The sequence below is a fragment of the Streptomyces mayonensis genome (genome assembly GCF_018982965.1).
Classification (GTDB): Bacteria; Actinomycetota; Actinomycetes; order Streptomycetales; family Streptomycetaceae; genus Streptomyces; species Streptomyces mayonensis.
The window spans coordinates 1-55,602 of sequence record NZ_JACBYP010000032.1; the positions used below are offsets into that span (position 1 = coordinate 1).

General features: G+C 69.5%; 56 protein-coding genes (1 of these 56 only partly in view). 21 read left to right on the forward strand and 35 right to left on the reverse strand.

Features of this window, described 5'->3' with window-relative positions:
- Positions 1-281: 281 nt before the first annotated feature.
- On the reverse strand, positions 282-680 hold the full coding sequence (gene trxA / locus HZS56_RS14845; protein WP_216721196.1) for a thioredoxin: 399 nt from the start codon (positions 678-680) through the stop codon (positions 282-284).
- Between the two features lie 119 nt (positions 681-799).
- Between trxA and HZS56_RS14850 the strand changes: the two genes are divergently transcribed.
- Entirely contained in the window at positions 800-2,236 is a 1,437-nt protein-coding gene (locus HZS56_RS14850) for a dihydrolipoyl dehydrogenase family protein (protein WP_216721197.1), read from the forward strand.
- Between the two features lie 308 nt (positions 2,237-2,544).
- Here HZS56_RS14850 and HZS56_RS14855 read toward each other — a convergent pair whose 3' ends face one another.
- Entirely contained in the window at positions 2,545-3,201 is a 657-nt protein-coding gene (locus tag HZS56_RS14855; RefSeq protein ID WP_216721198.1) for a peptide deformylase, read from the reverse strand.
- Positions 3,202-3,341: 140 nt separating this feature from the next.
- Here HZS56_RS14855 and HZS56_RS14860 point away from each other — a divergent pair, with 140 nt between their 5' ends.
- On the forward strand, positions 3,342-4,781 hold the full coding sequence (locus HZS56_RS14860; RefSeq protein ID WP_216721199.1) for a PepSY-associated TM helix domain-containing protein: 1,440 nt from the start codon (positions 3,342-3,344) through the stop codon (positions 4,779-4,781).
- Positions 4,782-4,854: 73 nt separating this feature from the next.
- Here the strand turns inward: HZS56_RS14860 and HZS56_RS14865 are convergent, their stop codons facing one another.
- Positions 4,855-5,202, reverse strand: coding sequence for a tetratricopeptide repeat protein (locus tag HZS56_RS14865; RefSeq protein WP_216721200.1), 348 nt, complete (start codon positions 5,200-5,202; stop codon positions 4,855-4,857).
- 153 nt (positions 5,203-5,355) lie between these two features.
- Between HZS56_RS14865 and HZS56_RS14870 the strand changes: the two genes are divergently transcribed.
- Positions 5,356-6,321 (forward strand): pirin family protein, encoded by a 966-nt coding sequence (locus tag HZS56_RS14870; RefSeq protein WP_216721201.1) that lies wholly within the window; start codon positions 5,356-5,358, stop codon positions 6,319-6,321.
- Between the two features lie 472 nt (positions 6,322-6,793).
- Here HZS56_RS14870 and HZS56_RS14875 read toward each other — a convergent pair whose 3' ends face one another.
- The 6 genes from HZS56_RS14875 to HZS56_RS14900 form a co-directional block, all read right to left on the reverse strand.
- Positions 6,794-7,204, reverse strand: coding sequence for a TlpA family protein disulfide reductase (locus HZS56_RS14875; protein WP_159106975.1), 411 nt, complete (start codon positions 7,202-7,204; stop codon positions 6,794-6,796).
- Between the two features lie 218 nt (positions 7,205-7,422).
- Complete coding sequence (locus tag HZS56_RS14880) at positions 7,423-7,725, reverse strand: hypothetical protein (RefSeq protein WP_108988977.1); 303 nt, start codon at positions 7,723-7,725, stop codon at positions 7,423-7,425.
- Positions 7,722-7,943, reverse strand: coding sequence for a hypothetical protein (locus HZS56_RS14885; RefSeq protein WP_108988976.1), 222 nt, complete (start codon positions 7,941-7,943; stop codon positions 7,722-7,724). Before HZS56_RS14885 ends, HZS56_RS14880 begins: the two co-directional genes overlap by 4 nt.
- On the reverse strand, positions 7,936-8,244 hold the full coding sequence (locus HZS56_RS14890) for a glutaredoxin family protein (RefSeq protein WP_108988975.1): 309 nt from the start codon (positions 8,242-8,244) through the stop codon (positions 7,936-7,938). The genes HZS56_RS14885 and HZS56_RS14890 overlap by 8 nt, the downstream gene beginning before the upstream one ends.
- Positions 8,241-8,963, reverse strand: coding sequence for a peroxiredoxin family protein (locus HZS56_RS14895; RefSeq protein WP_108988974.1), 723 nt, complete (start codon positions 8,961-8,963; stop codon positions 8,241-8,243). Before HZS56_RS14895 ends, HZS56_RS14890 begins: the two co-directional genes overlap by 4 nt.
- Positions 8,953-9,990: a cytochrome c biogenesis CcdA family protein gene (locus tag HZS56_RS14900; protein ID WP_108988973.1), complete on the reverse strand. Its 1,038-nt coding sequence runs from the start codon at positions 9,988-9,990 to the stop codon at positions 8,953-8,955. The genes HZS56_RS14895 and HZS56_RS14900 overlap by 11 nt, the downstream gene beginning before the upstream one ends.
- 181 nt (positions 9,991-10,171) lie before the next feature.
- On the opposite strand from HZS56_RS14900, the gene HZS56_RS14905 reads away from it, so the two are divergent.
- A complete protein-coding gene (locus HZS56_RS14905) occupies positions 10,172-10,939 on the forward strand; it encodes a cytochrome c biogenesis CcdA family protein (protein ID WP_108989139.1) in 768 nt (255 codons plus the stop codon).
- Positions 10,940-11,113: 174 nt separating this feature from the next.
- On the opposite strand, the gene HZS56_RS14910 is transcribed toward HZS56_RS14905, so the two are convergent.
- From HZS56_RS14910 to HZS56_RS14925, 4 genes are all read right to left on the reverse strand, one after another.
- Entirely contained in the window at positions 11,114-11,743 is a 630-nt protein-coding gene (locus HZS56_RS14910) for a class I SAM-dependent methyltransferase (RefSeq protein ID WP_108989138.1), read from the reverse strand.
- Positions 11,744-11,831: 88 nt separating this feature from the next.
- The gene (locus HZS56_RS14915; RefSeq protein ID WP_159106974.1) at positions 11,832-12,308 is read right to left on the reverse strand and encodes a DUF2752 domain-containing protein; all 477 of its coding nucleotides are present in this window, start codon (positions 12,306-12,308) and stop codon (positions 11,832-11,834) included.
- Positions 12,309-12,353: 45 nt separating this feature from the next.
- Positions 12,354-13,010, reverse strand: a complete 657-nt coding sequence (locus HZS56_RS14920) for a DUF305 domain-containing protein (protein WP_108988971.1) — start codon at positions 13,008-13,010, stop codon at positions 12,354-12,356.
- Positions 13,010-13,639, reverse strand: a complete 630-nt coding sequence (locus tag HZS56_RS14925) for a thioredoxin-like domain-containing protein (RefSeq protein WP_108988970.1) — start codon at positions 13,637-13,639, stop codon at positions 13,010-13,012. Before HZS56_RS14925 ends, HZS56_RS14920 begins: the two co-directional genes overlap by 1 nt.
- A gap of 144 nt (positions 13,640-13,783) precedes the next feature.
- On the opposite strand from HZS56_RS14925, the gene HZS56_RS14930 reads away from it, so the two are divergent.
- Positions 13,784-13,978, forward strand: a complete 195-nt coding sequence (locus HZS56_RS14930; protein WP_159106973.1) for a hypothetical protein — start codon at positions 13,784-13,786, stop codon at positions 13,976-13,978.
- A gap of 293 nt (positions 13,979-14,271) precedes the next feature.
- Here the strand turns inward: HZS56_RS14930 and HZS56_RS14935 are convergent, their stop codons facing one another.
- The 3 genes from HZS56_RS14935 to HZS56_RS14945 form a co-directional block, all read right to left on the reverse strand.
- Complete coding sequence (locus HZS56_RS14935; RefSeq protein WP_159106972.1) at positions 14,272-16,239, reverse strand: copper resistance CopC/CopD family protein; 1,968 nt, start codon at positions 16,237-16,239, stop codon at positions 14,272-14,274.
- 126 nt (positions 16,240-16,365) lie between these two features.
- Positions 16,366-17,349: a M56 family metallopeptidase gene (locus HZS56_RS38725; protein WP_108989137.1), complete on the reverse strand. Its 984-nt coding sequence runs from the start codon at positions 17,347-17,349 to the stop codon at positions 16,366-16,368.
- Positions 17,349-17,720: a BlaI/MecI/CopY family transcriptional regulator gene (locus HZS56_RS14945; protein WP_108988968.1), complete on the reverse strand. Its 372-nt coding sequence runs from the start codon at positions 17,718-17,720 to the stop codon at positions 17,349-17,351. Before HZS56_RS14945 ends, HZS56_RS38725 begins: the two co-directional genes overlap by 1 nt.
- A gap of 555 nt (positions 17,721-18,275) precedes the next feature.
- On the opposite strand from HZS56_RS14945, the gene HZS56_RS14950 reads away from it, so the two are divergent.
- From HZS56_RS14950 to HZS56_RS14960, 3 genes are all read left to right on the forward strand, one after another.
- On the forward strand, positions 18,276-19,130 hold the full coding sequence (locus tag HZS56_RS14950) for a DUF8832 domain-containing protein (RefSeq protein ID WP_108988967.1): 855 nt from the start codon (positions 18,276-18,278) through the stop codon (positions 19,128-19,130).
- A 20-nt stretch (positions 19,131-19,150) separates the two neighbouring features.
- A complete protein-coding gene (locus HZS56_RS14955) occupies positions 19,151-19,681 on the forward strand; it encodes a carboxymuconolactone decarboxylase family protein (RefSeq protein ID WP_216721202.1) in 531 nt (176 codons plus the stop codon).
- Positions 19,682-19,762: 81 nt separating this feature from the next.
- Positions 19,763-21,028: an MFS transporter gene (locus HZS56_RS14960; RefSeq protein WP_108988965.1), complete on the forward strand. Its 1,266-nt coding sequence runs from the start codon at positions 19,763-19,765 to the stop codon at positions 21,026-21,028.
- 266 nt (positions 21,029-21,294) lie between these two features.
- Here the strand turns inward: HZS56_RS14960 and HZS56_RS14965 are convergent, their stop codons facing one another.
- The 3 genes from HZS56_RS14965 to HZS56_RS14975 form a co-directional block, all read right to left on the reverse strand.
- A complete protein-coding gene (locus HZS56_RS14965) occupies positions 21,295-22,149 on the reverse strand; it encodes a F510_1955 family glycosylhydrolase (RefSeq protein ID WP_108988964.1) in 855 nt (284 codons plus the stop codon).
- 146 nt (positions 22,150-22,295) lie between these two features.
- Complete coding sequence (locus HZS56_RS14970; RefSeq protein ID WP_108988963.1) at positions 22,296-22,973, reverse strand: DUF305 domain-containing protein; 678 nt, start codon at positions 22,971-22,973, stop codon at positions 22,296-22,298.
- 95 nt (positions 22,974-23,068) lie between these two features.
- Positions 23,069-23,530, reverse strand: coding sequence for a DUF6153 family protein (locus tag HZS56_RS14975; RefSeq protein ID WP_108988962.1), 462 nt, complete (start codon positions 23,528-23,530; stop codon positions 23,069-23,071).
- A 265-nt stretch (positions 23,531-23,795) separates the two neighbouring features.
- Here HZS56_RS14975 and HZS56_RS14980 point away from each other — a divergent pair, with 265 nt between their 5' ends.
- Positions 23,796-24,131, forward strand: a complete 336-nt coding sequence (locus tag HZS56_RS14980; RefSeq protein ID WP_108988961.1) for an ArsR/SmtB family transcription factor — start codon at positions 23,796-23,798, stop codon at positions 24,129-24,131.
- Positions 24,131-24,856, forward strand: coding sequence for a cation efflux transmembrane domain-containing protein (locus HZS56_RS14985; RefSeq protein ID WP_108988960.1), 726 nt, complete (start codon positions 24,131-24,133; stop codon positions 24,854-24,856). Before HZS56_RS14980 ends, HZS56_RS14985 begins: the two co-directional genes overlap by 1 nt.
- A 70-nt stretch (positions 24,857-24,926) precedes the next feature.
- Here the strand turns inward: HZS56_RS14985 and HZS56_RS14990 are convergent, their stop codons facing one another.
- The 10 genes from HZS56_RS14990 to HZS56_RS15035 form a co-directional block, all read right to left on the reverse strand.
- Complete coding sequence (locus HZS56_RS14990; protein WP_108988959.1) at positions 24,927-25,598, reverse strand: SCO family protein; 672 nt, start codon at positions 25,596-25,598, stop codon at positions 24,927-24,929.
- Positions 25,599-25,957: 359 nt separating this feature from the next.
- Positions 25,958-26,710 carry a cytochrome c biogenesis CcdA family protein gene (locus HZS56_RS14995; protein ID WP_108988958.1) on the reverse strand — a complete coding sequence of 251 codons (753 nt, stop codon included), beginning with the start codon at positions 26,708-26,710 and terminating at the stop codon, positions 25,958-25,960.
- 533 nt (positions 26,711-27,243) lie between these two features.
- Complete coding sequence (locus HZS56_RS15000; protein WP_108988957.1) at positions 27,244-29,523, reverse strand: heavy metal translocating P-type ATPase; 2,280 nt, start codon at positions 29,521-29,523, stop codon at positions 27,244-27,246.
- A gap of 112 nt (positions 29,524-29,635) precedes the next feature.
- The gene (locus tag HZS56_RS15005) at positions 29,636-29,923 is read right to left on the reverse strand and encodes a heavy-metal-associated domain-containing protein (RefSeq protein ID WP_108988956.1); all 288 of its coding nucleotides are present in this window, start codon (positions 29,921-29,923) and stop codon (positions 29,636-29,638) included.
- 212 nt (positions 29,924-30,135) lie between these two features.
- Positions 30,136-31,299: a PLP-dependent cysteine synthase family protein gene (locus HZS56_RS15010; protein WP_108988955.1), complete on the reverse strand. Its 1,164-nt coding sequence runs from the start codon at positions 31,297-31,299 to the stop codon at positions 30,136-30,138.
- 832 nt (positions 31,300-32,131) lie between these two features.
- Positions 32,132-33,451, reverse strand: a complete 1,320-nt coding sequence (locus tag HZS56_RS38900) for a M23 family metallopeptidase (RefSeq protein WP_244942113.1) — start codon at positions 33,449-33,451, stop codon at positions 32,132-32,134.
- A gap of 97 nt (positions 33,452-33,548) precedes the next feature.
- The gene (locus HZS56_RS15020) at positions 33,549-33,800 is read right to left on the reverse strand and encodes a hypothetical protein (RefSeq protein WP_108988954.1); all 252 of its coding nucleotides are present in this window, start codon (positions 33,798-33,800) and stop codon (positions 33,549-33,551) included.
- A complete protein-coding gene (gene lgt / locus HZS56_RS15025; protein ID WP_108988953.1) occupies positions 33,797-34,654 on the reverse strand; it encodes a prolipoprotein diacylglyceryl transferase in 858 nt (285 codons plus the stop codon). Before lgt ends, HZS56_RS15020 begins: the two co-directional genes overlap by 4 nt.
- Positions 34,655-34,889: 235 nt before the next feature.
- Entirely contained in the window at positions 34,890-35,666 is a 777-nt protein-coding gene (locus tag HZS56_RS15030; protein ID WP_108988952.1) for a cytochrome c biogenesis CcdA family protein, read from the reverse strand.
- Complete coding sequence (locus HZS56_RS15035) at positions 35,663-36,343, reverse strand: TlpA family protein disulfide reductase (protein ID WP_216721203.1); 681 nt, start codon at positions 36,341-36,343, stop codon at positions 35,663-35,665. Before HZS56_RS15035 ends, HZS56_RS15030 begins: the two co-directional genes overlap by 4 nt.
- Positions 36,344-36,490: 147 nt before the next feature.
- Here HZS56_RS15035 and resB point away from each other — a divergent pair, with 147 nt between their 5' ends.
- The 3 genes from resB to HZS56_RS15050 all read left to right on the forward strand — a co-directional run bounded on the left by resB (position 36,491) and on the right by HZS56_RS15050 (position 41,569).
- Positions 36,491-38,227 carry a cytochrome c biogenesis protein ResB gene (resB, locus tag HZS56_RS15040; protein ID WP_159106971.1) on the forward strand — a complete coding sequence of 579 codons (1,737 nt, stop codon included), beginning with the start codon at positions 36,491-36,493 and terminating at the stop codon, positions 38,225-38,227.
- Entirely contained in the window at positions 38,224-39,306 is a 1,083-nt protein-coding gene (gene ccsB / locus HZS56_RS15045; protein ID WP_108988949.1) for a c-type cytochrome biogenesis protein CcsB, read from the forward strand. Before resB ends, ccsB begins: the two co-directional genes overlap by 4 nt.
- A 631-nt stretch (positions 39,307-39,937) precedes the next feature.
- The gene (locus HZS56_RS15050; RefSeq protein WP_108988948.1) at positions 39,938-41,569 is read left to right on the forward strand and encodes a multicopper oxidase family protein; all 1,632 of its coding nucleotides are present in this window, start codon (positions 39,938-39,940) and stop codon (positions 41,567-41,569) included.
- Positions 41,570-41,790: 221 nt separating this feature from the next.
- On the opposite strand, the gene HZS56_RS15055 is transcribed toward HZS56_RS15050, so the two are convergent.
- On the reverse strand, positions 41,791-42,252 hold the full coding sequence (locus HZS56_RS15055) for a MerR family transcriptional regulator (RefSeq protein ID WP_374201151.1): 462 nt from the start codon (positions 42,250-42,252) through the stop codon (positions 41,791-41,793).
- Here HZS56_RS15055 and HZS56_RS15060 point away from each other — a divergent pair.
- The 4 genes from HZS56_RS15060 to HZS56_RS15075 all read left to right on the forward strand — a co-directional run bounded on the left by HZS56_RS15060 (position 42,251) and on the right by HZS56_RS15075 (position 44,967).
- The gene (locus tag HZS56_RS15060) at positions 42,251-43,018 is read left to right on the forward strand and encodes a methyltransferase domain-containing protein (protein WP_108988947.1); all 768 of its coding nucleotides are present in this window, start codon (positions 42,251-42,253) and stop codon (positions 43,016-43,018) included. The two genes, HZS56_RS15055 and HZS56_RS15060, sit on opposite strands and share 2 nt — an antisense overlap.
- A 131-nt stretch (positions 43,019-43,149) precedes the next feature.
- Complete coding sequence (locus HZS56_RS15065; protein ID WP_108988946.1) at positions 43,150-43,710, forward strand: hypothetical protein; 561 nt, start codon at positions 43,150-43,152, stop codon at positions 43,708-43,710.
- Positions 43,694-44,062, forward strand: coding sequence for a BlaI/MecI/CopY family transcriptional regulator (locus HZS56_RS15070; protein ID WP_108988945.1), 369 nt, complete (start codon positions 43,694-43,696; stop codon positions 44,060-44,062). The genes HZS56_RS15065 and HZS56_RS15070 overlap by 17 nt, the downstream gene beginning before the upstream one ends.
- On the forward strand, positions 44,059-44,967 hold the full coding sequence (locus HZS56_RS15075) for a M56 family metallopeptidase (protein ID WP_108988944.1): 909 nt from the start codon (positions 44,059-44,061) through the stop codon (positions 44,965-44,967). Before HZS56_RS15070 ends, HZS56_RS15075 begins: the two co-directional genes overlap by 4 nt.
- An 87-nt stretch (positions 44,968-45,054) precedes the next feature.
- On the opposite strand, the gene HZS56_RS15080 is transcribed toward HZS56_RS15075, so the two are convergent.
- Positions 45,055-46,080 carry a C40 family peptidase gene (locus HZS56_RS15080; protein WP_108988943.1) on the reverse strand — a complete coding sequence of 342 codons (1,026 nt, stop codon included), beginning with the start codon at positions 46,078-46,080 and terminating at the stop codon, positions 45,055-45,057.
- Between the two features lie 171 nt (positions 46,081-46,251).
- Positions 46,252-46,608 carry a BlaI/MecI/CopY family transcriptional regulator gene (locus HZS56_RS15085; RefSeq protein ID WP_108988942.1) on the reverse strand — a complete coding sequence of 119 codons (357 nt, stop codon included), beginning with the start codon at positions 46,606-46,608 and terminating at the stop codon, positions 46,252-46,254.
- A gap of 1,417 nt (positions 46,609-48,025) precedes the next feature.
- Here HZS56_RS15085 and HZS56_RS15090 point away from each other — a divergent pair.
- The 4 genes from HZS56_RS15090 to HZS56_RS15105 all read left to right on the forward strand — a co-directional run bounded on the left by HZS56_RS15090 (position 48,026) and on the right by HZS56_RS15105 (position 53,366).
- The gene (locus HZS56_RS15090; protein WP_167468177.1) at positions 48,026-49,123 is read left to right on the forward strand and encodes a PLP-dependent cysteine synthase family protein; all 1,098 of its coding nucleotides are present in this window, start codon (positions 48,026-48,028) and stop codon (positions 49,121-49,123) included.
- Positions 49,120-50,427, forward strand: coding sequence for an MDR family MFS transporter (locus tag HZS56_RS15095; protein WP_108988940.1), 1,308 nt, complete (start codon positions 49,120-49,122; stop codon positions 50,425-50,427). The genes HZS56_RS15090 and HZS56_RS15095 overlap by 4 nt, the downstream gene beginning before the upstream one ends.
- Before the next feature lie 244 nt (positions 50,428-50,671).
- The gene (locus tag HZS56_RS15100) at positions 50,672-51,907 is read left to right on the forward strand and encodes a DUF1015 family protein (RefSeq protein WP_108988939.1); all 1,236 of its coding nucleotides are present in this window, start codon (positions 50,672-50,674) and stop codon (positions 51,905-51,907) included.
- 202 nt (positions 51,908-52,109) lie between these two features.
- Positions 52,110-53,366 carry a L,D-transpeptidase gene (locus HZS56_RS15105; RefSeq protein WP_108988938.1) on the forward strand — a complete coding sequence of 419 codons (1,257 nt, stop codon included), beginning with the start codon at positions 52,110-52,112 and terminating at the stop codon, positions 53,364-53,366.
- 64 nt (positions 53,367-53,430) lie between these two features.
- Here HZS56_RS15105 and HZS56_RS15110 read toward each other — a convergent pair whose 3' ends face one another.
- The 3 genes in view from HZS56_RS15110 to murJ are tightly spaced (each overlapping or abutting the next) and all read right to left on the reverse strand, a layout consistent with a single transcriptional unit that may run on beyond the window.
- The gene (locus tag HZS56_RS15110) at positions 53,431-54,318 is read right to left on the reverse strand and encodes a hypothetical protein (RefSeq protein ID WP_108988937.1); all 888 of its coding nucleotides are present in this window, start codon (positions 54,316-54,318) and stop codon (positions 53,431-53,433) included.
- Entirely contained in the window at positions 54,311-54,883 is a 573-nt protein-coding gene (locus HZS56_RS15115; RefSeq protein WP_108988936.1) for a SigE family RNA polymerase sigma factor, read from the reverse strand. Before HZS56_RS15115 ends, HZS56_RS15110 begins: the two co-directional genes overlap by 8 nt.
- Positions 54,880-55,602: the final stretch of a murein biosynthesis integral membrane protein MurJ gene (gene murJ, locus HZS56_RS15120; protein ID WP_374201152.1), read on the reverse strand. The gene runs 1,008 nt beyond the window's last position; 723 of the gene's 1,731 nt are visible here — the last part of the coding sequence; its start codon lies off the right edge, out of view; its stop codon occupies positions 54,880-54,882. Before murJ ends, HZS56_RS15115 begins: the two co-directional genes overlap by 4 nt.

Here is a 55,602-nt window from a genome sequence, read left to right on the forward strand (position 1 = left end):
ACCACGGCCGCACACCCCGCCCCGCCCCCACCGGGTTAACCCCAAAATACGCGGCAAGCCCGGGGCGGGGGCGCGCCGGGGGGGCGCCGCGCGGGCGGGGGGGTTGTGGGGGGTGGGGTGGGGGGGGGGGGGGGGGGGGGGGGGGGGGGGGCCCCCCGGGGCGGGCGCCCCCCCCCGGGGGCCCGCCCCCCCCCCGGGGGGGCCGGGCCCCGGGCCCCCCCCCCCCGGGGGGGGGGGCCCCCGTCAGTCGTCCGAGAGGTGGTCCAGGGGGCGTGCTCGTCCTACTGGCCGTCCTGCCCGGTCTGCTGCCCGGCCTGTGCCTGCTGCTCGGCGACGGCCTTGCGGACCTCGTCCATGTCCAGCTTCCGGGCCTGCCCGATCACGTCCGTCAGCGCCTCCTCGGGCAGCGCGCCGGGCTGCGCGAACACGGCCACCTGGTCCCGCACGATCATCAGCGTCGGAATCGACTTGATGTCGAAGGCGGCGGCAAGCTCCGGCTGCGCCTCGGTGTCCACCTTGCCGAAGACCAGGTCGGGGTTGGCCTCGGCGGCCTTCTCGTAGACCGGGGCGAACTGACGGCACGGACCGCACCAGGACGCCCAGAAGTCGATCAGCACGAACCCGTTGTCCGTGACCGTCTGGTCGAAGTTCTCCTTGGTGAGTTCCACAGTGCTGGTCATGAGGTGATCCCTCTTCCTGGTTCGGGGGAGAAGCCGTCGGCACAACACTGCCGACCTGGTGGGTATTCCGCGCGCGTACCCATGTGGCCACGTCGCACACCACCCACCAGACTGGCCCCATGACGCAATCGGAATCCATCGCGTACGACGTCGTCGTGATCGGCGCGGGCCCCGTCGGGGAGAACGTCGCCGACCGCACCCGCGCGGCCGGGCTGTCCACCGCCGTCGTGGAGAGCGAACTGGTCGGCGGCGAGTGCTCCTACTGGGCGTGCATGCCCAGCAAGGCCCTGCTGCGCCCGGTCATCGCCCGGGCCGACGCCCGCCGCCTGCCCGGACTCGCCGAGGCGGTGAGCGGCCCCCTCGACGCCGCGGGCGTCCTGGCCCGCCGCGACGAGTACACCTCGCACTGGAAGGACGACGGCCAGGTCCAGTGGGTCGAGGGCATCGGGGCCGACCTGTACCGCGGCCAGGGGCGTCTCGCCGGGCCCCGCACCGTGGAGGTGGCCGCGCCCGACGGCACCCGCCGGGTGCTGACCGCCCGGCACGCGGTCGCCGTCTGCACCGGCACCGGCGCCGCCCTGCCCCCGCTCGACGGGCTCGCCGACGTCCGCCCCTGGACCAGCCGCGAGGCCACCAGCGCGGAACGCGCACCCGGCCGGCTGCTCGTGGTCGGCGGCGGGGTCGTCGCCGTGGAGATGGCCACCGCCTGGCAGGCCCTCGGCTCCCGGGTGACGCTCCTGGTGCGCGGCAACGCCGGCCTGCTCGCCCGGATGGAGCCCTTCGCCGGGGAACTGGTCGCCGAGGCGCTCACCGACGCCGGAGTGGACCTGCGGACCAACACCTCCGTCGAGTCCGTCACCCGCGAGAACGGCACCGTCGTCGCCGTCACGGACGGCGGTGACCGCTTCGAGGCCGACGAGATCCTCTTCGCCACCGGCCGTACGCCCCGCACCGGCGACATCGGTCTGGAGACCGTCGGCCTGGAACCGGGCTCCTGGCTCACGGTCGACGACAGCCTCCGCGTCGACGGCCACGACTGGCTCTACGCCGTCGGCGACGTCAACCACCGTGCCCTCCTCACCCACCAGGGCAAGTACCAGGCACGCATCGCGGGCGCCGCCATCGCCGCCCGTGCCTCCGGGGTGCCGATCCTCGAGTCGGACCCGTGGGGCGCGCACGCCGCGACCGCCGACCACGACGCCGTCCCGCAGGTCGTGTTCACCGACCCCGAGGCGGCGTCCGTCGGGCTCACCCTCGCCGAGGCCGAACAGGCCGGTCACCGGGTCCGTGCCGTCGACATCGACCTGGCCACGGTGGCCGGTGCGAGCCTGTACGGCGACGGCTACAAGGGCCGCGCCCGTATGGTCGTCGACCTGGAGGACGAGATCGTCCGCGGCGTCACCTTCGTCGGCCCGGGCGTCGGCGAGCTGATCCACTCCGCGACCGTGGCCGTCGCCGGCCAGGTGCCCGTCAGCCGCCTGTGGCACGCGGTCCCGTCCTACCCGACGATCAGCGAGGTGTGGCTGCGGCTGCTGGAGGCGTACCGGGACAACTGACCGACACCGCCGGTGCCCTCCGAGCCCCTCCGGGGCCCGCCCCGGCCCGCCTGGCCGCCCGCCTCAGCCGGCGGCCCTCACCCGGCCCCGAGGGCGGCCCGGCCTCCACGGCGCCCCGAGCCGCCCGGCCGCAACGGCTCATCCGGCCCAACGGCCCGCCGCGGCCCGGACGGCGGTCCTGACCCGCCCCGCCCGGCGTGGCGGGATCCTGCGGGGCCGGGCGGACCTGCCGGGGCCGAGCGGGGACTGGGCGGGGACTGGGCGGAGACCGATCGGGACCGGTGGGGTCGTGCCGCCGCGCGAAGCGGTCAGGCCGTAGGGCCGGGCAGGTCGAAGCCGAGGGCCGAGGCCGCCCGGTCCGGCGTCGGCTGCGACCACAGGCCGGCCATCGCGGTGTTCGACGCCAGTGAGCGCAGTTCGGCCCGGTCCAGGTAGAGCGTGCCGTCCAGGTGGTCCGTCTCGTGCTGCACGATCCGGGCGGGCCACCCCGCGAACACCTCGTCCACCTCACGCCCGTGCTCGTCCAGGGCCCGCAGCCGCACCTCGGCGTGGCGCGCCACCACCGCCTGCCAGCCCGGCACGCTCAGACAGCCCTCGAAGAACGCGGCCCGCGCACCGCCCACCGCCTCGTACGACGGATTGACCAGCACCCGGAACGGCTGCGGCACCCGCCCGCGCGCCACCCGCACCTCCTCGGGCACCGGCGCCGGGTCCTCGATCACCGCGATCCTCAGCTCCACCCCGACCTGGGGAGCGGCCAGACCCACGCCGGGCGCCGCGTGCATGGTCAGCCGCAGCGCCTCCACGAACCGCGCGAGGAGCGCGGGCGCCAGCTGCCCGTCGAACGGCTCGGCCGCGCGCCGCAGTACCGGTTCGCCGGCCGCGACGATCGGCAACGGCCCGCCGACGGCCAGCAGTTCCTCGATCCGCTCGGCAAGCGGGGCGCGACCACTCGGAGTTCCCATGACGTCAGGATGCCACGGCGTACCGCACCCGCCCGACCGGCACTGTGACGTACGCCACTTGGAAATCCGGGAACTCGGGCCCCTCCCGCTCCGACCACTGGGGACCGTCCCCTCCCGTCACGTCCCCGGAGCGCCCACCGATGACCACCACATCCCCGACCACCACGGACGAGGCTCCAGGCCGGGCCGCCTCGCCACGCCCGCCCGGCAGATGGTCCACCCTGCGCCCCCTGATCCTGCGCCTGCACTTCTACGCGGGCCTCTTCGTGGCCCCCTTCCTCCTGGTCGCGGCGACCACCGGTCTCCTGTACGCCGCCTCGTTCCAGGCCGAGAAGATGGTCTACGCCCACGAACTGACCGTCCCCGACGTCGGCGAGCGCAAGCTGCCGGTCTCCGAGCAGGTCGCCGCCGCCCGGCAGACGCACCCCGAGGGCAGCATCGCCGCCGTACGGCCCTCGCCCGCGGACGACGCCACGACCAGGGTGATGCTGTCCGGCGTCGAGGGCATCGACCCGGGCCACACGCTCGCGGTCTTCGTCGACCCGTACACGGCCGAGGTGCGCGGCGCCCTCGAACAGTACGGTTCGAGCGGTGCGTTGCCGCTGCGCACCTGGATCGACGAGTTCCACCGCGACCTGCATCTGGGCGAAACGGGGCGGCTGTACAGCGAGTTCGCCGCCAGCTGGCTGTGGGTGATCGCCGGCGGCGGACTCGTGCTGTGGTTCTCCCGCCGCCGTGCCCGCCGCAGGCTGCGCGGCACGTCGGGCCGCCGACGCACCCTGGGTCTGCACGGCTCGGTCGGCGTCTGGGCCGCGGTCTTCTTCATGTTCCTCTCCGTGACCGGTCTCACCTGGTCGACGTACGCCGGAGCCAACATCGCGGACCTGCGCGTCTCGATCGGGCAGACCACCCCGTCCGTGTCGGCGTCGGTGAGCGGGGGAAGCGGAGGAAGCGGGGGAGGGGAGCACGCCGGACACGGCGCCGCGGCGGGCGCCGACGGGGACGCCGCGCACGGCGTCGGTCTGGACAAGGTCCTGGCCGCCGCCCGCGCCGAGGGCCTCGGCGACCCGGTGGAGATCACCCCGCCCGCCGACGCCTCCTCCGCCTACGTCGTCGCACAGGTGCAGCGCAGCTGGCCCGAGAAGCAGGACTCCGTCGCCGTGGATCCGTCGAACGGAGAGGTGGTGGACGTCCTGCGGTTCGCGGACTACCCGGTGCTCGCCAAGCTCAGCCGCTGGGGCATCGACCTGCACACCGGCAGCCTGTTCGGCCTGCCCAACCAGATAGCCCTGATGCTCCTGGCTGCCTCCCTGATCGCGCTCATCCTCTGGGGCTACCGCATGTGGTGGCAGCGCGGCAGGGGCTCCGCCTTCGGCCGCCCGATCCCGCGCGGCGCCTGGCAGCAGGTGCCGCCGCTGCTCCTGGTCCCGCTGCTCGCGGCGGTCGCCGTCCTCGGCTACTTCCTGCCGCTGCTGGGCATCCCGCTGGCCGCGTTCGTCGCGCTCGACGTCGTGCTCGGAGAGATCGCCCACCGGCGGGGCCGCCGCACCTACGCGGGCGGCGCGACGGGCAGACGCTGACGGCCGCGCCGGGGGCGCGGCGGTGCGCACCGCCGCGCCCCCGGCGGCACGCCGCCACGCGGGAACCGCGCCCTCAGAGACCGGCGAAGTCGCCCGCCAGCGCGGAGGCGATCCGCAACTGGGCGTCCGCCTCCTCCTGGCGGCCCTGCCGTTCGAGGGTGCGGCCCAGCATCAGCCGGGCGTACTGCTCGACGGGGTCGCGTTCGACGAGGATCCGCAGTTCGGTCTCCGCCCGCCGCAGCTGGGCCGAGTGGTAGTAGGCGCGGGCCAGCAGCAGGCGCGGTCCGGTCTGCTCGGGCACCTCCCCGACCAGCCCGGCCAGGACGCGCGCCGCGGCGGCGTAGTCCTTGGCGTCGAAGAACATCCGCGCGCGCTCCCAGCGCTCCGCCGGCGTTCCGTGGCTGTAGTACGTCGTGTCCACTCCGACCTCCTTCGGCGTCTGCAACCACGACCGAAGGTTGAACATTCCACCACTGCTGGTGCGGGGCGGCGCCCGGTGGCCGTGTCCGCCCCACGGGGTGACACCGGGGGGACCGTCTGACGCGGGCGGCCGGGCAGGGTTAGGTTGTGCGCCATGAGCAACCTCGACCGCGAGGCGGTCCCCAGCCTGTGCGGCGGCCGCGGCTTCGTCGTGGCAGAGCCCGTGCGCGAACTCCTCAGCCCCCGCAGCGTCAAGCTCGGCGAGTCCACCGGGGTCCGCCGGCTGCTGCCCAACCTGGGCCGCAGGATGGTGGGCGCCTGGTGCTTCGTCGACCACTACGGTCCCGACGACATCGCCGACGAGCCCGGCATGCAGGTGCCACCGCACCCGCACATGGGCCTGCAGACCGTGAGCTGGCTGCACGAGGGCGAGGTACTGCACCGCGACTCCACCGGCAGCCTCCAGACCATCCGCCCGCGCCAGCTGGGCCTGATGACCTCCGGCCGCGCGATCAGCCACTCCGAGGAGAGCCCGCGCTCCCACGCCCGGTACCTGCACGGGGCGCAGCTCTGGGTGGCCCTCCCCGACGCCCACCGGCACACCGACCCGCACTTCGAGCACCACGCCGAACTGCCCCTGGTCACGGCCCCCGGCCTGACGGCCACCCTGCTCCTCGGCACCCTCGACGGCACCACGTCGCCGGGCACGACGTACACCCCCGTCGTCGGCGCCGACCTGGCCCTGGCCGCCGGCACGGACGTACGCCTGCCGCTGGAACGGGACTTCGAGTACGCCGTCCTGTCCATGTCCGGCGAGGCCCACGTCGACGGCGTGCCCCTGGTGCCGGGCTCGATGCTCTACCTGGGCTGCGGCCGGGACGAACTGCCCCTGCGGGCCGACTCGGACGCGGGCCTGATGCTCCTGGGCGGCGAACCGTTCGAGGAGGAGCTCATCATGTTCTGGAACTGGATCGGACGGTCGCAGGAGGAGATCGTACAGGCCCGCCGGGACTGGATGGAAGGGACACGGTTCGGCGAAGTGAAGGGCTACGACGGCGCCCCGCTGCCTGCCCCCGAGCTGCCTGCGGTGCCGCTGAAGCCGCGCGGGAGGCTTCGCTGACCTGCGGGAATGGGTGCCGGGCCGGTTGTGCTCGATCGGCCGGCCGTCCTGCGTCGTCCTTCCCGGGCTCCTCGCGGGCGCTGTGCTGTTGGGTTTGCTGCTAGCCCGATGCGCTGTGCTGTACCCGTCGAGGGTGTGTCCGTCTGTGGTTGGCTGGGGCAGGACACTTGCTAACCCTTTGCTAACTCTACTGACGCGTCATCAGGTGTCGACGGAGTTCGTGGCGCACCTCTGCCGTGGTGGCGTTGTCATTGCAGGCTGGGTCACCACCGGATGGATTCCGGGCCGACGGGCGGCCGTGGCACGCTCTGGCGCACGGACTCGCTACTCAGCCTGTCCCCTTGTCGAGGTTCTACAAGAGGTGTGTCTGCCGTAGCGGTGAGGTTGGTGGACTGACCGTGATGCGGGCGTTGGATCTGGCCGTGGCACCCGATCGGCCGTGACCGGGGACGTGGGGCGGTCGTGTGGGTGCTCACGCCTGCTCCGCGGCGACGTCCTTGATGATGGGGTAGAAGCCCCGAGCGGTGAGCGGGCCGATGGACACGGCGGCCACGCGGCCCTTCTTGTCCAGCACATAGGTGGTGGGTACGGCACGCGCGGCCAGGCTCTTGAAGCCGATCAGAGTGCGGCTGTCGGGGTCGTAGAGACTGGGGTAGGTGATACCGAAGTTGCGCTCGAACGACTTCGCCGCGGTCTTGGTGTCCCGGATGTCGATCCCGAGGAACTGCACCCCCAACGGCACGGTCTGCTCGGACAGCCTCTTCAGCTCGGGTGCTTCCTTCCGGCACGGTCCGCACCAGGAACCCCAGATGTTGATCACTACGACGTGGCCGCGCATGTCGGCGATGTCGGCGGGCTTGCCATCCAGGGTGGTGCCCGCCACGGGCGGGGTTACGGACCGTTCGGACGGCTTGAGGTACCGCGAGGAGCTCCCCTTCGCAGCGCCCGGCGTCCTCGTACCGCTGCCGCCAGTGTCCTGCGCGCTGCCGCAGGCGGTGAGAGCGGCGGCCCCGGCGAGCGCGCCGGACAGGACCCGGCGGCGCGACGGTCCGGCCGGGCGGACATCTGCGGGAGGCCGTCGTGGGAATATGCCAGTGATTCTCAGCGCGGTTCCTCCTTGGTGAGCTGCACCGCGTCGTCCCCCGAGCGCAGGTCGAGTTCGTGGTGGAGCAGCTGGATCTCTTCGCGCAGCCCCGCGATCTTCGCGTCCGTGCTGTCATCGTCGGTGGAGGCATGCGCGGCCTGCCGGGCATCCGCAACGTTGCGACAGGATGCCTGTTCCGTCCCGGACCGCTGGAACATCATGTGACAGCCGCGGCCCTTGAGCATGGGCCGGACACAGAGGGCGTACGTCAGTACACCGGCTGCGGCGGTGAACAGCAACGGCAGAACATAGCCGGTCACCGGGCTTGCTCCCGGTCCTTCGGGCTGGGTTCCGGCGTGAGCCGCTTGCGCAGACCGTCGACCTCCGCACGGAGGACGGCCAGTTCCTGCTCGCGCGGGTCGGCCTTGGTGGCCGGGGCGGTGGCCTTCTTGTTGCCGGACCGCATCATGAACCACATCATCAGACCCATGCCGACCGGGCAGGCCAGCGCGGGCAGAACGTAGAGGATCTCACTCATGGAGAACTCCTGTCGGGGTCGGTACTGCGGTGGTCTCCGCGCGCGTGAGGGTGCGGCGGAGCTTGCGTTCGGACAGCCGCCCGTAGGAGAAGGGCTGGTCGTTCAGGAGGATGCCGGGGGCGAAGAGCACGCCGGCCTCAGTGCCGATGCGCATGCCCTCCTCGCTGCTCAGGTCGATCTCTGTGATGGCCAGGGGGTGGTCGGCGCCGACCTCGGTCAGGACCTGCTTGGCGTGCTCGCACAGCACGCAGTCGGCCTGAGTGAGTAGCGTGATCCGGTGCGGGGCGCTGGGGGGAGTCATGTCTGCCGCCCTGCCTTCAGGTCGGCGAGCAGCTTGTCGACCTTGACATACATCGTGTAATTGGGGGCGCCACCGTAGTCCGCCCGCCACTGGATCTTGCCGTCGGGGCCGACCAGGACGAAGCTGTGGCCGTCGCGGGAGTCGCCCATCATCCCGTACTGGTTGGCGTTGTACTCCTTGGAGACCTTCAGGTCGGGGTCGGACAGCACCGGGGTGGTGAGCTTCTCGTCGGTGACCTTGCGCTTGACCAGGTCGGCTGAGTCGGTGGTGACGGACAGGACCTGATCAATGCCGGCGGCCTTGACCTGGTCGGCGGCCTTCTCCAGGTCTCGGATCTGGTCCCAGCACGGCTGGCAGGTCAGACCCTCCTGGAAGTACAGCAGGACCGTTTTGCCCTTGTAATCGGCCAGGCTCTGCGTGCCCCCCGCGCTGGAGGACAGGGAGAAGCCTGGGGCGCTCTGTCCGATGCTGGGGCTGCCGACGTCGTAGCCGGTGTTCGGGGACTGCTCGGACTGGCGGAACACGAAGTACAGCATGGCGGTCACCGCGATCACGGCCGCGGTGACGAGCGCGGTGACGCGGCGCCGCCGGCTTCGTAGCTGACGCTTTTGTTCCTCCTCGCGCAACACCTGGGCCTTTACACGCCGGGCGGCCTTGTTCGCGGCCTTGGTGCCGGGCTTCGGTGCGGCCTTCGCGCCGGGCCGGGTGTCAGCGGCCATCCGTGGCGACCTCCTTGGTCGTGTTCGGGGACTGAGTTGCGGCCAGTGCCGCGGTTGCGTGCGCGGAGGAAGTGCCCCCGCCGATGTTGGAGCCGGTGCAGCACGCGGAGGCAACGGCTTCGGGCCCACCGGTGCCCTCCTCTGCGGCGGGTGTTCCGCCGTCTTCTGGGTCTGGGGCCACGGTTCGCAGGGCGTGTCGGATCACCAGCGCGAGCAGGGCCACCGCGAGCAGCGCCACTGCCCAGCCTGGTATCCAGGCGAGCGCGTCGGTGACCATCGAGGCGTAGTGGTCGAGATCGGCGGCGAACCGGGCCCGCCAGCCGGTGGTGCCCATGTCCGGGCCTCGGAAAGCGAGAACGACGGTCAGCGCGCCCATGGTCACCAGCAGCACCCCGGCCAGCAGGTCGCCCAGCGGCAGGCTGCGCTCGAAGGATCCGGCGCGCATCCGCACACGGCGGCTCTGCAGCACTCGGGCGGGGCCGCGGTGGCCACGCTCCCAGGCCAGGGCGATCACGACCAGCGGGGCGACCATACCCAGCACGTAGACGAGCCCCACTCCGAGCGCGGCCAGGAAGGAGCCGCTCGCCCCGGACAGCACCACCACCCCGGCGAGCACTGGCGCGCAGCACGCGCTGGCGATCCCGGAGAACGCACCCAGCCCGTATGCGGCGGCGAACCCACCGCCCTGGCGCGGCGTCCCGCCGGCCGGCATGGGCAGTTTCGGCTTCCACCCCACCAACACCGCCAGACCGCCGGCGAGCATCAGCACCCCGCCGATCAGATAGACCCACAGGTGGTACCGCTGCAGCGCCGAGGAGATAGCGGCGGCCCCGAGTCCGACCGGCACGATAATTGTCGCCACTCCCGCGCCGAACGCCAGCGTCGCCGCGACCACCCGGCCGCGGGAACGGAAGCCGGTGGCGAAGTAGGCGGGCAGCATCACCGAGACACAGCACGGGGCCAGTAGGGCCACCATGCCGCCGAGGAACGACGCCAGCAGCGTCGTCCCGAACAACAGCTCGCTCATCCACCAGCCCTTTCCGGCAGGCCGCAGGTCACACGACCCGCAATCACCTATGTGACTTAGGACCTAAGGTACATAGGAGTTAGAGTTCTTGTCGACCCGGCCCCCGAACTGGCCCCGCCGGTTCCACCCGATCGGTGCCGGGCCGGCCGGGCCGCCCCATACGCAGCGGAAGGTGCTGTTCGTGTCCGTCGACATCAGTCAAGTGGTGGGCTCCGGCTCCCTCCTGCTGGCCGCCCCCATCGCGCTGGCCGCAGGCGCCATCACCGTCGCCTCGCCCTGCTGTCTGCCCCTGGTCCCCGGCTATCTCTCCTACACCACCGGCATGACCGCCGCCGACGCCCAGGCAGGCCAGGGTGGGCGGGCCCGTTCGCGGGCGTTGCTCGGCACCGCACTGTTCGTCCTCGGCTTCGCGGCCGTGTTCACCGCCTACGGCGCTCTGTTCGGCTCCGTCAGTACCCTGCTGCTCGCCCACCAGGAGACCATCATCCGTGTGCTCGGCGTGCTCACCATCGTGCTGGGCCTGATGTTCATGGGCATCCTGGAGCGCATCCCGCTCCTGTCACGCTCCTTCAAGCCCCGCTTCACTCCGCGTGCCGGGCTGGTCGGCGCGCCGCTACTCGGCGTGATGTTCGGCATCGGCTGGACGCCCTGCATCGGCCCCACGCTCGCCGCCGTGCTCTCCCTCTCCCTGACCACCGGCTCCGCCGGACGCGGTGCCCTCCTAGCCTTCCTCTACGCGGTCGGCGTCGGCATCCCCTTCCTGCTTTTCACCCTCGCTCTGGGGAAATCGCTGCGGGCTTTCGCCTTCGCGCGCCGCCACACCCGCACCGTGCTCCGCGTCGGCGGAGTGCTGCTCGTGCTCGTCGGCATCACCCAGGTATCCGGCCTGTGGAGCCTGCTGATCTCCCAGATGCAGACCTGGATCAGCGGATACGCACTCCCGCTGTGAACCCGCCTGCTCGCGCAGCGGCGTGCTTCGGGCCCGTACGCGGAGACGGGCGCCGGAGCGGCGCGGAACAACGGCCGCCAGCGCTCCAGCCCGGCCCGCGCCGAGACCTGTTGAGCCCTGCGTGCCGGTTCCGGCGGACCGGCGCGCCCGGTTTCCACATGCCGCCGCGCCGGATCAGACCGGCTTGCGCGCGGCAATGCGCTCGACGATGCCGAGCTTGAACCGGTCCCGCTCCTCGATCTGCAGTCCCGCCGCCTCGACGTGCCGCAGCGGGCGGCGTCGGAAGTGCTCACCACCGAGCGGCACGGTGACCAGTTCCAGTAGCCGCTGGAGGGCGCGGGCCGACCAGGCGGAGGCGATGACGTGGTCCAGGAGCAGCAGACGGCCGCCGGGCCGCAGGACCCGGACCATCTCCGCGACCGCCCGCTTCTCGTCCGGGATGGCGCAGAGGGACAGGGTGGCCACGACGGTGTCGAACGAGGCGTCGTCGAACGGCATCTCCTGCGCGTCGCCCTCGCGCAGCGTCGCCGTACGGCCGAGCCCGTCTGCGCGACGGCGGGCGATGTCCAGCATGGCCGGACTCCACTCGAGTCCGGTGAGCTCGACATCGGCCGGGTAGAGGGGCAGGTTGAGACCGGTACCGACGGCGACCTCCAGGACCCGGCCGCCGGCCCGCGAGCAGATCCACCTCCGGCTCTCACCGAACAGCGTTCGGTCGAAGAAGCTCATCTGCCGGTCGTAGGAGCGGGCGTGCCGGTCCCAATAGCGGCGCAGCCGTTCGTCCGTGTCACTGGCAGCAGGCATGAGCACAGCCCTTTCGTCGTCTCGGGGGAGATGCGGGTGGATCCGGTCGTGCGGAAGGACAGTGGCGCACCGGAATGGCGGCCTCCGGTCAGCGCAGCCCGGCGGTCATCAGTAGCTCGGCCTGGCCCTGCTGGCGGATCTCCAGCGCTACCAGGGCCAGGACGAGCACCATCCAGCCGATCCGGCCGGGACGCACCCGCAGCACCGGGCCGCGCCGGACGAACACCCCGGCCAGGAGCCGGGCCAGGGCGGCGACGGCGACCACCGCGACCAGCAACCCGGCCGGGTTGTAGCGCCAGGCCATCGAGATATCGCCACGGAAGACCGCCACGACCGAGCGTGTCAGCCCACACGTCGGCGCCATGATCCCGGCATCGTGCGTCGGCCCGTGCAGGTCGACGGGGAACATCCCCCACACCGCCATCGCCACCCCAACGGCGACGATCACGGCGCCACCCGCGCCCAGCCACCACCAGCGGGCGTTCCGTGACTCGAAACCGATCCGTGCCTGTGGCAGCCAGCGTGCACCGGGCGGAGCGTCGGACGGGGCCCAGGTTTCTGTCATGGCACTCCTCACCTGCATACGACCGCGGCGCTGAGCAGAAATGGTTCAGGCGGCAGCGCCACGCTCGGCGAGCATGTCCACCATCAGCTTCATCTCCGACTCCTGGCCCTGGACCATACTCTCGGCCAGGCGCCGCACCTTCGCATCACCGGCCATGTCGGCGGCCGTCTCAGACATCTCGATGCCGCCCTTGTGATGTGCTGTCAGCAACCGCAGGTACAGCACCTCCGCAGCCTTTCCCTTGGCCTTGCGCAGCTGGTTCATCTGGGTGTTGGTGGACATGCCCGGCATGAGCGAGCCGTCGTGCGCCTCGTACATGGGCATGGACATCGACCCGTGACCGTGGCCCTCATCCATCCAGGCCATCGGCGGCTTCTGCGAGGACTTGGGCACGTCCCACGCCTCCAGCCAGCCCAGCAGCATGCCGCGCTGATTGGCTTGGGTGTTGATGACGTCGTACGCCAACCGCCGCACGTCCTCGTCGTCGGTGCGATCGCGCACGATGAACGACAGCTCCACCGCCTGCTGGTGATGGATTGCCATGTCCCGGGCGAAGCCCACATCCGCCGAGCCCTCACTCGGCGTGTCGTCCCCGCCGGGCCGCATCGCGATCAGCACGGCCGCCGCCACGGCCAGGGCAAGGACGACGGAGGCCACGGCGAGCCACCAGGGCCGTCGCCGTGCGAATGTGATCGGTTCCATCAGCCGATCCCTCCGGTGCAGGCCGCGCCCGGCTCAGGGGTCTGCGGGCCCTGCACATACTTGTCGAAGAACTCCGCCACCCGCGCATCGGATGCCTTGTTCACCTTCAACTGGTGACCCCAGGCGGTCAGCGTGATCGGTGAGGACTCGCTCTTGTAGGGGCTCATGAGGGTGTACGGGGTCTTGGACACCCGCTGGCTGAGTGTCTTGATGTCGGCGGCGGTGGCCTTGTCGTTGTAGGCGACCCAGACCGCGCCGTGCTCCAGGGAGTGCACGGCGTTCTCGTCCTTTATCGCCTGGTCGTAGACGTTGCCGTTGCAGTTCTGCCAGACCGGGGCGTGGTTGCCGCCGGCGGGCGGGTGCATCGGGTAGGCGACGGCCTTGTCGACGTGGGTGCGGCCCAGGTCGGGCCAGGTCTGCTCGCCGCGTACGGGGGCGGCCTGGGCCTTTTCCTTGTCGTTGGCGGAATCCAGTAGATACCAGCCGCCGACGGCGATGCCTGCGACGATCGCTGTGGAGGCGCCAATAGCGATGATCTTGTTGCGGCGCTCACGCTTCTGTTCGGCGCGGCGCATCTCCTCGATGCGGGCCCGGCGGGCTGCCTTCTGGGCCTTGGAGTTGGCTCCCATGGGATGTCCTTGTCCCCGCCGCTCCGCATTTCTTTGGGGCCGGCGGTGCTGCACGTGTAGTCGGTGTCGTCGTTGGACGCGGGGCGCCGCCGCGCGCTCTGCGCAGGCTTCGGCGCGGTGACCTAAACGAGCAGGAGTTGCAGCATGTGCAAGTCGGGAGGCCCTGGACCGCTGTCCGCGGGGGCGCGGCAACGGGACCGGCACGCGGTCGGCGGCTGCCCCGGCCGCACGCCAGGCTGGGGCGGGATCGCGATCGCCTGGGTGGTGCTGTGGACGGCGTCCGTGCTGGGCAAGTCACAACACGAGGGGGACGGCCGGCCGGACGCCTGTGGGCAGTGAGTCCGGTCGCAGTCGCTGCCCGGGGAGGCAGCCGTCGAGACGGCGGTCTGATCACCCCCGTTGTCACTCGCGTTCCGCAAGGTCGATGCCATGGTCACAGGGCCGGTGGACGCCATCGACGCCATGGGCGAAGCGTGAGCCGACGTCGCGAGGACGCATGCGGTGGCACTGGCGGCGAGTATGGTCAGCAGCAGTATCAGCAGCGTGCGTGCAGGCCGAAGCGGGCCCCGTCGGATACCCCGGCGGGCTGCTCGCATCGGTCTGGCCGACATGTCGTCCTCTTTCTGCGGCTGTTACCGGCCAACGGACGCGGCATCGCCCGAGTGGTCGTGCCGGTCCCTTTCCTGTCCCTGTGGTTCCGGATAGGTGAAAGTGCGACGGATGAAGTGGTTGGGCGCGACCAAGGTCTCCCGTACGACGCGCTCTTGATCGTCCAGGGTCAGCTCCAGCGCGAGCCGCTCGCCGGGGAAGCCCAGTGCGAGCACGGTGTTGCCCTCCGCATCGGTGAAGCGGGAGCTGAGCGGCGCCTGCCCTTTGGCATAGGGCTCGGAGTCGATGAACTGCTTCCCGGTGACCTCCAGCCTTGTCGGCGCGACCCGGGTGCGGTCGATGTCACTGGCCACCAGCTCATGCAGGGTGAAAGCGTCGATCGCGCGCATCGCCTTCACCACGCGCTGGAGCAGCTTCGCGTCGGGGCGGACCGGCCACATCACCCGCAGCGTGTCCTGACCGCCGCCCCAGCCCTGCGCGCCGGCCTTCACAGTGAGCAGGTTCAGCCCCTTGCGCCAGGTCACCCGCGCGTAGAAGCAGCCCTCACCACAGCCGCGGATCGCCAGCGCCCGGGTACGGCCGCCCGGCGTGGTCAGGGTGAGTCCGGCCTCGTACGAAAGTCTCGCCTCGCCGCCGTTGTCGCTGAGGTCGGTGTCCGGGGCGGTCAGCCGCACGACGACCTGGCCGGAGGAGGCGGTGGCGGCGATGCCGATTTGGTCCGCCCGTCCACCCGCCGTGATCGCGTTTCCGCTCGGCGGCGGCGCGAAGGGCAGCGCGGCATTCACATTTCGGGGCGGCTGGGTCACGCTCAGCAGCGCGGTGACGCCGAGCACGGCCACCAACGCTGAGGCCTCGACCCGGGCCAGCAGGTGGGGCGCGCTGCCGGCCAGCCTGCGACGGGCGGCGAGGGCCATTCCACAGGCCGCCCCCACCAGCGACAGCTTGACGACGAGAACCTGTCCGAAGGAGGTGTCCCACAACTCGGACCAGGACAGCAGCAACAACCCGGACAGCGTCCCGGTGAGCAGCACGACGAGCACGAGGGCCAGGGCGAGGCGGGCGTAGTGGCGCAATACCGCGCGGGCGTTCGACGCCCACCGCCAGGCCCGTCCCAGGCGTAGCACATGGACGAGCGCGCCGATCCACACCGCCGCCGCCAGCAGGTGGACCGTGGTAAGCACCGGCCCCCACACCGCCGACTCCGCCGCCGGATGGGCTCGCAGCCCCTCCGCGACTGCTGCCACGAACAGCGCCCCGGCAACAAGGCGCCGCTGCTTCAGCCGCAGCGCGACCATGGCCCCCAGCCAGGCCACCGTCCCGACCACCGCCAGGATCCCCGGCCGTCCGTCGAGCACTGCGGCCCCGGACGGCGAGGTGACCCCGTCAACCAGGCTGCCGCCTCCGGCGATCAGCACCGTCAGCCCGATCGAGGCCACCAGGCCGGCTGCCGTGCCGGGCAACACCCACGACCGGGGACGCCCGGCGCCCTCCGGGACGCGCTGCCGCGAAGCGAGCCGCTCCCCGACCAACCCGCCAAGAGACAAGGCAAAGGCCGCATACAGCACCCACCGCAGCGCCGCGGTTGCCGGAGCCCCGCTCACCTGCTGCCTGCCCGGCGCGCCGGAAGTGGACCCCAGCTCCGCCGTTACGGAGCCCACGGCGAAGCGGTACGTCCCGCTCATCACGTCGCCGTCCTCCGCGACCGCCTGCCAGGTGACCGTGTACACGCCCGGCCCCATCATCGAACGGACCGGTGCTGTCAGCTGCTTGCCACCCTCGCTGCGGGCGACCGCGCCGTGGGGCACGGACGCCCCGCCGGGTGCCGTGATGTGCAGCGCCTTCGCCCCGCTGGGCCGTACCGGCTCGTCGAAGACCAGGGCGATTTCCTTGGGTGCGGTCGGTACCGCGCCCTCGATCGCCGGGGAGGCGAACAGCAGAACCGCATGCGCTTGCGCCGGCGCTGGACCGGTCAGTAGCCCGGCCAGGGCCAACAGGACCGCGGCCGTCAGACGAGCGGCCCAGCGGGCCCACGCACCACACATCCTAAATACCTAAGTTCACTAGGAGATTGTGCCGGTCAACCTACCAGGCCCGGTCTGCCGGGCAGTGGGGTGGGGTCAGTAAGCGGGCTGTGGGGCGGCAACCGGCGGTGCGGTCGGGAGCGGGCAGGCGTTCATGCCGCTCGCGGCCACCGCAGGCTCGACGGCCACCACGAGCGGCAGCACCAGTACCGCGCCCGCCACCAGCGCACCGCCCCAGGCGATGGCACGCTTCAGCGGCCGCTGCGGAGCGAGGAGTCGACGCACCCGGCCGGCCGCGTGCCCGCCCGACGCGGCCAGCGAGGCCGCCGGAACCCCGGCTCCGGCCATCTCCACCAGCGCGCTGGCCAGCGTCAGCGCGTCCGACCGGGCCGTCGCCTCGTCGTCGGCGGCCAACTCCACCAGCCGCCGTGTCTCGCTCGCCGCGGTACGGAAGAGGGGCACGCGGGGGAAGGCCCGCTCCAGCGCCTCCGCATAGGCCAGCACCAGGTGGTGCCGCTGCCGGATGTGGGCCCGCTCGTGGGCGATCACGGCATCCAGAGCGCGCGGCTCAAGGGTCGTCAGCGCGGCGGTGGTCAGCACGACCCGGTGACCATGACCGGGTAGGCAGTACGCCGCCGGACGGTCGTGGTCCAGCACCGTGACCCCGAGATCGGGACGATGACGGCCCGCGAGATCCAGGACGGCGGCGTGCTCGGACCGCTGACGGCGGGCCCGTACGAGAGCGGCCGCCAGGCACCACCCGATGCGCGCGACCAGCGCAAACGCCAGCACGGTTCCGCTCGCCGCCACCGCCGCCCCGCCGGGCGCCGCGTACTGTGCCCGCAGCGCCATCACGCACTCCTGCAGCATCGCGGCGAGGTTCCCGCTGACAGGCACTGTGGGTACCGCCACCGCCAGCCCCGCCAGCGTCACCGAGATGATCACCGTCGCGGTCAGCGCATGCCACGCCCAGATGCCGAGCCGTGGCGCACGGTCCAGCCACGACGCCCGCTTCAGCCAGAGCGGACCGAGCCCACCCAATACGGCGGAGTAGCCAAGAAGCAGCAGCGCGACCGTCATCACCTGCCCCCATCCGCCCGCGCGGCGAGCGCGGCCCGCAGCTCGGCGACCTCGTCGGCGTCCATCTCGTCGAACAGCCGCACCAGGGTCGCGGTACGGTCCGCGCCGCTCTCCCACACCTGGTCGATGAGCGAGGCCGCGTACTCCTCACGGCTCTTCGTGGACGTGTACCGGTAGGCGCGGCCGTCCTTGGCTCGCGACAGCCAGCCCTTGCGGTGCAGAATCTCCGTGACGGTGTGCACGGTGTTGTAGGCCAGCGGCTGCGGCCGGTCACCGTTCAGCTGATCCAGCACCGCGCGGACCGTCACCGGCTCACCACTGGTCCAGACGACATCCATGATCGCCTGCTCCAGCTCCCCGAATCCTCGCACCAGCCGCCCTCCTCAGACCAAAACCTAAGCGACATAGTACGTGCTGCAGCCCGGCCGACGTCCAGGCACACTACGTGCGGTCTCCGGCTCACGCCGTCATACGGAATGGTCCGCTGCGCGGTGACTTCGAGTTCCCGCCCGGTGCCCGGGTCGTGGCATACGACCGGGGCACCGGGCGGCGGCGCGCTTCTGCGAGTGGCCACCCATCCTTCGATCGTCTTGTGGCCTGATTCCAATTTGGCGCTAGAAGCGTCCGAGCCCAACCGGTCGAGGGGCGGGGTTCGATAGGGCAGTTCTATGGGTCCGTGAGCGCGTGCGGATCATGCCGCATCAGCCCGTGAAACCAGTCCGCTGCCGAGAGATGCCAGGACTCGGTTCCGTAATTCGTGCACCCGGCGGTCTCAGCGCTGTAGCGGTGATCCTCGCGGTGGCGTGGTGAAGCCTATGCGGTGGGCGCGCAAGAGGGGTTTCTATATACCCCCGGGGGGTATATAGTCGCCGTCAGCGCCCTGAACGGGCGGCTTCGGTAGGCGCTTCTATTTCTTGGGAGAGGGCATGCGGAATCACTCCGATCACGGCGGACACGGTGCAGCCCAGCCCGGCGGGCTGTCGGTGTCGCAGAGTGGGTACACCCTGGAGCTCGAGTCGGCTGTCCTCGCCGCAGGGGTGCAGCCGGTGCGCTTCCGGGTCGTCGGTCCCGACGGGCGGGCGGTGACCGATTTCGTGGCCGAGCACGAGAAGGAACTGCACTTCATCGCCGTGCGGCGGGACACGGCCGGGTTCCAGCACGTCCACCCTGTGCGTGACGAGAAGGGCGACTGGAGCGTCGAACTGGACCTGACGCCTGGCGACTGGAGGTTCTTCGCCGACGTCCACCCGGCCGGCCACGACGGAACCCTGACGCTCGGGATCGACGCCGCGGTCGCCGGGGTGTACGAGCCCCGCCCGTTGCCCGAGGCCACCGGCGTCGCGAGGGTCGGCGAGTACACCGTCGCCCTCGACGGCGCGCTCGTGCCCGACGAGGCGAGCGAGCTGACCCTCACCGTCAGCCGCGACGGCCGTCCCGTTACCGACCTGCAACCCTACCTCGCCGCATACGGGCACCTCGTCGCCCTGCGGGTCGGCGACCTGGGTTATCTGCACGTCCACCCGGAGGGCGAGCCCGGTGACGGCACCACCGCCTCGGGCCCCGGCATCACCTTCCTGGCCGTCGCGCCCACCCCCGGCACCTACCGGCTGTACCTGGACTTCCGGCACGCCGGCGTTGTCCGTACCGCCGAGTTCACTGTGCGGGCCGCCCACAACCCCCACGCGGCCCAAACCGCCCACGCCGCCCAGACCGGCGCGGCCGCCGAGCCCGCGCACGAGGGCCACCGGCACGGCCACCCGACGCACTACGCCCACCTCTGACTGTGAACGTAAGGAGCGTCATGCCTCGCCTGAACCCCCTCACACCCGACACGGCGGTCGGCGCCTCGCGCGACCTCCTCGCCGACCTGGTCTCCCGCCACGGCCAGGTCGGTGACATGGTCGCCACGATGGCGCATTCCCCCGCCGTGCTCGGTGGCTACCTCCAACTCAGCCGCGCCATGGGCCGGGCCAAGCTGGACCGCCGGATCAGCGAGCGAGTCTCGGTCGCCGTCCAGGCCCAGCAGGGCTGCGGACTCTGCCTCGACGCGCACATCCATGCCGCCCGCACCCTGGGCGTGGAGGAGGAGGAGATCGAGCGGGCCCGCGCCGGCACCTCGGCCGATCCCGCGATCGCCGCGGTCGTCGCCCTCGCCCTCCAGGTCTACCGGGCGCCCGCGTCGATCACCGACGACCAGGTCGCCGCCTTGCGCGAGCACGGCTTCAGCGACCGCGCGATTTCCGACGTCGTGGGCGTCGTCGCGCTCAACCTCCTCACCGGCGCCTTCAACCTGCTCGCCGGTCTCACCCCGGAGAGCACCGCCCGTGCATAGAGATCTCCCCGCCTGTACCCGCGGGGCACGGCCTCCGTCCCGGAGCCGTGCCCCGCCGCATGGACACGGAAGGAAACCGCCATGCGTCTGTTCGCCCTCCGCGACTACCGCCGCCTGTTCGGCGCCCAGGTCATCGCCCTGTTCGGCACCGGGCTGACGACGGTGGCCCTCGGCCTGCTCGCCTACGACCTAGCCGGTCCGAACGCCGGCATGGTCCTCGGCACGGCCCTCACCATCAAGATGGTCATGTACGTGGTCATCGCCCCGTTGGCCGCCGCGTACGTCGACCGGCTCCCCAGACGAACGCTCCTCGTCCTCCTCGACGTGGTTCGCGGCGCGGTGGTCCTCGCGTTGCCGCTGGTTACCGAGGTCTGGCACGTCTACGTCCTGATCGGCCTGCTGCAGGCCGCCTCCGCGGCGTTCACGCCGACGTACCAGGCAGTCATCCCCGACATCGTCACCGACGAGTCCGCCTACACGCGCGCCTTGTCGGCGTCCCAGGTCGCCTCCACCATGGAGAGCCTGCTCAGCCCGGTGCTGGCGGCCGTCGCCCTTGCGTTCCTGAGTTTCGACCGGCTGTTCCTCGGCACCTCCGCCGGATTCCTCCTCTCCGCTCTCCTCGTTCTGTCGGCGCGCGTCCCGGATGCCCGGCCGAGCGCCCACACCAGGGCGTGGGACAAGGCGGCGGCGGGGATCAGGACCTTCCTCCGCACGCCGAGACTGCGCGGGCTCATGGCGCTCAACCTCGTGGTCGCGGCGGCCGGGTCGATTGTCGTCGTCAACACCGTCAACCTTGTCCGTGACGGGCTCGGCGGCTCGCAGTCGGACGTCGCCTGGATGCTCGCCGCCTCCGGAACCGGCACGCTGGTGGCCGCCCTCGTGCTGCCGCGTGTCCTCGACCGGGTCGCCGCCCGCACCGTGATGACGACCGGCGCCGCAGTCCTCGTCGGCGCCACGGGTGCCGCGGTGACGCTGGTCGCGACGGGAATCGCCACCTGGGCCGGCACGGCGGTGATCTGGAGCGCGATCGGCGTCGGCATGGCGCTGATCATCACGCCGACCGGCAAGGTGCTGCGCGCCTCAGTCGCCCGGAACGCGATCCCCGAGGCGTTCGCCGCCCAGTTCTCCCTGTCGCACCTGGCCTGGCTGATCACCTACCCCGTCGCGGGCTGGATCGGCACGGCAGCCGGCCTCACCCTCGCCTGGTCCGTCCTCGCGGTCCTTGCCGGGGCGGGAGCGGCCGGCGCCCTCCTGCTGTGGCCGCGCTACGACACCCCGGTGCCGGTCACCGGCCCAGTGTCCGGCGCACCGGCGAAGGACCGCTCCAGCCTGGCCAAGGCCGCCTGAGCTCAGCTCTAACGCGGCGGCGTCGACTCCCCGTCCCCGTGGTGCGGAGGGAACCCCGCTCTTCAGCGTCTGCAGCCCGCAGATCCGGACTCCATGCCCAGAGGGCGAGCGTCGAGGACCTGCGTGTCATACGGCCGCCGTGGGTGATCGGCCGCACTCAGCCGACGTCCCGGCCCCTCCAAGGTCGTGCCCTCGGAAGCGGGTCTGGACGTCGGCTGCGGACCGGCGTACAAGCGGTCATGGCTGCAGAACTCAGCTGGTGACGATCAGTTTTCGCCGCTGACTCCGACGTCCAGACGCCTCGTGAAGGTCTTGCCGCCGTCCTTCGACTCGTACACCCCGGTCTGTGTAGCAGCCAGGATGTGATCGGTTCCTGCGGCGGTGAGGGCCTGGGGCTGCCCCCCTGGGACCGTGCCAGTCTGCCGCCACGTGGTCCCTCCGTCGGTGCTGCGGTGCAGCGTGCCGGCAGTGTCGATGCCGTACAGGGCGTCCTTCGTCGGCCAGGACAGGAACGCCATCATCGGCTGCTGACCGGCGGTGAAGGTTTTGCCGCTGTCCGTGCTGCGTGCGACTCCCTCGGCGGTGGTGGCGAGGAGGAGGCCAGGATCCTCGGGGCTGACCGTGATGTCGAGGGCCTGGACGCTTGCCCCGTCTTTCCAGGTCTTGCCGTCCTTGCTGGTACGCAACAGGCCGCCGGTGGAATCGTAGCCGTAAACGGTGTCATGGACGTAGTCGAGCGCGTGGAAGTCGGACTTGCCGGAGAGGGACAGAGACTTCCAGGTCTTGCCCGCGTCAGTGCTCTTGATCAGTCCTTTGTTGCCACCGGTGGTGGGGTGGCCGCTGGCGTAGAAGGTCTTGGGCCCGGCCACCGTGAAGCCCATGAAGTCGTCTTTGCTGTCACCCACCAGGGTCGGCTTTCCCTGGGCGTCGGGGGTGTAGACGCCCTCGTGCGTCGCAACGTACAGACGCTGGTCGGAGGGGTCCAGACCGAGCCCATGGATGTGGCTCACCGTGACACCGGGTGCGGAGGCATCCGTATCGGCCTCGTCGCCGGAGCATGCGGTCAGGGTGAGCGTGAGCGCGGCGGCGAGGGCTGCCGCGGCGGCAAGGCGCGAGTTCATAGGTCCTCGAAGGAGAAGTTGTGCGGGCGCGGCGCGCCGTGTGCAGAGACCGGCGCGCCGGGGAGGAACGACCACCCGGGCCCGGAGTCGGAACCGGGTGGTCGATGGCGCGACGCGGGATCGACTGTGCGGCCGCGTCGCCCGACTCAGAGTCGGTCGAGGATGCTCTGGAGCTGCTCCACCTCGGCGGACTGGCCCTTGACGATGTCGTCGGCCATCTTCTTGGCGTCGGCGAACTTGCCGTTCTTCTGTTCGTCCTTGGCCATGCTGATCGCGCCGTTGTGGTGCTCGATCATCATTTCGGCGAACGCCTTGTCGAACTCGGTGCCCTTCATGCCCTTGAGTTCGTCCATGTCCGCCTCGGACATCATGCCGTCGCCGCTGCCGTGGCCTCCATGGTCCATGCCGGGCATGGACTCCATCTCGGTCGGCTTCCCCCAGGACTCCAGCCAGCCCTTCATCGTCTTGATTTCCGGGTCCTGTGCGTTCTCGATCTTTTGTGCGATGTCCTTGACCTCGGCGTCGGAAGCGCGGCCGTCGGCCAGCTTCGCCATCTCCAGGGCCTGCTCGTGGTGCGGGATCATCATCTGAGCGAACGTGACGTCCGCGTCATTGAAGTCCTTCCCCTGTTCCGCGCTCCCGGCGGCCTGGCCGGTGGCCGTCGCGGAAGCCGAGCTGTTGTTGCTGCCGTGATCCATACCGCTCATGTCGTCGCCGTCACCACCGCAGGCGGCGAGGAACAGGGAGCCGGCGGCGACGAGGCCCACTGCGGCGAGGCGACGGGCGGGCTTGCGGCGCAGAGCAGCGCGAGTGAAGGCAGTCATGGTTCGAGTCACCTTTTGTGTCGGTTTCGGGTGCTGTTTTGCCGTACGCGGAGTCGCGGGATCGCACGTGTGTGCGCACGCGAGTGCGGTTCGGCCTACAGCCGCAGGACCGACAACTGGGTGAGATCGGGGCAGCGTGGGGGTGGATTCGGTCGCAGCACGGCGGCGACCTGGGCGAGGAGCCGTGCCAACCACTCGCGATGTCTGGCGAAAGCGGACTTCAGCAGCGTGAGGAGCATCCATGCGCTGAACAGGACCGCCACGCACAACGAGAGCATGTCCATCGCCGCACCGGGGGCGTGCGTAGGTGACGCGTCCGATGGATCCGCCGCATGGCCGACCGGCTCGGTGTTCGTCAGGGCGAGCGGGCTCACGGCGTCGTGAGCTGTTGAGGTGCCGTCCATCGCCGACATGTGGGATGTGGTGCTCATGCCGGAACCGGAGGAGTCGTCGGGATGCCCCAAGGTGTGCATCGTGAGAACGCCGAACGCGAGCACGACGACGAGCAGTAGGTGCCCTAGGGCTCCTCCCGCGCGTGCATGTCGGCTCGGCCGCATTCCGCAAAACTCCGTTCCTGACCGTTGAACATCGGTCCATCCGACAGTACCGAACGGACGCGGGTCACGGCGCGAGAGGTACGCCCGAACGGAGATTACCGGCGGATCGTTGAAAGCTGTCACTGCGTTCGGAGGGGACGGCCGTCTCGGACCTGGTGAGGGGCTCCGTCGAGCACGGTGGTGACGTATGGGTGCGGCGGAGAGCCGCTGGAGCCCTTATGGTTCAAGGTGTTGTGAATTCACGAATGTGTGTATCGTGTCATCTATGCTGAGTCTTGCCACCGACCTTGACGCGTTGACCCGGTTCGGGCGGGCGCTGGCCGACCCGATCCGCTGTCGCATCCTGCTCGCGCTGCGCGAGGAGCCGGCCCACCCGGCCGCGCTGGCCGACCTGCTGGAGATCTCCCGCACCCGGCTGTCGAACCATCTGGCCTGTCTGCGGGACTGCGGATTGGTCGTCGCCGTGCCGGAGGGACGCCGGGTGCGCTACGAGCTGGCGGACGAGCGGTTGGGACACGCGCTGGACGACCTGCGCACCGCCGTGGTCGCCGTCGAGGCCGACAGGACCTGCGTGGACGCCGACGAAAAGGGCTGCTGCTGATGACAACGGACATCTCCCTGTCCCTCGGCCCGTCCCCGGCCCGCCGTGACGTCCTGGCCAAGCGCATACGTCTGTTGGTGGCCGCGACGATCACCTACAACGTGATCGAGGCGGTCGTCGCCATCACCGCCGGCACCATGGCTTCCTCCACCGCGCTGATCGGTTTCGGCCTGGATTCGGTCATCGAGGTCTCCTCGGCCGCCGCGGTCGCCTGGCAGTTCTCCGCCCGCGACCACGACCTGCGCGAAGCCCGCGAGAAGGTCACCCTGCGGATCATCGCCGTCTCCTTCTTCGCGCTCGCCGCCTACGTCTCCTTCGACGCCGTCCGCGCGCTGGCCGGCACGGGCGAGGCCGAGCGCTCCATACCCGGCATCGTCATCGCCGCCCTATCCCTGGCGATCATGCCGTTCCTGTCCCACGCCCAGCGCAAGGCCGGGCGCGAACTCGGCTCCGCCTCGGCGGTCGCGGACTCCAAGCAGACCCTGCTGTGCACCTACCTGTCCGCCGTGCTGCTGGTCGGCCTGGTCCTCAACGCCACCCTCGGCTGGTCCTGGGCCGACCCGATCGCCGCCCTCGTCATCGCCGCCATCGCGGTCAAGGAGGGCATCGAGGCGTGGCAGGGCAAGGGCTGTTGCGCTCCCAACACCACTGCCGTAAGCGCCGGTGCGGGCAAGGTCGAGTCGGACGCCTGCGGCAGCTGCGGCCCGGGCTGCGACTGCTGCTGACCGGCATCGGCCGAACGAGAGAAGGGCTCCGGCCCCGCGTGATGCGGGAGGCGGAGCCCTTTTCTCGTGGTCAGCGGGTGCTCTTGACGAGCAGCGGCAGGTCGTGGGCGTAGTCGTCGCTGGTGGTGCCGGCGGTGTAAACGACGTGGGCCATGTCGTCGGCGGGCAGGAAGGCGGCGACCTGGGCGCCGTGGTCGGAGGTGACGGTACCGTCGTGGTGCTTCTTGGGCTCCTCGACGGAGATGCCGAGGGTGAACGCGGCCTTCTTCACCTTGTCCAGGTCACCGGACAGGCCGGTGAAGTTCGGCCCGAACGTCTTGAGCCACTTGCCCAGACTCTTCGGGGTGTCGCGCTCGGGGTCGGTGGTGATGAAGACGACTTCCACGCTGTCCTTGACCGTCTTCGGCTGCTTGGACAGGGCGAGGGAGATGTCGCCCATGGTGGTGGGGCACACGTCAGGGCAGTTGGTGTAGCCGAAGAACATCAGCGTCGTCTTGCCGGCGGTCTGCTTGCGCAGATCGAACGGCTTGCCGGCGGTGTCGGTGAGTACCAGGTCGGGCTTGGTGAAGCCGCTGTCCAGCGCGGTGCCCCGGTAGGGGGAGTTGTCCGCCTGGGAGACCACGGCTGCGGGCTCCCCGTCGGCGTGGTGCTCTTCGGAGGCGCCGCAGCCGGCCAGGAGCATCGCGGCGGCGGTGGCGAGAGCGGCGGCGGTCAGGCGGATCGGACGCGTGCGGTGCTGCATGGTCGGCTTCTCAGTTCTCTTCGGACTCGGGCTCGGGCGCGGGCGCGGTGGCGGCCAGGACGGGGGCGAGGACGGCTTGCGTGAGGTGTTGGCCGCGGTCGGTGAGGCGGTACATCGCCAGTCGCCCGTCGCGGCGGGAGGCGGCCAGGTGCGTGGCGTGCAGGTGGTGGGAGACTTCCGGGTCTGGTCGACGAGGAGGTCAACCGGCATCCGCACAACGTTATTCGACACTGGCCCCCAGGCCCTGCGGCCGTGGGTGAACTCCGCCACGGGCAGTTCCCGGTACAGGAGGTCGCCGGCGTCGTCCCCGCGCACGTCACTCACGTCGAAATCCCTCGTTTTCCGGGTGGGTGTACAGCTCAGATGCCAATGGTGTAGTCGGCCGTCCAGGACTGCATCTGGCTGATCATGGCGCTCCACACCCCGGTGACCATGAGCAGCCCGGTCGCGATCATCATGCCGCCGCCGATGCGCATGACCCACTGGTAGTGGGCCTTGACCCAGGTGAAGACTCCGAGGGCCTTGCGGAAGGCGAGGCCAGCGACCAGGAAGGGCACTCCGAGTCCGAGGCAGTAGGCCACGGTCAGCAGGGCGCCGCGGGAGGCACTGGCCTCGCTGAACGCCAGCGCTTGCACGGCGGCCAGGGTCGGGCCGATGCACGGCGTCCAGCCCAGGCCGAACAGCACCCCCAGCATCGGCGCCCCGGCCAGGCCGACGGCCGGACGCCGGTGCAGGCGCCATTCCCGGCTCATTCCCGGCAGTACGCCCATGAACGACAGGCCCATCACGATCGTCAGGCCACCCAGCACCCGGATCAGCAGGTCCTGGTGTTCCATCAAAGTGTTGCCCGCGTAGCCGAACGCGGCGCCGAAGGAGACGAACACCCCCGTGAACCCGGCCAGGAACAGCAAAGTGCCGGCGAGGATTCGGCCTCGGCGTACGTCGGCGAGGTCCGCGCCGCTGACCCCGGTGACATAGGACAGGTAGCCGGGCACGAGCGGTAGCACGCATGGGGAGAAGAACGACACCAGCCCTGCCAGGGCGGCGATCGGGATGGCCAGCAGCACCGAGCCGGTCAGCACGGTGGACTCAAGTCCGGCAGCCACCAGCATGGCTCGACACTCCTTCGTACAGGGCCTCGATCGCACGGGCAGCGACAGGGAAGCGGGGGAGGCCGTGGCATACCCGAAGCAACAAGCTAACGGACGTTGCTACTGAGCCTGACCTCGCCCCTACCACACCGACCACCCCAGCAGAGGTATGCCGCTGTCCCTCGAGTCATCCCGTCGGGTTTTCGGGGAGGGTGTCCTGTTGGCGGGGCGGGGCACACGCTTCCGGGCGAGACGAGCCGGCGGCGCCCTTCTGCGCGAGGTGGGTCGCCACGGCTTGGAGCAGAGCAGCGGCCGTCATCCGTACCACCGGATGCTGGATCATCTTTCGAAGCGTGTCTGTTCGTGACGTCTGGCTCATCGGTACACCTCTCTCGTTCTATCGCTGAGCCGTTGATTCGCCGGGTGTGCGCCGACGGCCTGCCGGACCCCAGGGGGCTCGGCAGGCCGTCGGCCGGTACATCGTTCTCGTGCTGTTCGGTGGTCCGTCGTTCAAACGCCGACCTGCGTGGTGAGTGAGGCCAAACCGAGTCGGACTACTTGAAGGACCGCAGGCGGAGGCTGTTGGTGACGACGAAGACCGAGGAGAAGGCCATCGCCGCTCCGGCGATCATCGGGTTGAGCATTCCGGCCGCCGCGAGCGGCAGCGCGGCGACGTTGTAGCCGAAGGCCCAGAAGAGGTTGCCCTTGATGGTCGCGAGGGTCTTCCGGGACAGCCGGATCGCGTCCGCGGCGACCCGCAGGTCCCCGCGCACCAACGTCAGGTCGCCGGCCTCGATCGCCGCGTCCGTGCCGGTGCCCATGGCCAGTCCCAGGTCGGCGGTGGCGAGCGCGGCGGCGTCGTTGACGCCGTCGCCGACCATGGCCACCGTTCGGCCCTCTGACTGCAACCGCTTGACCACGTCCACCTTGTCCTGGGGGAGGACCTCAGCGATCACTTCGTCGATTCCGACTGCCCGCGCCACCGACTCGGCGACGCGCTGATTGTCTCCGGTCAGCAATACCGGCTTCAGCCCCAGCCGCCGCAACTCGGCGATTGCTTCGGCGCTGGTCTCCTTGACCGCGTCGGCGACCGTGACAACACCGCGGGCCTCGCCGTCCCAGGCGACAGCAACCGCAGTGCGCCCCTCGGCCTCCGCAGCCACTTTGGCCTCGGCCAGTTCACGGGGCAGCCCGATAGCCCACTCGGTGAGGAGTTTCTCGCGGCCGACCAGCACCGCGTGCCCGTCGACCACGCCTTGCACACCGAGGCCGGCGACATTTTCGAAGTTCTCCGGTACGGGCAGGCTGCCCACCTGTTCGATCGCTCCTACGGCGATTGCCTGGGCGATCGGGTGCTCCGAGGCGTGCTCCAAGGCGCCGACGAGTCGCAGAAGTTCTGCCTCTTGGACGCCCTCGGCGACATAGACATCCTGGAGGCTCATGCGGCCGGTGGTCACCGTGCCGGTCTTGTCGAGGACGACGGTGTCGACACGGCGGGTGGATTCCAGGACTTCGGGGCCCTTGATGAGGATGCCGAGCTGGGCGCCGCGCCCGGTGCCGACCATCAGCGCGGTCGGTGTGGCGAGCCCCAGTGCACAGGGGCAGGCGATGATCAGAACTGCGACGGCCGCGGTGAACGCCGCAGCCGGGTCCCCGGTCATGAACAGCCAGGTCAGGAGCGTGCCCAGTGCGACAAGGATGACTGCGGGGACGAACACGGCGGAGATGCGGTCGGCCAGGCGCTGAACCGCCGCCTTGCCGTTCTGCGCGTCCTCGACCAACCTCGCCATCCGCGCGAGCTGGGTGTCCGCACCGATTCGCGTAGCCTCGACGACCAGCCGTCCACCGGCGTTCACGGTCGCTCCGGTGACGGCATCCCCAACGGTCACGTCCGTCGGCACCGACTCGCCGGTCAGCATGGAGGCGTCGACGGCCGAGCTGCCCTCGACGACGGTGCCGTCGGTGGCGACCTTCTCCCCGGGCCGTACGACGAACCGGTCGCCAACCGCCAACTGGGATACCGGAATCCGTACTTCCGTACCGGAGCGCAGTACGGCGACGTCCTTGGCACCCAGCTCCAGCAGGCTTCGCAGAGCCGCGCCCGCCTTGCGCTTCGACTTCGCCTCCAGGTAGCGCCCGGCGAGGATGAGTGCGGTCACGCCGGCCGCGGCCTCCAGGTAGATGGAGGAGGAGCCGTCCGAGCGGGAGATGGTGAACTCGAATCCGTGCCGCATGCCCGGCATCCCGGCGTGCCCGAAGAACAGCGCCCACAATGACCAGCCCAGCGCGGCGAGCGTACCTATGGACACCAGCGTGTCCATGGTCGCGGCACCGTGTCGGGCGTTGGTGAAGGCGGCCTTGTGGAAGGGGAACGCACCCCAGACCACGACGGGGGCCGCCAGCGTCAGCGACAACCACTGCCAGTTGTCGAACTGCAAAGCTGGGACCATCGCCATCAGAACGACGGGCACTGAGAGTGCGAGCGACACGAACAGGCGCTGACGCAGTGAGAGCAACTCACCGTCCGCCGTCACCTGGACGGTCTCGGACCCACTCTCGGAAGGCGAAGCGGGAGGGGGTGGCTCCTCGGCCGTGTACCCGGTCTTCTCGACGGTGGCGATGAGGTCGGCAACCTGGATCTCTCCGCCGTACGCGACCTTCGCCTTCTCGGTGGCGAAGTTGACCGTCGCGGTGACGCCGTCCATGCGGTTGAGCTTCTTCTCGATGCGGGCCGCGCACGAGGCGCAGGTCATGCCGCCGATGGAAAGCTCGACCTCCGCGCTGGGCGGCGGCGCCGTCGCGGAAGTGGTCTTCTCCGGAGCCGTGCTGCTCATGGACGTCACTCCTGGGAACTGCCGGGGCGTACCGCGTCCGTGTGAGCGGAGCGGTACTTCCCGACGCGGAAGGGGAATGCGGGTATTGCCGGCGCGGGGCCCGGGACGGGCGTCAGTCCTTGCCGATGAGCTCGTACCCGGCCTCGTCGACGGCGGCTCGTACGGCCTGCTCGTCGAGCGGGGTGGCGGAGGTGACGGTCACCTCACCCGTCTTGGCGACCGCCGAGACCGCGGTGACGCCGTCGAGGGCCGAAATCTCCTTGGATACGGCGCCCTCACAGTGGCCGCAGGTCATGCCGGACACCTTGTAGACGGTGGTGACGCCGACGTCCTGGACACCGGACGTGGTGCCGGTGCCGCAGGAACCACAGCACGAGCCTGAGTTGTTCTGATCGGTCATGGCTTCTTCCTCGGGTGGGGTGCGTGTGTCGGTCTCTGCCGTGAGGGGCGCTATCGGATTCCGCATCCCTCGCACGACAGAGAACACTATACCCCCCTAGGGTATTTCTTGCTCGGGGTCTCCTGTGAGGGAAGCCACATGGCAGGTGCGCCGGCTGAGAGCGGAGTGCATCCCTCAGTCGCGGCAGGCCGTGACGCGGCCCTGCGTCTCTGTCATCGCGCGTACGTCATTGGGCCGCCCTTGGCGAACAAGGGAGCGTTGGTGGCGCCGGTGGACGCGAGCGGGTCGACCACCCGGGTACAGCGCGTCCATCGGGACACGACCCGGTCGTGAGGATGGCCGATCTCGTCCGGAGCCTCGGCGGGGAGGTGGCCGAGGAGCTGGTTGGCGAGGCAGTACCTGTCGTCGAAGACGGTGCCGACGTAGCGCTGGGGCCCATCGGGGAAGACGGCGACGACACGCTCCTCGGCCGGCAGGGTGCGGGCCAACCAGCGGGCCACGAGGGCGACGGCTCCGACGCTCCAGCCTCCGGTGGCGTAGTGGTGGTGTGCCAGCTGTCGCGCTGCCCAGACGGCCTCCGGGGCGGCGACCCAGTGAACCTCGTCGAAGAGGTCGTAGGCGACGTTACGAGGATGGATACTGCTGCCCAGGCCCCGCATGAGGCGAGGCGCGGCGGGCTGACCGAAGATCGTCGAACCGGTGCTGTCCACGCCGACGACCCGCAGCCCCGGAAGGAATCCACGAAGAACCGAGGCGATGCCGGCGGAGTGGCCGCCGGTGCCCACCGCCACCACAAGGGTGTCGATCCGCCCCAGCTGAGCGACGAGTTCGTGGGCGAGAGGGGCGTACGCGGCGACGTTGTCCGGGTTGTTGTACTGGTCGGGGCACCAGGCGCCCGGGCACGCAGCGAGAACCTCCTGCACGCGCCGAAGGCGGGCCTGCTGCCAGCCCCCGGTCGCATGTGGCGTTGTGACGACATCGACCTGGGCCCCGTACGCGGTGAGCAGGCCGGCCACCAGCGGTTCCATGCCGGGGTCGGTGACGACGGTGACCGGGTGGCCATATACCGCGCCCGCGAGGGCCAGGCCGAGCCCGAGCGTGCCGGAGGTGGACTCCACGATGCGGGCGCCCGGCTGCAGATCTCCGCGTTCCTGGGCGGCTAGCACCATGTGGAGGGCGCTGCGGTCCTTAATGCCGCCGGGGTTGTGACTCTCCAGCTTGGCCCAGAAGCCCCGTCCAGCGGTGGCGAAGGGTTCTCCGATCCACAGCACCGGGGTGTCCCCGACGAGTCCGGCGGGCGAATGGGCTGGGCGTTTCGCGTGAGCGGGGAGCTGGGCGGGTGACGACGGGACGGTGAGTGGGACCACGTAGTTCATGGCGTGCCTCTTCCGCGGCCGGCGGACCCAACTGGCTCCGGCCGTCATGAGGTTGTGGGGGAGTGGCTGACCGGTGGCCGCCACAGAGGTGGGCGAGACAGCGCTCGCCGACCCCCGGGGAGGCTTAAGTGCCGGTCAGGTCCGCCACACGCCGAGGCGGGATCGTGACTGTCCTCCGTGAGCTGCGCCGGAAGGCTCGAAGGCCGGCGCCTCGCTTTGCCTGAGGGGCGGGGTCGCGTCAGCCGGACGGGACTGCAGGGTGTGGGCATCCGAATCGGGCGCTGGGACGGTCGTACGCGTTGGATGCGCCGTCGGTTCGTCCTCGTCCAAGCAGCACCCGTGCCCATGCCCGGGGGGTTCCTCAGCCGTGAGGTGTGCTTCCTGCGGTACGGCGGACGCGTGCCTGTGGTCCCCCTGTGCGCGATCGACGGCGTACGTGTTGTGGTGCACGACAGACGCGGAGACGACGTTGTGCGCGTGGTCCGTCGCTATCGGCTTCACACCGTGGGCGCACGCAAGCACGTGGAGGAGCGCGGCCAGCAGCACGGAGAGGACCGCTCCGGTCGATGACCAGGAGCGGCCGCTGCGCCGTAGGGTGCGGGCCTTCATGAGCACAAAAGGTAATCGCACATGTGCGGTAAGTGTGGGCGAGGGGTCGTGCTCAGGATGCGCCGCATCCCGGGTGGTGCGAGTAAAGGTGCGTGTCAGTCGGGTCGCATCGACCTGGTGTGATGCTGTGAAGTTCCGGCAACGCGGCTCGTCCGGCGGAGTGAAGTCGTCGGCTGACCGGGCGACGACTTCGCCGGACTTTGATCCGGCCGGGTTCGCTTTGCTACGTCGGGTCGAGACCGTGGTTGCGCAGCCACGTCAGCGGGTCGACAGGAGCGCCTCCGCCCGGGCGTACTTCCAAGTGCAGGTGGGGGCCGGAGGAGTTTCCGGAGCTGCCGGCGTAGGCGATGACCTGGCCGGCCTTGACGTGGCCCGAGCGGGTCCTGGCGGAGGCGAGGTGGCAGTACCAGGTCTGCGTGCCGTCGGGTGCGGTCACGATGACCATGTTTCCGTAGAACTGATGCCACTTCGTCTGGACGGTGCCGTCCGTCACCGCCATTACTGGCGTGTTCATGGGAACCGGGAAGTCGAGCCCCGTGTGCCGGTTGGACCACATCGAGCCGGCCGCTCCAAACAGCTCACCCACCCCGCGCTGCGCGACCGGCAGAGCGAACTTCGGCCGAAGTGCCTCTTGACGGGCTGCTTCGGCCTTCTTTCTGGCCGCTTCCTCCCGCCTGCGCTCCTGCTCCTCCAGCCGCCGCTGCTCCAGGTCGAGCCGTTCCTGGGTCCGACTGACGCGGTCGGCGAAGTCTCGGGCGTCTTCCGGGAGTTGGTTGAGTCGTGCGTCCACTGCGATACCGGGGCTTGGCGGCGCGGCGGCCGGGGTTGCGTCAGCACCGGCCTGCACCGTCTCTCCGGTCGGGTCGCCGAGTCCGACGGAGACCGCGGCGAAGCCGGATATTCCCAGGAAAGCGACCGAGGGGGCGGTGACGCTGAAGAATGCTGATCGCCGGGTCGAAGCCCGCCGGGTGCGGAGATCGGCGCGGCGCGGTGCCGGCGTGAGTGCATCTACGCGCTGGGCGTCCCGAGAGCCTTCCGGCTGGGGGGCGTCTGCCGGGCCGCGGTCGATGCCGTCGGCGGTAAGGAAGGTGTCGAACTCACCGGGCGACGGCTGGCGATCGGGGGAGTGGTCTGGTTCTTGGAGGGCGGGTACGTCGAGGAACGAGCCGCTGCCCGCATGCGGCACCGCCTCCCACTCGGACGGCCTTGCAGCGGCCGGAGAGCTCCACATGCTGTAGTCGCCGTCGGGATGAACGGTCGTTTCGCTCTGCCACTCCTCGGAACCGCCGTCGGCATGCAGTTGCCCTGCGTCATCCGCACCGTGGCGCGGCGCGGAGCCGTGCTCCCAGATACTCGATTCGGTGCTGTACAGAGGGACATCACCGTGGGCGTGGCCCCATCGGTCGGCTTGGACGTGCGACAGCTCCGTGATGCCACTGGGCCCGAAGCCCGGGTGCCTGTGGTCGGTGCCAATTCCAGGCCAGGCGCTCGGCACTTGGGTGGCTGGTATCGCGTCCTGGAAGGGGTACTCCTCGTCGGTCACCGGTTCTTCTCTCGCCTCGGACACTGGGACGGGGGAAGCGTCCAGCCCCTACATACAGCCAAACTACTACGGTGGTTAGTGCACGTAATGCGCGGTACTACGACCGTGCGTCGAAGATTCCGGCCCGCCACGCGCCAAGGGCGGCGCCCACGATCCCGCCCACCAAATACAGGACGGAGTGGCCGCCGGGGAGGACATTGAGGTCGCTGAACTCCTCGATCCAGTTGAGCACGATCACTAGCAGGCTGAGCCACAGCAGGGTCCAGCCGAAGATCCGGGACGGCGCGGAGCGGGTGTGCAGGCGGCCGATCTTGGTCTGCGGTCGCTTGGTCTTCTTGGTGTTCTTCATGCCGTCTTCTTCTGCTCCTGTGCGGCCGATGCGTCGGGAGTGGACAGTTCCTCCCGGCCGGGGTGTTGCCGCGCCGAGATCGCGAAGTAGGCAACAGCCGCGGTGAAGAGAAGGATCGAGGTCCAGTCGTTCAGGCGTAGCCCGAGGAGGTGGTGGGCCTCGTCGATGCGCAGATACTCGATCCAGAAGCGACCGGCGGTGTAGGCGGCGACGTACAGCGCGAAAGCTCTGCCGTGGCCCAGCTTGAAGCGGCGGTCGGCCCAGATGACCAGCAGAGCGACACCGATGTTCCACAGGGACTCGTACAGAAACGTGGGGTGGTACGTCGCCACGTGCGGGCTGCTCGCCGGTCGGTTCTCGGGGTCGATCTCCACGGCCCAGGGCAGGGTGGTCGCTCTGCCGTACAGCTCCTGGTTGAACCAGTTGCCCCAGCGGCCGATCGCCTGGGCCAGGGCGAGGCCGGGAGCGGCCGCGTCGGCGAAGGCGGGCAACGGTACGCCGTGCCGGCGGCAGCCGATCCAGGCGCCCAGTGCGCCGAATGCGACGGCGCCCCAGATGCCGAGTCCGCCCTCCCAGATCTTGAAGGCGTCGACCCAGTCACGGCCCTCACCGAAGTACAGCTGGTAGTCCGTGATCACGTGGTAGAGCCGACCGCCGACGACGCCGAACGGTACAGCCCACATCGCTACATCGGCGACGAGGTACCTGTCGCCGCCGCGTCCCTGCCAGCGTCGGGAGGTGAGCCAGACGGCCACGAAGATGCCGATGATGATGCAGAAGGCGTAGCCCCTGAGCGGGATGGGACCCAGATTGACGACTCCGGTCGGCGGACTGGGCAGGTAGGCGAGCTGCATGTCTCGCAGTATAGGCAGATGCTGCTAAGTCACTTAGCAAAGAATCGGTTGTGTTCCGGCGCGGTCGTGAATCGGACACCACGGCATTGGTTCATAGCAACAGGCGCCAGAGCTTCGTCAGTGTGTGCGGGCTCGGTGGTCGGCAGCGTTCCCTGCGGCCCGGTCACCTCCGGGTCCTGCACTGCCCCGGACGCGTCACCTCATGGGTGTAGAGCAGCCGGTCACTGGCGCAGGGCTACAGGGGAAGCTCGAACCCGGTCACCAGTGATTGCATGCTCGCGATCAGTTCTCCCCACCAGCCGGTGATCTGCATCACGCCCACGACTACGAGCAGAGCCCCGCCGAAGCGCATCACTGCGCGGGCATGCCGTCGCGCGAAGGCGAACCGCCGTACCGCGCCGCTGAAGGAAAAAGCCGCGACCAGGAATGGCACGCCCAGGCCAAGACTGTAGGTGAACGACAGCAGAGCCCCGCGCCCCGCGCTCGCGCTGTCGGCGGCCAGCGTCAGGACGGCGGCGAGTGTGGGGCCGATGCACGGCGTCCACCCGATCGCGAACAGCGCCCCCAGTACAGGCGCACCCAGCAGCCCGGCGCGCGGTCGATAGGCCGGGCGCCAGCTGAGCCCGCTGAGTGGCAGCCGTTCGAGCACGCCGGCGAAGAGCAGTCCGAGAATGACGGTGAAGGCGCCGAGTACGACGGTCAGCGTGCGCTGGTGCACCAGCAATGCGGCGCCGGCGCCGCCGAACAGCGCACCGTAGCTGGTGAACACCACCGCGAACCCGGTGACGAACAACAGTCCACCCACTGTCACCCTCCAGCGGGAACTCCGCCCATCCGTCGGCCCGGAAGCGGTCGCGCCCGTCATCCCGGCCACGTAGGACAGATATCCGGGTACCAGCGGCAGGCAGCAGGGGGAGAAGAACGACAGGAGCCCGGCGGCGAGCGCCAGGAGAAGGGCGAGCAGCAACGGACCGGCCGTCACTGTCTCGCCGATGCCGGCGACCAGAGTCATGCGCCCGCTCCCTTGTCCGGCTGCTCGGCGGCCAGTTCCCGGACCACCGTGTTGAGCGTGTCGTAGGTCGTCGGTCCGATGATCCGGGCGGCGATGCGCCCGGATCGGTCGATGAGTACGGTGCTGGGTACCGCTGAAACGGGGACCAGGCCGTCGAAGCGCAGAACCAGTCGACCGTCACGGTCGCGGAGGCTGGGATAGGTGATCTCGTAGTTGCGCTCGAAGGCCATGGCAGCCGAGTCGTTGTCCCGGGTGTTGAAGCCGACGAACCGCACGCCGAGTTTCCGGGTCGCATCGGAGATCTTCTTAAGCGCGGGAGCCTCTGCCCGGCAGGGCGCGCACCATGAACCCCATACGTTGATCACAACGACGTCGCCGCGCCAGTCGGCCAGATCGAGCGTCCCGCCGCCGACCAGCTCGCCGCTGATGGCGGGAGCGGCGGGCCGTTCGCCAACTGGGTACTGGGTGAACCCGGACTTCTCGCGCTGCGAGGAGGCAGTCGATGCCCCCGACCCGTCGCCGGAACCGCATGACGCCAGGGTCAGGCCCGCGGCGGCGGCCAGGGCGACGGCACGCCAGACGCGGAGAGACCGTGTGAAGCGATGGCTCCGCCCTGCCGCGTTCCGCCGCGCCGGCGGAACGGAACGCCGATCGGTGCGTGGCGGCGCTGCTGCCATGGCGGTGCTCCTTAGCTTCTCATGGATTCGGTTCCGTGAGGCATGAGTGGGCCTGGTAACCGTCTAAGCAGGTTAGGCGTAGATCTGAAAGCGGTAACGGCCGGGGTGCCCTGAAGTGCAACCGGCTTGCTGTGCCACACTCGTCGCGTGACTGCTAAGGAAATTCGTAGCCCTGCGAGTTCTGTCACGCAGAAGAAGGGGTGCGGTGGTACCAGCCTCGGGACCGCGGCCGACGAACTGGAGGCGAACAACGCGCCGATCGCACCGGGCGCCTCTGCGGACGGGCCGCGACTCGGACCGGTCGGCTGGCTGCGCTGGCTGTGGCGTTCGCTGACCTCGATGCGGACGGCTCTGGTGCTGCTGCTCCTGCTCGCCCTGGCGGCCGTGCCCGGTTCCCTGGTGCCCCAGCAGGAACGCCAGCCCGCGCAGGCAGCGGACTTCCGTCGGAACAACCCGGACCTGTCGAATGTGCTGGACACGCTGGGCGTCTTCAACGTCTTCGCCACGCCGTGGTTCGCCGCCGTCTACCTGCTGCTGTTCGTCTCACTGGCCGGGTGCATCGTGCCGCGTTGCGGGCAGTACTTGCGCGCTCTGCGCGCCCACCCGCCGACCGCACCCCGCGTCCTGTCCCGGTTGCCGGAACATACGTACTGGATTGCTCCGGCAGCCGACGCCGACGACGCGTTGCGCGCGGCCGTCGACGTCCTACGCGGTCGCCGGTTCCGCGTCGCTGCCGGACCCGGCGGCGATGGCTGGGTGGCGGCCGAGAAGGGGTACCTGCGCGAGGCCGGGAATCTGGTCTTCCACCTCGCGCTGTTCGGGATGCTGGTCGCTCTGGCGATCGGCAACCTGTTCGGCACCACCGGCCAGAAGCTGATCCTGCAGGGTGACGGCTTTACCAACACAAGCACCCAGTACGACGACTTCACGCCCGGCACGCTGGCCACCGGCGACGACCTCGAACCGTTCTCCTTCCGCCTCAAGAGCTTCCACGCCGCCTACCAGCCCACTGGCCCGCAGCGTGGCACCGCCAGTGCCTTTGAGGCCCGCATCAGCTACACCGCAGCCGAGGGTGCCACCCCGCGTGACGCCCGCGTACGGGTCAACGAACCGCTCGAAGTGAACGGCACCAAGGTCTTCCTCGTCAGCCACGGCTACGCTCCCGTCGTCACCGTTCGTGACGGCAAGGGTGACGTGGCATGGAAAGGGCCGGTCGCCTTCCTGCCCCAGGACAACAACCTGCGCTCGGTGGGTGTGGTCAAGGCCCCGGACGCGGTGGACGCCAAGGGCAGACCCGACCAGCTCGGTTTCACCGGCCTCTTCCTGCCCACCGTGCAACTCGATGCGAACGGCTGGGTGTCCACCTTCCCTGCCCCCGACGACCCGGTCCTCGTCCTGACGGCCTACCACGGCGACCTCGGCATGAACAGCGGGATCCCGCAGAACGTCTACCAGCTCGACACCGAGCGGGCGACTCAGTTCCGGAACGCTGATGGCACCCCCTACGCCAAGGCCCTGCGCCCAGGCGACAGGATGACGCTGCCGGACGGCGCCGGCTCGCTCAGCTTCGACGGCATCCGGCAGTGGGCCGGCTTCCAGGTCGCCCGTGACCCCAGCAACGGCACGGCGCTGTGGAGCTCGGTCGCCATGGGCGCCGGACTGTGCGCCTCTCTGTTCGTACGCCGCCGCCGCGTGTGGGTACGTGTCCGCCCGCACACCGGCACCGATACCAGCTCCGGCATCGAGATCGAGGTCGCGGGGCTGGAGCGCGGCTCATCCGACCGCCTCGGCGAGGAGGTCGGCGAGATCGCCGCCGAACTTCGCGTCCGGACCCTCGCAGCGTGTCACGACACCTCCAACTCCCGCACTCAGGAACGCCCGTGAATTCCAACTCTCTCGCGGACCAGACGCTGGCCCAGCTCTCCAACTGGCTCATGTACTCGGCGATCGCTGTGTACCTGATGGCCTTCCTCGCAGCCTGCGCCGAGTGGGCCTTCGGCAACACGGGCAGGATTGCCCGCGCCTCAGCGACGGACCCCGCAGGGTCCGTCGCACGAGACGATGAGCCATCCGCTCCGGTCGGCGGCACCACCCCCGGCAGTACCTCCGTGCTGGTCCCTACCAGCACGACGGTCCGACGCAAGGCGCCGCCGGGCGGCCACGGCGCGGCCGGCGACAGCCCGCGCGCCGATGTGCTCGGCCGGACTTCCGTCTCACTCACCTTGTTGGCGTTCGTGCTGCACGCCGGCTCGATCGTGACCCGCGGCCTGTCCGTGGCACGTCCTCCGTGGGGAAACATGTACGAGTTCTCCACCGCTTTCGCCCTCGCAGCCGTCGGCGCCTACTTGGCCGTCCTGGCCCTGCGCAAGAATGTCCGCTGGCTGGCTGTGCCGATCCTGCTGTCGGTCCTGCTGACCCTCGGCCTGGCTGTGACGATTCTGTACGTCGACAGTGCCCAGCTCGTGCCCGCGCTGCACTCCTACTGGCTGTGGATCCACGTCTCCGCCGCCATCGTCTCCGGTGGCGTCTTCCACATCGGGGCGGTCGTCACTTTGCTGTTCATCGGCCGTGACCGATGGGAGGCGGCGGTGGCGAAGGGCCGGGCCGGCGGACGCCTGGCGACGGTGTGGGGGCGTCTGCCCTCAGCGGGGTCGCTGGACAAGCTCTCCTACCGGCTCAACGTCCTGGTATTCCCGTTGTGGACCTTCGCCGTCATCGCGGGTGCCGTGTGGGCCGAGGCTGCGTGGGGCCGCTACTGGGGCTGGGACCCGAAGGAGACCTGGGCCTTCATCACGTGGGTTGCCTACGCGGCGTACCTGCACGCCCGTGCCACGGCCGGCTGGAAGGGACGCCGCGCCGCCTGCCTCGGGCTGATTGCTTTCAGTACGTTCGTCTTCAATTACTACGGCGTGAATATCTTCATTACGGGATTGCACTCCTACGGTGGGCTGCCGACCAAGTAGGCGTCCCTTAACATCGTCCATACCCCTCCGGGGTACAGTGGCCGCTCCGGCCACCAAACGAAGCAGATACGGAAGGCGATGACCGCAGTGGCGAACCGGTGGGGCATCCCTCGTGGCAGCGCAGTGCGCGGTGCCTGGGGCGCTGTTCTGGCGTTGCTCGCCGCCGTCGCTCTGCTTATTCACCATGACACCACTGTCATGGGGCCGGCCGCCACGAACTCCATGAGCTCGATGTCTGGCATGAGTCACGGGTCCGCGGCGATGACCGTGCAACCCCCGATGTCCGGGCACGGGGCAGTGCAGCAGGCAGCCGCACCGGCCACCGGCACGGGTGGCGCCCCCGCCTGCGCGGGCCCGGCCATGTGGCACTGCTCGGCCGGGGATGTCAGCACTGCGAAGTTCGCCCCGCCGCCTGGCGTATCGGCAATTGACGGGGCCGACACCGCTTATGGGGTACACACAGGTGTTCCCACGGGTGTGTCCCATCGTGCTCCGCCCGACCTCTCCGTCCTTTCCCGATTGCTGATCTAGGCCGCTTCTTCACGGGCAACCACCGCGTTCTCCACCTGAACGCGAGGTGCCGCCCGCAGCGCCCACCTGATCGACGCACATCGAGAAGAGGACTTCCATCATGAACAGCATCAACCGTCGCTCTGTCCTGCTGGCCGGGCTCGGCGTGGCCGGTGCCGGTGCGCTCGCCGCGTGCAGCAACGGGTCCGGCGGTTCCCCCGCTCTGGTCAGCCCCTCGGGCTCAGCCGTGGTCGCGGCAGAGAAGAAGCGCCGCGGCACCGGCCGGGTGCACAACGTCAACCTGACGGCCGCCCCCACCACGGTCGATCTCGGCGGCGGGACCAGGGCCAAGACCTGGGCTTTCAGCGGTCAGACGCCCGGCAAGGAGCTCCGCCTCTCCGTGGGCGACACGCTCGCCGCCGAGCTGTCCAACCAGCTGCCGGACAGGACCGCCACGTCCATCCACTGGCACGGTCTCGCGTTGCGCAACGACATGGACGGCGTGCCTCCGGTCACGCAGACCGCCGTACGCGCCGGCTCCAACTTCACCTACCGGTTCATCACCGACCTCCCCGGCACGTACTTCTTCCACCCCCACGTCGGCGTCCAGCTCGACCGCGGCCTGTACGCCCCGCTGATCGTCGAGGATCCCAAGGAGCCGCTCTCGTACGACGATGAGTGGGTCCTCGTCCTCGACGACTGGCTGGACGGTGTGACAGGCACACCCGATGAGGCCTTCGCCGAGCTCAAGCAGGGGATGGGTGGGATGCACATGGGCGGGGGTTCCGGCGAGTCGTCGTCCAGCTCCTCCTCAGGCGGGCACGACATGAGCGACATGGACGGGATGGACATGAGCGGAGGGAGCATGGACGGGGCGAGTCCGTCCCCCTCCGCCTCCTCCGGCGGCATGTCGATGAAGTTCATGTTCATGGGCGCCGAGAGTGAGCTGCTCGGCGGCGACGCGGGCGACGTCAAGTACCCGCACCACCTGATCAACGGACGCGTACCGACGGACCCCGACGTCTACACCGGCAAGCCCGGCAAGCGTGTTCGTCTCCGCATCATCAACGCGGGCGGCGACACGGCGTACCGGGTAGCGCTCGGTGGCCACAGGATGACCATCACCCACACCGACGGTTTCCCGGTCCAGCACCAGGAGGTCGATGCCCTGCTGCTCGGTATGGGCGAGCGCTACGACGTCCTGGTGACTCTCGCCGACGGCACGTTTCCACTCGTCGCGCTCGCCGAGGGCAAGGACGCGAGCGGGATGGCGGTGATCCGCACGGGCTCCGGCGGAATTCCGAAGCCCACGGACCGCCCGAAGGAGCTGAACGGCATGATCATGACCGCCGCACAGCTGAAGGCGGCGGACGACGTCCGGCTGGAGACGAAGAAGGCCGACCGCGTCCACCGCGTCGAACTGACCGGTGGCATGGACAAGTACGACTGGGGCATCAACGGCAAGCGCTTCGACATGAAGAACCCTGCCTCGAGTCCTCTGCGCGTCAGGAAGGGGGAGCGGGTCCGCCTCGACTTCGTCAACAGCACCGACATGTGGCACCCCCTGCACCTGCACGGCCACACCTACCAACTCGGTACCGGCGGCCCGCGCAAGGACACCACGATCGTGCTGCCGAAGAAGACCGTGTCCGTCTTCTTCGACGCCGACAATCCCGGGCAGTGGATGCTGCACTGCCACAACGCCTACCACGGTGAGGCCGGGATGATGGCGCTGGTGGCCTACGAGGCGTGACCACAGGTCCGTTCCGGGGCGGTGCCACGACCGTTCCGGAACGGACCACAGGCGCGGGTGCGCGCGCTCACGCCGTTTCGGTGCCGCGCCCGGGTTCAACACGGCCGGGAACTTCGGCAGCCTGCTGACGGAGAAGGCCGAACGGACGTCCTGACCACTGCTGAGATCTTGCTCGCGCGCGACGGGCGATCCGCTTCGGTGATTGCAGCGTCTGATCACGTTCACGTAGGAAGGCTGACCGGAACGTCGGGTCCGAGGCGTTCGGCGATCATCTGCCGGAAGTTCGAGCACAGGGTGAAGTCTTCGTGGTCGCACTCCAGAGCGCATTCGATGAGCTCGAGCGAAGCCTGGGCAGCGGCGATGCGCGATCGCAGGGCCTCGGCCTCCTGGCGGAGGATGACCCGCCGTGCGACAGGTTCGACGGCGGTGGCCAGTGAGCGGATGGTGTCGAGGGAGAGCCCCGCTTCCTTGGCGCGAATGATGACCGCCACGCGAGTGAGATCGGCGGTGCCGTAGCGACGGCGGCCGGCGGCGTCGCGTACGGGGGACATCAGTCCCATGGTCTCCCAGTGGCGCAGGACGTGAGTGGCCAGGCCGAACCGCTCTGCGAGGTCGCCGATGCTCAGAGTCGCGTCTTCACCGCTTGACTTCATGCCGACATTAAGGCGCAGCCTGACGGTCATGTCCAAGGAACAGGGAAACGAACACGGGGCGGACCAGCTCATCACACTGCTTGACGCCGCCGAGCAGTTGCCGGGCGCGTCCGCGCTGCGCAGCCGCTCCTACGAGCTGATGGGCGTCGCGCCTGGAAGGACCGCCGTGGATGTCGGTTGCGGCGCGGGGCGAGCCGTGGCCGAGATGACGGAGATCGGTATGAGGTCCGTCGGCGTGGAACCGGACGAGCGGATGATCGAGGTGGCCCGGCAGCGGTGGCCCGGGGCGGATCTCCGGATCGCGGACGCGTACAAGCTGCCGTTCGCCGATGCCACCGTAGACGGCTACCGGGCGGACAAGGTGTTCCACGAACTGAGCGAGCCGGCCAGGGCATTGGACGAAGCGCTCAGGATCCTCGCCCCGGGCGGCCGGATCGTGCTGGTCGGGCAGGACTGGGACACGTACGTGATCGACTCCGACGACCCGGCGCTCACCCGCGCCGTCGTGAGCGCCCGGGCCGACCTGGTGCCGGGCCCTCGGGCGGCGCGACGTTACCGAAACCTGTTGCTGGAGGCAGGCTTCACTGAGGTAGCCGTTGAGGTCCACACCGGTGTGTTCACCGGACCGGCGATGCTGCCCTTGGTGACCGGATTGGCCGAGGGCGCCTGCTCGGCCGGTGCTGTGAGCCGGGAACGGGTTGACGTGTGGATCAGCGAGCAGCGCATCCGTGCCGAGACGGACCGGTTCTTCCTGGCGCTACCGCTGTTCGTAGCCGCTGGGACCGCCCCTCGATGAGTGGGGGAGGTACTTGAGAAGCATCCCGCCGCTCAGTGTCCAGAAGAGTCGGGACACCGAGCAGGGCCTGAATCCTTCGCTTTCCTACTAAGCTGTTTGGCAGTACTGGAAGTGAATGGAAAGGCAGGCGCATGCGTACATGGACGCCACGTCACTGGGCGGTGGCGGTGGTTGCGGCCCTCCTCGCGGGCGTCGCGGTCGGAGTGCCGACCGGGGTCGTGCCCACGGACTTCTACACCCGGATGACTCCGGTGCTGTGGTGGGACTATCCGGTCTGGGCTGCCTCGTCGTTGCTCATGGGGCTGCTGGCGGCCACCTATGCGGGGCAGCCCCTCGCGGGACGCTCCCAGGGCCCCAGAGGGCGCCGGGCGATGTTCGCCGGCGCGCTGGCCGCGTTCGCCGTCGGCTGCCCCATCTGCAACAAGCTGGTAGTGATGGCCATCGGTGTCAGTGGTGCCCTCTCCTACTGGGCGCCGGCGCAGCCGGTTCTGGCCATCGCGTCATTGGTGCTGCTCGCGCACGCCCTCATCCGACGTCTGCGTCTGGCGGCAGCATGCCCGGCGCCCGCCGCCGCGTCGTTCACCGGTGCCCCCGTAGGGCACCCGGGCTCGGCGGAATACGATGGACGTTCACTGGTACCGGAGGGTTCGCACTCCGGGAGGGAAGGGAGCGGTCGTGCGTCAGCTGGGTGAGCTGGAGGCGGAGATCATGTACCGCCTGTGGGCCTGGGGGCGTCCGGCGACCGCCCGCGACGTGCTGACGGACATCAACAAGGGACGGCCCCTCGCCTACAGCACGGTCAAAACGGTGGCCGACATTCTCCATGGCAAGGGCATGCTCAAGCGGCACAAGGAGGGGCGGGCCTGGGTGTACACGCCCACCTGCACTCGCCAGCAGTACACGGCCTCCCTGATGCAGGACGCCCTGGGCAACAATCCGGACCCGGCTGGAACCCTGGTCAGCTTTCTCGAGCAGCTGACGCCGGAGGAGGAGGGCGCACTACGCTCGGCTCTCCGAGCTGCGAAGAGGCGGAGCGAGGCATGATCACACCCTTGGCGCTGGTGGGATACGCGGCCCTGGTGGGCACTGTGGCGCCGTTGTTGCTCGCCCGAGCGCGGTGGTCTCATCGGGCACCTGGCCTCGCGGTCCTTGCTTGGCAGGGCCTCATGGTGACCTTCGTCGTCGCCACCGCGCTCGCGATCTACCACCTGGTCCTCACTGAACAGCATGTACACGACGGACTTGTCGGGTTCCTCAGCGCTTGCGGTCTCTCTGGCGACGCACCGCCCGGGGGGCCCACGCCTACTGTTATGGACGGCCTGCTGCTCGCAGCTCCTGCCGCGATCCTTTTGCTGCCCATCGGCTGGTTCGTGCGCTGTGTGTGGCAGGCTCGCCGAGCGCGGCAACGTCACCTCGACGTTCTGGCCCTCGTCGGCGAGCCGGCGCCCGAATACGACGCCACCATCCTCGACCACGCAGACCCGGCCATCTACTGTCTGCCCGGCCGCTGCCGTCGGGTTGTCGTCACCCGAGGCGCCCTGGACGTCTTGTCCGAGGAGCAACTCCGAGCCGTCCTGGAGCATGAGCGGGCGCACATCGAAGGCAGGCATCACCTGCTGCACGCGCTCACGGACGCGTTCTCCCGCGCTTTCCCCGGTCTGCCGCTCGCTCGGCACGCCAAGGAGCAGACCGGGCTGCTGACCGAGATGATCGCGGACGACCGTGCTCTGCGGTATCACTCGCGCGACGTGCTGGCCACCGCGATGTGCGAGGTGGCGTCAGGCCGCGCACCGCAGGCTGCTTTCGGTGCAGGCGGAGCGGGAGCGCTCCTCAGGCTGCGCCGGATCCTCGCGCCACAGCCACGGCCGCATCGCGTGACATGGTTGGGCCTGGCGGCGGCTACGGTCGCGGCCCCGCTGCTGCCCCTGCTGGTGGCGTGCGGACCCTGAGACATCAAGTCCCGCACCACTCTCTCTGCAAGGGCAGGATTCACTCGCTCGCCAGGAACCCCGACCGATTGCTCCGGCTCGACCGGGTCAGGGGCGCGAGGCCGCGAAGAAGGGCATCGAGTCGAGGGGAGTGATCTCGACGTTCTTCCCGGTACGCGGAGCGTGGATGGCCTTGCCGTTGCCTATGTACAGGCCGTTGTGCTGGTTGTTGTTGTACCAGTAAATGATGTCGCCCGGCTGCAGGTCCGACTTCGCCACCTTGCGTCCCGCCGAGTACTGCTGGATGACGGTGCGCGGCAGCGAGACGCCGGCCGCGCGCCACGCGGAGCCGGTCAGCCCGGAGCAGTCAAATGAATTCGGTCCGGTCGAGCCCCACTCGTAGGGCTTGCCGAGTTGGGCGTAGGCGAAGTCGATGGCCGTACGGGCACGCCCGCTGGCGGCGCCGTTGTACGCGGCCGGGCTGTCGCTGTTCCCGGCAGCCTTGTCCGCCTTGGCCTCCTTGGCCTTGAGTTCGGCACGCTGTTCGGCCGTGAGGCTGTTGAGGAGCTTTCGGGCGTCGCGCAGCTTGCCCTGGATCTCCTCCTTCTTGCTGCCGAGCCGCTTGCGGGCCTTCTCCGCCTCGCTCAGCTTCTTGACCGCCTCGGTACGGGTCTGGGCAAGCTCGCGCTGTTTGGCTTCCAAGCTGCTCAACATGGAGACCTGACGCGAACTCAGGCGATCGACCCTGGCTGCCTTGTCGAGGTAGTCGTCCGGGGCGGAGGAAAGGAACAGTTGGACGCTCGGGTCCAAGCCGCCGTCGCGGTACTGCGCGGCGGCCACCGGGCCCATCTGGTCCCGCAGTTCGTTGATCTCCTGTTGCTGTCTGGCGACTTGCTCCTGGGCGCGCTCGGCTTCCTCCTGAAGCTTGTCCTTCTTGACGAGGATGGCGTTGTACTCCTCCGTCGGGGCCTCCGCCTCCTCGTAGAGTTCCTCGACCTGCTGTCGCACTTCGTCTATGGAGGGCTTGGGTGCGGCCTGACTCTGAGTCGGCAGGAGAGAGACCGTCCCCGCCGCGGCGGCCAGGACTGCGAGCCGGGAACGGCTCGGCGGCTTCGGACGGCGGTGGGTTCCCATCCTGTGACAACTCCTCTGTTTCACCCGGGGAAGACTGCGAGGCCATCCACCGGGCGGTGCCGTTGGTGTCGATCAGTCTGCTCTATCAACTTAGTAGCTTAGTAGTCCCCGTCGCAATTCTGGCCGCAGGAGCGTGGTGGTTCGGACGAGCTTGCGCCCTGGGAAGCGGTTCTATCGTCCTGCGTCGCGCAGCGCCTTGCGCAAGGCGCTGACCTCCTCGGGGCTCATCTGCTCCACGAAGTGGGCGAGGGCGACCGGGTGGTCCTCGCTGGCGCCGAGCGCCTCCTCCATGAGCCCTGCCGAGTATTCTTCGCGGCTGCGGACCGGCGTGTACACCCAGGCGCGGCCTTCTTTGCCGCGCAGCAGCCAGCCCTTGTTGTAGAGGATGGTGGCCACCGTATTCACGGTGGTGTAGGCGAGCGGGCGCTGCTTGTTGATGTCGTCGACGATCTCCCGCACTGTCGCCGGACGCTTCCAACGCCACAGGCGGTCCATGATCTCCGCTTCGAGTTCCCCCAGCCGCCGCATGGTCGCTCTCTCCTCTTCGCCGTGCTACGCGAGCCCATAGTAGAACGCTTCTTCGGAGTGCTCAGCGCTCGGTAGCGGCCGCCTGCTGTCAGTCCTCGCCAGAGCAAATAAGTCATTTGCGTGGCGCGTTGTCGAGCTGCGTCCGGAGTCTTGACGGATCAACGCCCGAGAGCCGCTAGTATCACGGCATGATTACGGCTTGGTCGCCTCCGTGCATGCTGCGGGCCCGTGCTGCCGCGGGTCGGCTACTGCCTGTGCTGGGTCTGGCCGTGCTGCTCCTCGGTGTCGTGTTCACGCACGGACTACATGCCGACGGTGTCCCCAGCCACTCGGTGACCAGCTCAGCGGTACCCGCTGCCGAGCCGTTCGTAGAGCCTCACGACGCCTCGGGAGCGCAGGCGCCGTCTCGCCTTGTCGCAACGGGTGACGGCCGTGACAATCATGGTTCGTCGCATCCGGGGGAACACTGTGTAGCCGGCCAACCGCTTCCGGGCCCGGTGGTTGCGCTGCCGTGCTTTGCAGCCTCCACCAGTGAATCGGCCACCGCCGAGCGAACCGCTGACAACCAGTGCCTCGGCGCGCCGGAGTCCGATCCCTCGCCCTCAGGGGCCCTGAGATCCTTCGTGATCCAACAGGTCTAGATTTCGAAGTCCTTACACGTCCGATCGTTCTGGCTCACCCGTTCAGACGGGCGAGTGGTACGTCGGTCTGCGCGTCACGAGAGTAGGATCCCGCTCCGCCGATACGGATCCCGCGCTGGATCGTCGACGCCCTCCTTAAGCCCCCCACTCACGCCTGCCGTTTGTCTGTGCCATGGCCGCTGCCGTGGTCAAATCGGTGGCACACGGAGGATTTGTGCTGACAAACCGTGATGCGAGGTTATCCATCCGGTGGGTCCTGAAGGACTCGCGGTGGCGCCGCCGACTCGCTTCGCTACTGTTCGGAAGCCTGTTGGCGGTGATCGGCCTCTGCGCCCTTACACACGGGCCGACAGACGACCCGGACCGGTCGACGTCTGCGGTGTCCGTAGCAGTCGCGCCGGAGATGAAGGGTGCGGTCCCCCACGGACCGCACACACCACATGAAGACGAGGAATGTTGTGCGGACGGAGCGGCTCGTACAACGGCGCAGGTCGTCGACTACTCACCTGCCGGAGTAGGGGCGACGGCGCTCGTCGTCCTCTCCGCGCTCGTGAATCGATGGCCTGTGCGCCGGCGACCGTACAGGCGTCGGGGAGCCCGCACGGGCCGAATCGAGCTGGCTCGCACCTCGCGGTGGCGCATCTAGACCTCTCGAACGCAGCCGCTAATCCGTGGCTGTCGTGCGACGGCTCCACGAGTCGGGGCTGACCACCCCTCTCGTGGCCGTGGCGCGAGATGAACACGCACGACGCATTCATCGATCGAGAGCGAAAGAGATGAGTCCACTGATGAACACCGCCGTCACACCGGACCGTTCGGCCTTGTCTGGCTTGGTGGGGAACACTCCGCTGCTGCGGGTGTCCGAGCCGCTGACACCCGCGGACCGTGGCTTCTGGGCCAAACTGGAGGGGTTCAACCCCGGCGGGATCAAGGACAGGCCCGGTCTGCACATGGTGGAGCGGGCACGCGCCCGCGGCGACCTGCGACCCGGCGCGCGCATCATCGAGTCCACCAGCGGCACCCTGGGCCTGGGCCTTGCCCTGGCCGGAATGGTCTACGGCCACCCGGTCACCCTCGTCACCGACCCGGGTCTGGAGATGTCCATGTCCCGGCTGCTGACGGCGTACGGGGCCCAGGTCAACGTGGTCTCCGAACCACACCCCACCGGGGGGTGGCAGCAGGCCCGCCGCGACCGCGTTCAGCAACTCATGGCACAGCACCAGGAGTCCTGGTGTCCGGACCAGTACAACAACCCGGACAACACCACCGCCTACACCCCGCTCGCCCTGGAACTCGCCACAGAACTCGGCCACATCGACGTCCTGGTGTGCAGCGTGGGCACCGGCGGCCACTCCGCCGGCACCTCCCGGGTCCTCAAGCAGCTGTATCCAGAGCTGAGGGTGGTCGGAGTCGACACCGTCGGTTCCACGATCTTCGGTCAGCCGGCCCGGCCGCGGCTGATGCGGGGCTTGGGGTCCAGCATCTACCCGCGCAACGTGGCCTACGAGAACTTCTCCGAGGTGCATTGGGTGGCTCCGGGGGAGGCGGTCTGGACCTGCCGAGAGCTGGCCGGTTCGCACTACGCCACGGGTGGGTGGAGCGTGGGGGCGGTCGCTCTGGTCGCCGGGTGGCTGGCCCGGACGGTGCCGTCCGACACGCGCATCGCGGCAATCTTCCCGGATGGCCCGCAGCGCTACCTCGGGACGGTGTTCGACGACGACTACTGCGCCGCCCACGGCCTGCTCGACTCGCCGCCCGCGCCCGAGCCGGAGACGATCGGCCGCGGGGACGAGAAGGAGATCACACGCTGGACCCGGTGCACCACCGTGGTCGATCCGCTCACGCTCTCCGAGCCGTCGGAGGAGGACCGGTGAAGAGCACCCTCGCACAAGTACGCACGTACGAGCGCAGCGTCCAGCTGTTGATGGTGAACCAGTTCACCATCAATCTCGGCTTCTACATGCTCATGCCCTACCTGGCGGCTCACCTGTCCGGAACACTCGGCCTGGCCGGTTGGGTCGTCGGACTGGTCCTCGGGGTAAGGAACTTCAGCCAGCAGGGCATGTTCCTCGTTGGCGGCACGCTTGCCGACCGGCTCGGCTACAAGCCGCTGATCGTGGCCGGGTGCGTGCTGCGCACGATCGGCTTCGCGACGCTCGGCCTGGTCGACTCGCTGGGTGCGCTGATCGCCGCCTCCGCGGCGACCGGGCTCGCAGGGGCACTGTTCAATCCCGCGGTCCGGGCCTATCTCGCAGCGGACGCGGGGGAGCGCCGGGTCGAGGCGTTCGCGTTGTTCAACGTCTTCTACCAGGCCGGAATCCTCCTCGGCCCGCTGGTGGGCATGGTGTTGACCGGAGTGGACTTCCGCATCACGTGTCTGGTGTCGGCTGGGGTCTTCGCGCTGCTGAGCATCGTGCAGATCCGCGCTCTACCGGCCCGGCGTGCCAAGGACACCAACGAGAAGGAAGAGGGCCAGGCCCGAGAGGGCGTCCTCGCCCAGTGGCGCGGCATTCTTGCCAACCGGCCCTTCCTTCTCTTCTCCGGTGCCATGGTCGGCTCGTACGTCCTCTCATTCCAGATCTACCTGTCCCTGCCCCTGGAAGTGCGCCGACTCGGTGGGGACGGGGAGTTCGGCACGGTCGCTGTGGCGCTGCTCTTCGCTGCGTCCGGACTGAGTACCATCGTCGGCCAGACGCGGGTGACCGCCTGGTGCAAGGCCCGCTACGAGCCCGGCCAGGCACTGGTCCGGGGTCTGACCGTGATGGGCTTGGCGTTCGCGCCGCTGCTGCTGGCCACAGCCGTGCCCGTCCCGGCGTCCGGTGTCGCGCTGTGGCTGCTTGCGGCGGTGCCACCCACGCTCGCCGCGCTGTTCCTGGCCATCGGCACGATGATCGCCTATCCCTTCGAGATGGACACCATCGTCCGGCTCTCGGGGGACCGGCTCGTGGCCACGCACTACGGGCTGTACAACACCATCTGCGGCGTCGGCATCACCCTTGGGAACCTGCTCACGGGAGCGTCTCTGGACGCGGCTCGTTCGGCTGGAGTGCCTGCGTTGCCATGGATCGCGCTACTCCTCCTCGGTCTCGCCTGTGCGGCGGCTCTGTACGGACTGCACCGCACCGGTCGCCTTTCGGAGCCCGTACGCGCGCACGACCCGGAGCCCGCGGCGGCCTGATCCCGATTACGTAGGCCCACGGGGCGGGCGGACCAAGCCGCCCGCCCTTGGCCGCGGCCCGTAAAGCACCGAGAGGCGAGTCGGCGTGGACGCCCCATGCGGACCCTCGCCATGCCTGCCACTCGGCGTTCTCACGTGACTGGGCTCAATCCGCCACGGTCCGATCCATCCGCCTGCTGTACCCAGGGCGGGTGCCAAACGGCGCCCGCCCTGACGGGCTGTGCTACTCACCAGGGAGCAATCCATGTCCACCCCAGCTGCTCCTGCGCCGGAGCCGACATCCCTGCGCCTCCGCGCTTTTCGGGCTGTGCGCTACGACGAGGGAGTTGTCGGCGACCTGTCCCGTATCGTGGCTCCCCCTCAAGACGATCACGGACGGGCGCAGGCGCGATCACAGCGCGGTCACCCCTACCAGGTGACACGCCTTCTCTACACACAAGATCCACAGGCCACCGCTCGGCAGTTGAGGGGCTGGCTGCACCGCGGAGTGCTACGACGCGACGAGCGGCCCGCCGTCTACGTCTACCAGCAGCAGCGGGGCGCCCGAATCCTGCAACGCGGCCTGATCGGTGAGCTCTCAGTGCCACGAGACAACAGCGTGCGGGAGGAGCGGCTGCTGCTGCCCCACGAAGCCGTGTCTCCTCAGGTCGTCGAGCAGAGAGCCGCCCACATGTCCGGTCTCCGGGCTCAGTTGGAGCCTTTGCTGCTGACCCACAGTGCTATGGAGTCAGTGGCCGGCCAGGTCATGGAGCACGTCATTCGCCGCCCACCGGCAGTGGTCGTCCGTGTCGCAGGGATCACTCACACACTGTGGGTCTGTGACGACGACCAGGAGATTGACTTGCTGACCAGCGGCGTATCCCGGGGCCGGGCGCTCATTGCCGACGGCCACCACCGCCACGCCGCTTGCCTGCACCTCGGCCGACAACCCGGCAGTCCATGGAGGAACTCTCTCGCCCTGTTGATCGACACCAATGCGTACCCTCTGCGGCTCTCCGCGATCCATCGGGTGCTACCCGGACTGGACCCGGAGAAGGCGGCCTCCTTGGCGGCCAATGTCGCCCGCGTCCTGTCCCTGCCGGACGGGCCGCGGAAGCCCGGGCCAAATGAGCTGGTCCTGGTCGGCGCCGGGCAGGCGTGGTCGGTTACCGACCCCGATCCCATGGCATTGCGTGAAGCCCTCGCCTCCCGCCCCCGGGAGTGGGCTGCGATCCCCGCAGCCGTCGGTGATCACCTGCTGCTGGACACCGTATGGGCTGTGCCGGATCTACCCGGCGCCGTGAGGTACTCACACGACGTCCAGCAGGCAGTCGCGGACGTGGCCGCACCCGGAAGTGGCACCGCTCTGCTACTCCCCGCGACCACGGAGGCCCTGGTGCGCGAACTCGCTGGTGCCGGAGTGTTGATGCCCCGAAAGTCAACCTCGTTCGGTCCCAAGCCCGCGGTCGGCCTTGCGCTCCGTGTTCTCGGGCTGCCCTGACTCGAGGCATCACGTGGACGCGTGCGGCGATGATGGCCGCGACCTGTCGTCCTACGGAACTGCGACCTTATCCTACGAAGTAGATTGGTAGATCGTTGGCGACTCCGCCGGAGCCACAGTTGCCCCCGCGCCGGGCGCGGGAACCGGGATCGCGCGGCCAGCGTCTACTAAGGTACTTAACGAAACGCGATGGAGGATCACCGTGCAAGACAGCCGACGCGGGCGCCCCGTGCCTGAGCAGCAGCGGACCGGGCGCAGGCGGCTCGCCGCCGCGGCCCTCGCCACGGCCGCACTCGTGACCCTGACCGCCTGCTCCCAGTCCGCCTCCGGATCGACGAGCGACGACAAGGCACAGGACTCGTCCCCCTCGAAGACTGGCTCGGGGGCTGGAAAGGCCGGGTCGGCCACCGTCACGGTCTCACCCACGGTGAAGGGTGAGAAAGTCATAGCCGACGAGCCGCTCGTCGTGACGGCCGGCGATGGCAAGTTGGCCTCGGTCACGGTGACCGGGCCCGGCGGCAAGCAGCTGGACGGGGAAGTTTCCGCCGACGGCCGCACCTGGACCTCGACCCACGACACGGAGTACGGCACCGCCTACACGCTCAAGGCGCAACTCGCCGCATCAGACGGCGGCAAGGTCTCCCGCAGCAGCAGTTTCACGACTGTGAGCAAGGACGAGATCTTCGTGGGCACTTACAACGTCAGCCCAGACGACACGGTCGGAGTCGCCCTGCCGGTGTCGGTGGTGTTCAACAAGCCCATTCAAGACAGGGCGGTGGTCGAACGCAGACTCAAGGTCACCTCGTCACCGGCTGTCGAGGGCGCGTGGAGCTGGATGAAGGACCGCGACGGCAAGGACCGTGTGGACTTCCGACCCAGGGAGTACTGGCAGCCGGGCACGAAGGTGAAGTTCACGATGGACCTGGTCGGCGTGGAGAACGGCGATCTGGTCGGCACCCAGCGGCGTGAGATCGACTTCACCATCGGCAAGGCCGTAGTGAGCACGGTCGATGTCGTCAAGAAGACGATGACCGTCAAGGAGAACGGCAAGGTGCTCAGGACACTGAAAGTGTCCGCCGGCAAGGAGACCTTCGAGACCTGGAACGGCACCATGGTCGTACTGAGCAAGGTCCCCACCATCCGGATGAACTCCGCCACCGTCGGCATATTCGGCCCCGAGGCGTACGACCTCGGCTCGGTCAAGTGGGACGTCCAGCTCACCCCGTCGGGTACGTACGCGCACGCCGCTCCCTGGAACGAAGGAAAGTTCGGCGTTGTGAACGGCAGCCACGGCTGCATCGGCATGAGCACGGCCGACGCCAAGTGGTTCTACGACCAGGTCGACTACGGCGACCCAGTCACCGTGATCAAGTCCAAGGACACCGTCCCTGCCAACAATGGCTACGGCGGCTGGAACGTCGACTGGGACATGTGGCAGAAGGGCAGTGCCCTGAAGTGACCATGTGATCCACGTCGACCGAAGTGCAGCCGTGCCTCCCGGAAGAGTCCCGGCGGGCACGGCTTCAGCAGTGCTCGGACCCCTGGCTCGTTCCCGCCCCGCGAAGAGACTCGTTGAGGCAGGCGTCTGTCCGGCTGTCGGGATGTGCGTGGTCGTAAGCGACCGGAGTGGAGACCGCGAGGACTGCCACGCGGTTGTCAGACTGGGCCAACGTCACCCGTACGGAATCGTCCCTGCCGGAGGTCAGCACGTATTCGTGCAGGCCCGTCGGCGTCGCACCGGAAGACGCGTCCCGGTCGGACGACCGTGCCCCCGTCGCCCTGGTCTCGTGCCAGCCGCATCCGTGGAGACGGGAGTCAAGCGTCGCCGCGGCCCGGGCCGCGGCGGAGGGGCCTGCGAACGCCGCGATCCGGTGCTGGGCGGTCGCAGGCCCCTGACCGTCGTAGGTCCGCGTGACCATGCTCGTGGTGCCCAGGTCCTCGAACCACTGGACATGGCATCCTCCCTTGCCCGCTTCCGGCAGGGCAGGGGCGGTTTCCCGGCCAGTGTCGGTGCTACGCCAGTGATAGGTGCCGTTCCAGGGCAGGGCGGAAGGGGACAGGAGCGCCTTCTCGGTGAGTTTCCCGTCCGGTTGCGCGGGAGGCAGGAGCGCGCCGGCGGACACCAGGTCGCGGGCTTGCCGGCCGGCTGCCGGCGCCTCCTTGCTGTCCTGGAGGTCCGGGAGCATGCCCCAGGCGGCACCCATGACCAGTGCGGCGCCGCCCAGGAGTGTCGCGGCCCCGGCCCGCCGCCGGCTTCGGCGCCGGTGGGCACGCATGCGGACAACGTTCGGGCGGGCGCCCAGGCTGACCAGCTGCTCGGCGTCCTCCGCGAGTCCCCGCAGCCGCACGCCGATGTGGGCATCGGTGGTCGTGGCCAGTGGGTTCTCCTTGCGACCGGAATTCTCAGTCATGCGTAGGCACCTCCTCCGGCCGTCCCCTTCGGGTGTGTCCGGGAGCGTATCGGGTCGTCCGTAGCGACCGCCGGTCGATGTCGGTCTCCTCGAGGTGCGTCCCGAGTGCCCGACGGGCGCGCACAAGGCGGGTGCGCACGGCGTCCCGAGTCGAACCGGTCTCCCGCGCGACCTCCTCCACCGGCAGGTCCAGCAGGTGGTGCAGCACGATCACGCGGCGCTGCTCCGGCTTGAGCTTGCGAAGAGCCGCGACCAGGGCCACGTGGTCCGGGGCCAACCCGGGCAGGTCAGTCGGCGGACCGTGGCGGAAGTGAGCCCGGACACGGTTGCGGGACTTGCGCCAGGTGCTGACCGCCAGCCGCATCGCCACGGTACGCACCCAGGGCACCGGGTCACCCGCCGCCACGATCCGGTCCCAGCGCAGCCAGGCACGCGCGAACGCCTCCTGGACGGCGTCCTCGGCCTCCGCCAGGTCGCCTGTCACGGCATAGACGATCGCCACAAGCCGCCGGGCGTGGTCGGTGTAGCACTGGTCGAAGTCGTTCGACTTCCCCGTTCCGTTCACGGGCGGGGCCCTCCGGTGGCGCGGTGGCGGCCGCGGGGACCCAAACGGCGCACCAGTGGTGCCGTCAGCGTTTGCACCTCGACGATGCGCAGTGGCCGGGCGAGAGTGACCAGGGAGACGGCGATGGCCGTGCCGCCGAGCAAGAGACCGGTCAGGTCACCGGTCGGTCCGTTGCCGAGGCGGGCCGTGCTCCAGCCGGAGACCAGGTAGGCAGCCGCGGCTCCCGGCAGGCAGGCGACGGCCAGCTTCAGATGGACGAGCGCCACGTGCGCGGCGTCGATGCCGCGTTCGGCTCCTGCTCGCCGCAGTCTCCGGCTCAGAACGTGTGAGGTGCACACCAGCCCTGCGGTGCAGGCCACTGCGTACGCACCGGCTACGCCGGTCACTGCCCAGCGAGCCGGGAGAAGCACGTAGGCTGCCGCCGACAGCCCGGCGTTGGCGCCGGCGACGACCAGGGTCAGGAAGAACACGGTCCGGGTGTCGCCGAGCGCGTAGAAGCCCCGGGAGAGCACGTACTGTGCTGAGAAGGCCAGCAGGCCGGGCGCGAAGGCCATGAGGACCCACGCGATTGCTTGGGTGTCCTCCTCGGTGGCCTGCGCGTACTGGTAGGCCACCCCCGTCAGCTGTGGGGCCAGCACGAGGAACGCGATCGTGGCGGGGACGATCGCGACCGCCGTGGTGCGCAACCCCCGCGACAGGTCCGCGCCCACGCGTCCGTG

Coding starts and splice junctions, on each gene's coding strand:
- HZS56_RS14855 (WP_216721198.1), bottom strand. CDS start 3,201: ATGGGAACTCCGAGTGGTCGCGCCCCGCTTGCCGAGCGGATCGAGGAA.
- HZS56_RS14980 (WP_108988961.1), top strand. CDS start 23,796: ATGCTGAGTCTTGCCACCGACCTTGACGCGTTGACCCGGTTCGGGCGG.
- HZS56_RS15010 (WP_108988955.1), bottom strand. CDS start 31,299: ATGAACTACGTGGTCCCACTCACCGTCCCGTCGTCACCCGCCCAGCTC.
- HZS56_RS15055 (WP_374201151.1), bottom strand. CDS start 42,252: ATGACCGTCAGGCTGCGCCTTAATGTCGGCATGAAGTCAAGCGGTGAA.
- HZS56_RS14970 (WP_108988963.1), bottom strand. CDS start 22,973: ATGACTGCCTTCACTCGCGCTGCTCTGCGCCGCAAGCCCGCCCGTCGC.
- HZS56_RS14950 (WP_108988967.1), top strand. CDS start 18,276: ATGCGGAATCACTCCGATCACGGCGGACACGGTGCAGCCCAGCCCGGC.
- HZS56_RS14930 (WP_159106973.1), top strand. CDS start 13,784: ATGTGCAAGTCGGGAGGCCCTGGACCGCTGTCCGCGGGGGCGCGGCAA.
- HZS56_RS14915 (WP_159106974.1), bottom strand. CDS start 12,308: ATGACAGAAACCTGGGCCCCGTCCGACGCTCCGCCCGGTGCACGCTGG.
- HZS56_RS15110 (WP_108988937.1), bottom strand. CDS start 54,318: ATGACTGAGAATTCCGGTCGCAAGGAGAACCCACTGGCCACGACCACC.
- HZS56_RS14925 (WP_108988970.1), bottom strand. CDS start 13,639: ATGGGAGCCAACTCCAAGGCCCAGAAGGCAGCCCGCCGGGCCCGCATC.
- HZS56_RS14860 (WP_216721199.1), top strand. CDS start 3,342: ATGACCACCACATCCCCGACCACCACGGACGAGGCTCCAGGCCGGGCC.
- HZS56_RS15075 (WP_108988944.1), top strand. CDS start 44,059: ATGATCACACCCTTGGCGCTGGTGGGATACGCGGCCCTGGTGGGCACT.
- HZS56_RS14910 (WP_108989138.1), bottom strand. CDS start 11,743: ATGCCTGCTGCCAGTGACACGGACGAACGGCTGCGCCGCTATTGGGAC.
- HZS56_RS14900 (WP_108988973.1), bottom strand. CDS start 9,990: ATGAGCGAGCTGTTGTTCGGGACGACGCTGCTGGCGTCGTTCCTCGGC.
- HZS56_RS14890 (WP_108988975.1), bottom strand. CDS start 8,244: ATGACTCCCCCCAGCGCCCCGCACCGGATCACGCTACTCACTCAGGCC.
- HZS56_RS14885 (WP_108988976.1), bottom strand. CDS start 7,943: ATGAGTGAGATCCTCTACGTTCTGCCCGCGCTGGCCTGCCCGGTCGGC.
- HZS56_RS14995 (WP_108988958.1), bottom strand. CDS start 26,710: ATGCTGGTGGCTGCCGGACTTGAGTCCACCGTGCTGACCGGCTCGGTG.
- HZS56_RS15100 (WP_108988939.1), top strand. CDS start 50,672: ATGTCCACCCCAGCTGCTCCTGCGCCGGAGCCGACATCCCTGCGCCTC.
- HZS56_RS14955 (WP_216721202.1), top strand. CDS start 19,151: ATGCCTCGCCTGAACCCCCTCACACCCGACACGGCGGTCGGCGCCTCG.
- HZS56_RS14895 (WP_108988974.1), bottom strand. CDS start 8,963: ATGGCCGCTGACACCCGGCCCGGCGCGAAGGCCGCACCGAAGCCCGGC.
- HZS56_RS14920 (WP_108988971.1), bottom strand. CDS start 13,010: ATGGAACCGATCACATTCGCACGGCGACGGCCCTGGTGGCTCGCCGTG.
- HZS56_RS15085 (WP_108988942.1), bottom strand. CDS start 46,608: ATGCGGCGGCTGGGGGAACTCGAAGCGGAGATCATGGACCGCCTGTGG.
- trxA (WP_216721196.1), bottom strand. CDS start 680: ATGACCAGCACTGTGGAACTCACCAAGGAGAACTTCGACCAGACGGTC.
- HZS56_RS38725 (WP_108989137.1), bottom strand. CDS start 17,349: ATGACGGTCGCGCTGCTGCTTCTTGGCTACTCCGCCGTATTGGGTGGG.
- HZS56_RS14965 (WP_108988964.1), bottom strand. CDS start 22,149: ATGAACTCGCGCCTTGCCGCCGCGGCAGCCCTCGCCGCCGCGCTCACG.
- HZS56_RS15005 (WP_108988956.1), bottom strand. CDS start 29,923: ATGACCGATCAGAACAACTCAGGCTCGTGCTGTGGTTCCTGCGGCACC.
- HZS56_RS14850 (WP_216721197.1), top strand. CDS start 800: ATGACGCAATCGGAATCCATCGCGTACGACGTCGTCGTGATCGGCGCG.
- HZS56_RS14985 (WP_108988960.1), top strand. CDS start 24,131: ATGACAACGGACATCTCCCTGTCCCTCGGCCCGTCCCCGGCCCGCCGT.
- HZS56_RS15080 (WP_108988943.1), bottom strand. CDS start 46,080: ATGGGAACCCACCGCCGTCCGAAGCCGCCGAGCCGTTCCCGGCTCGCA.
- HZS56_RS15035 (WP_216721203.1), bottom strand. CDS start 36,343: ATGGCAGCAGCGCCGCCACGCACCGATCGGCGTTCCGTTCCGCCGGCG.
- HZS56_RS14870 (WP_216721201.1), top strand. CDS start 5,356: ATGAGCAACCTCGACCGCGAGGCGGTCCCCAGCCTGTGCGGCGGCCGC.
- HZS56_RS14975 (WP_108988962.1), bottom strand. CDS start 23,530: ATGCGGCCGAGCCGACATGCACGCGCGGGAGGAGCCCTAGGGCACCTA.
- lgt (WP_108988953.1), bottom strand. CDS start 34,654: ATGCAGCTCGCCTACCTGCCCAGTCCGCCGACCGGAGTCGTCAATCTG.
- HZS56_RS15060 (WP_108988947.1), top strand. CDS start 42,251: ATGTCCAAGGAACAGGGAAACGAACACGGGGCGGACCAGCTCATCACA.
- HZS56_RS14990 (WP_108988959.1), bottom strand. CDS start 25,598: ATGCAGCACCGCACGCGTCCGATCCGCCTGACCGCCGCCGCTCTCGCC.
- HZS56_RS15030 (WP_108988952.1), bottom strand. CDS start 35,666: ATGACTCTGGTCGCCGGCATCGGCGAGACAGTGACGGCCGGTCCGTTG.
- HZS56_RS15090 (WP_167468177.1), top strand. CDS start 48,026: ATGAGTCCACTGATGAACACCGCCGTCACACCGGACCGTTCGGCCTTG.
- HZS56_RS15065 (WP_108988946.1), top strand. CDS start 43,150: ATGCGTACATGGACGCCACGTCACTGGGCGGTGGCGGTGGTTGCGGCC.
- HZS56_RS14960 (WP_108988965.1), top strand. CDS start 19,763: ATGCGTCTGTTCGCCCTCCGCGACTACCGCCGCCTGTTCGGCGCCCAG.
- HZS56_RS15000 (WP_108988957.1), bottom strand. CDS start 29,523: ATGAGCAGCACGGCTCCGGAGAAGACCACTTCCGCGACGGCGCCGCCG.
- HZS56_RS15020 (WP_108988954.1), bottom strand. CDS start 33,800: ATGAAGAACACCAAGAAGACCAAGCGACCGCAGACCAAGATCGGCCGC.
- HZS56_RS15050 (WP_108988948.1), top strand. CDS start 39,938: ATGAACAGCATCAACCGTCGCTCTGTCCTGCTGGCCGGGCTCGGCGTG.